Genomic DNA, 55115 nt, shown 5'->3' on the forward strand with positions numbered 1-55115 from the left:
GAGCAAAAGTTATGACCGACGATGTGCTGATCCATGTCGAGGGTGCGGTCGGCCGCATCCGCCTCAACCGGCCAAAGGCGATCCACGCGCTCAACACCGCGATGTGCGCCGCCGTGTTGGAGGCGCTCAAGGCCTGGCGCGAAGATACGGCGGTCGAGGCGGTGATGATCGACCATGCCGAGGGTCGGGGGTTCTGCGCCGGCGGCGACATCCGCATGATCGCGGAAAGCGGCGCGGGCGATGGCAGCGCCGCGCGTGAATTCTTCCGTACCGAATATGCCATGAACCACGCGCTGTTCACCTATGTGAAGCCGATCGTCGCGTTCATGGACGGCATCACGATGGGCGGCGGCGTCGGGATCAGCCAGCCGGCGAAATATCGCGTCGCGACCGAGAATACGAAGCTGGCGATGCCCGAAACCGGGATCGGCCTGTTCCCGGATGTCGGCGGCGGCTGGTATCTCTCGCGCCTGCCCGGCCGGATCGGCCAGTATCTGGCGCTGACCGGCCACCGGCTAGACGGGGCGGAGTGTCTCGCGCTCGGCCTCGCGACCCATTATCTGGATGCCGACCGGCTGGATGCGGCAAAGGCGCGCATCCTCGCCGAGCCGCAGGGACTTGCCGCGATCCTCGACGCGTTCGCCGCGCCCGCGCCCGATGCGCGCATCCTCGCGCATCGCGACGTGATCGACCGGTTGTTCGCGTCCGACCGGCTCGAGGATATCCTCGCCGCGCTGCGGGCGGACGGCGGCGACTGGGCCGCGCAGACGCTCGCGACGCTTGAGACCAAGTCGCCGCAGACGATGAAGGTCAGCCTGAAGCTGCTGCTCGACGGCGCGACCATGCCGACATTCGAGGACGAGATGCGGCAGGAGTTCGCGGTCGGTTGCCGCGTCGTCCAGCGCCACGATTTCATCGAGGGCGTCCGCGCGGTGATCGTCGACAAGGACAATGCACCCCGCTGGAACCCCGCGCGGCCAGAGGATGTCAGCGATCACCTGATCGACCAGATCTTCGCGCCGCTGCCCGATGGTGAGGCGTGGGCGCCGGCGTGATGTTCGCTTTCCTACAATGGCCGGCTTGTGCGAGCACCATCAGCGGTGATCCCGGCCCCGCAGCGCCGGCCGGTTAGCCGACGCCAACGCGTAAATAAGCCAATTTTGGTCAACTTCGGGAGTATTCCGTGGCCGATTACAACAGTATCCTCGTCGAACAGCGCGGCGCCGTCACGCTGGTCACGCTCAATCGCCCGCAGGCGCTGAACGCGCTGAACAGCGAGGTTCTGGGTGAATTGCTCGATGCGTTCGCCGCGTTCGACGCCGACCCCTCACAGGGGTGCGCGGTGCTGACCGGCAGCGAAAAGGCGTTCGCCGCCGGCGCCGACATCAAGGAGATGCAGGCACAGGGCTTCGCCGACATGTACGGGCATGATTTCTTCGCGGGCTGGGACCGGTTCACCCGCACGCGCAAGCCGGTGATCGCCGCCGTGTCCGGCTTCGCGCTCGGCGGCGGGTGCGAGCTGGCGATGATGTGCGACTTCATCCTCGCCGCCGACACCGCGAAGTTCGGCCAGCCCGAGATCAAGCTCGCCGTCGCCCCCGGCATGGGCGGTTCGCAGCGACTGACCCGTGCGGTGGGCAAGTCCAAGGCGATGGAAATGTGCCTCACCGGCCGGATGATGGACGCCGCCGAGGCCGAGCGCGCGGGCCTGGTCAGCCGCATCGTCCCCGCCGCCGATCTGATGGACGAGGCGATGAAGACCGCCGCGACGATCGCCGGCATGGCCCCGCTTGCGGTGCTGGCGAACAAGGAGATGGTCAACACCGCCTATGAAACCACGCTCGCACAGGGTGTCCAGTTCGAACGGCGGCTGTTCCACGGCCTGTTCGGCAGCGCCGACCAGAAGGAGGGCATGGCCGCCTTTGTCGAAAAGCGCCCGGGGAAGTGGACCGGAAAATAAAGCGATTACTGGTACTTGCTTGCGACAGGTTGAGGATCGCGGCCGATGATCGCTCGTTGTCGATGTGGAGTGGGGCAATCGACAGGAGACGGATGCGATGGACGAACGTAACGCGGGTCAGACCCCGAACCCCGGTGGCGAGCAGATTCAGCAGCATAACCAGACGCTCGACCAGCAGCAAAATCGTCAGCGGCAACAGCAGCGCGACGACGCTACGGACGCCGATCCGGATCGCCGCAAGGGCGACATGGACGGCGAACAGCCCGACCGCTGAGGCGCGGTCAAACTGACTGAAAAGGGGGCCGCAGTTCGGTCCCCTTTTTTTCGTCCGGTCCGTGATGCGGCGCGATCGGCTGTTCGTGCGTTGGACCGGGCATGAAACGACTTTGGTTCATTACCAATCCCCGGTCCGGCTCGGCGGCATCGGAAAAATGCGAAGCGATCGAGGCGGTGTTTGCCGATCGCGGGCTTCATCTGGCCGGTCGCACGCGCTTTCCCGATCAGCCACTGCCCAAGGTCGCCGATCTGGAGGCGGCGCATATCGACACGGTGGTGCTGTTCGCCGGCGACGGCACGATCAACGCGGCGCTGTGCGCGCTCGCCGGATGGGACGGGGCTTTTCTCATTCTGCCCGGTGGTACGATGAACATGCTTGCCCGCGTGCTGCACGGCGATGCGGCGCCCGATGCGATCATCCATGCCGCGCATGCCGATCTCCGCCGGGTCGCCCTGCCGGTGGTCGAGGCAGGTCCGCACCGCGCCTTTGTCGGCCTGATCCTCGGTCCCGCCGCGCAATGGGGACGCGCGCGTGAGGCGGCACGGCGCGGGCGGCTCGCGCGCGTCCTGGGCGCTGCGCGCAACGCGTGGCGGCGCACCTTTGGGCGTGGCATCCGCATCGACGGCGTACCGGGCATGATCGATGCGTATCAGGCGGTCTTCATCGCACCCCATGCGGACGGGCTGGACGTTGCGGCGATCGACGCGCGCGACTGGCGATCGATCGTGGAACTGGGCTGGTCGTGGCTCACCGGCGACTGGCTTGCCGCGCGTGCCGTGACCGATCGGCGCGCCACCCGGGTGCGCCCGCATACCCGGCGCGCGTTGCTGGCGCTGTTCGACGGCGAGCCCGTGACCATACGATCGGGCATCGAAATCGCTGGCGGCATGACTCCCCCGATCTTTCTGACCACGCGGGAGGGCGATGCATGACCCGGCTGTTCCATGTCAGCGACATTCATTTCGGCGCAGAGGATGTCGCCGCGCTCGACTGGTTCGCACGGACGGTGCGCGACGAGCGGCCCGACGCGATCGTGATGACCGGCGACCTGACGATGCGCGCGCGCAAGCATGAGTTCGACGCGGCCGCCGCCTGGCTCGAAGGGCTTGGCCGCCCGGTGACGGTCGAGGTGGGCAATCACGACCTGCCCTATTTCAACCTGTGGGCGCGCTTCGTCATGCCCTATCGCCGCTATCGGGCGCTGGAGCGGATGATCGAACGTCCGCTCGACCTGGATGGCGTGACGATCGTCCCGCTCAAGACGACGGCACGGTTTCAGCTGCGGTTCAACTGGTCAAAGGGTCATGTGGGTGCGCGCGCGCTGGCGGAGGCGCTGGCGCTGGCGGACCGCGCCCCGCCGGAACATCAGGTGCTGATCGCGTGCCACCATCCGCTGATCGAGGCGGGAACGCGCGGCACGTCGCGCACGCGCGGTGGCCGGCGCGCGCTACAGGCACTGACGCGGGCCGGTGCGCATGCCGTGCTGACCGGCCATGTCCATGATCCGTTCGATATCGAACATCGCAGCGACGGGCGCGTGGTGCGACTGATCGGCGCGGGAACCCTGTCCGAACGGGTGCGCGAAAGCCCGCCATCGTTCAACGAACTGCGGATCGGGCCAGAGGGTATCGTCACGATCGCCCGCCGCATGGGCGCGCCGGATACCCCGCTTGGCTGACCCCGTTTGGCTGAGTGAAAATGAAACGGCCGCCCCCATCGGGGACGGCCGTCGCATTGTGTCGTCGTGACGGCGATCAGAAGTGGAACGTCACCGACCCGCGATAGGTCTGTGCCGACAGGTCGCTGCGCGACACCGTCGTATCCGCCGCAATCGACAGATCGACCGATCCGGTCTTCATCGTCAGACCGCCGCTGATCTCGCCCCAATCCTTGTCCTGGCCGTTCAGCGCGAAGCGCGTGCCGCCACCGATCCCGCCAACCAGATTGGCGCCCACGCTGTTCGGCTGGTCCTGGAACTCATGGACATAGGTGCCGGTCAGGAACGGGCGAACGCCGCCGCTCTTGGTGCTGAGCGTCAGGCCGGCGCGGCCCTGGAGGCTGGTGTATTTCGGCCGCTGCACGTTGAGCGCCATCGGGCCACCGGTCTCCAGCGCGCTGCCAAAGCCGATCTGGGTCGCCCGGGCCGCCACGCGCGGTGCGATGGAGAAGGTTTCGCTGCCCAGATCCGCGCCGATGCCGACCTCGGAGCTGATGACCAGCGCGTTGTCCTTCGCCGCGAGCGTGTAGGGCGTGCCGAGGAAATTGACGACGCGCTTGCTGTTCGCACCCACCGCGCCGGCGGTCAGCTGCGCATCGACGGTCAGCCCGCCCATCATGCTCTTCGCATACAACGTACCCTGCAACGAACTGCTCTTCACCGTCTGGCCGGGCAACGAAGCGGTGCCGTCGAGATCCGAATAGTTGAACGCGAAGCCGATAAATCCGTTTTCGCCGGTCGCGACCTCGATGCCGCCGCCGACATACCAGCCATTGAAGCTATCGCGCCCGCCGACACCGGTCATCGCCGCGCCGTCGCCGGTGAGATAGCCGCCGGACACGAACGCGCTGACGTCTTCGGGCAACGCGCCTTCCTGGACCATCGACGGCTGCGTCATGTCGGTCTTCACATTGGTCGCGAAGGACGACAGCCCGACCGCGGCGACCTGCACCGGCTGGCCGTAACGGGCCAGCGTGCCGCCCATATCCCTGGGATCCAGGCTCTGCATGCGGTTGCGGATGAAGGTCGCGTTCGAATCGACCGCCGCGATGCCGAGCGTCTGTACGGTCGATTCGACCGCGGGCGCCAGGCCGTTCAGCGTCGACAGGATGGTCGATGCGTTTTGCAGGTCGAGCGGGCCGTACAGCCCGTCATAGCTGCTGGCGCGGCTGCGGTTCTGATCGAGCAGCTGCGCATAGGCATAGGCGATCGGGTTCGAAGGCGAGACCACGTTCGTATAGCTGCCCGCCGCGATGTTCAGCACCACCGCGTTGGTGGTGTAGCTGAGCGTCGGCGTCAGGATCGCGCTGATCGCGCTCGGCGTCGCGAAGGTGCCGGAGCGGCCACCCTCCGCGCTCAGGATCGTGTAGCTCTGGCCCGCGCGCAGCGCCGAGGTGTACGAAATCTGCAACACGCCACCGACGCTGGCGACGCCGCTCGTGCCATTCACCTTCTTCACCGCGATCAGGTCCGATGCGCCGTTCGCCAGGTTGACGATATAGCCGGTACCCGATCCCAGGACGAGGTTGCCGTTGAACGTCAGCGTGCCGACCGTGGTCGAAGTGCCGGGCGAGATGACGCCCGCGACGTTGGTCACATAGGGCGCGTTGATCTGGCCGGTGCCGCTCAGGCCGCCGGCGACGATCATGTAATCGCCCTTGCTGGTCAGCTGGCCATCGACGCGCATCGTGCCGGTAATCTGGCTGACGTTCATCAGGCTGGTCAGCGACCCGGCCGAGGTGATGGTCAGCCCCGCGCCGGCGCCGTTCAGCGTCAGGTTGTCGATCGTCACCGCGCTCGACAGCGTCGTGGTGCCGGTCGCCGACAGCGTCACGTCGAAATATTGCGCCGCGACGCCGGTGGCGCGGTTGCCGTCCGAGTTGTTGGGGACGAAGTTGGTCGCGCCCGGCAGCCCGTTGGTCAGCGTCGCGGTCGGCAGTGCCTGGGCCGTCACGCTGCCATCGGCCTGCGCGCTGGGGTCCTCGACCTTGGCGAAGAGCGAGGTGCCGACGCTGGCCGCAGCGTCGGTCGCCGATCCGTCGGCGATCGCGGTGCTGGCAAGGTCGAGCGTATCGACGCCGACGGTCAGGCCGCCGCCATTGGTGTCGCCGATATCGCCGGTTCCCTTCGGCCGGACCTCGACGATTTCCTGGCCGGTGGCGGTGTCATAGCAATCGCTGACCCCGCCCGACTGGAAGCAGATCTGGCCGAACTGGCCGCTGGTATCGACCGTGGTGCCGCCCGGATTGGTCGGCACGCCGTTGACCAGATTGCCGCCCGACAGGACATAGTAATTGGGATCGACCTTGCTCACCCAATGGGTCGGGTCGGTCCAGCTGCCGTCGCCGGCGACGGCGCCGACATAGTGATAGGGATTGTTGGCCGCGATCCAGTCCCAGTACAGGTAGAGCGGCTGGTAGAAGCTGGCGGTGCCATAGCCGTTGGCGGGCGCGCCGCTGAAGAAGCGGGTGTAACCGCCCGACAGGACGCCGATCACCAGCTGGCGGGCATAGGTCGTGTCGAGGATCAGTGGACCGCCCGAATCGCCCGATGCGGTGATGCCTTCATTCGCCTGCGCATTGTCGCGGAACGCGTTGAAGTCGCGCGGGTCGCCCCCGGTGGTGAAGCGGCGGGGATCGTCGAAATCGATCCAGTAGAGATTCTGCGGATTGTTGGTCGCGCCGCCGGGGCCGAACAGGAACTGTTCGAACACGTTGAGCGAGGTCAGTGCGCCCAGCATGTTGTCGGCGATGCGGCGGCGATAATCCACGCCGTTGACCGATCCGGTGTCGCCGGTGCCGTTACGGCCATAGCCCTCGATCGTGACGTGATAGCCGGTGCCGTTCGCGCCGATCGTGCCGGGGTTGGGCAGCGGCGAGAAGAGCATCGCCCAGGTCGGGATGCCGGCGGCCGGCGTATCGAGCACTGCGGTCGCGACGTCGGCGTAGAGGAAGCCGTTCGCATCCGCCTCGGTCGAGCGCGAATTGTAGAAGACCTGGCTGACGTTGAACATGTTGCGCGCGGCGCTGCTGGCATATTTCGCGTTGGTCGAATTGCCGTTCAGCCAGATCCCGAACGCGCTGTTGCCCGCCTGGTTGTTGTTGGAATTGAACCCGAAGCCGATCGCGGTGCCGCCGCTGGGCGAGCCATAGGCGGTCGCGGCGCGCGAATTGACGCAGTGCGCGGCGAAGATGACGGTGCGCGGGTTGATCAGCGTGCCGGTGCAAAGGCCGATCGTGCCGTTCTGATTATCGACGATCATCTGGCCGACGCCGGTCACATTGTTCGGATCGATCGCGGTGGTCGGCGTGCCGGGATAGCCGATGACGATCTGCGGATCGAGTTCGGCGGCATCGACGTTGAGATCCGAAACCGGCATCGCGCCCGATTGCGCTTCGAGCACGGCGCTGCCCGGGTCGAGCGGGCCGCTCTGCGCAAACGCCGGCGTCGCCAGCAGGCCGATGCCGGCGGCGGAAAGAAACAGCGACGCGCGCACGGCACGGCGATTACGAATCGAGTTCATGATGATCCCCCTGTCGGCCCTATTTCCCGTGGGCCAGAACCCGCAGGCTAGGCGGACGCGCGCGAGCGTCAAGCCGTAAAATTCGTTACGGATATGTCTCTTTCGGGGAGGCGTGAGGGCGAAAAGAAAGGGCGCCCGGATGTCCCGGACGCCCCCTCTTGTTCGCTTCGATGAGGCTGCGATCAGCGCTTCGAGAACTGGAAGCTGCGGCGGGCCTTGGCCTTGCCGTACTTCTTGCGCTCGACCGCGCGGCTGTCGCGGGTCAGGAACCCGGCGGCCTTGACGGGCGGACGCAGCGCCGGTTCGTACTTGGTCAGCGCCTGGGCGATGCCGTGCTTGACCGCGCCGGCCTGGCCCGAAAGCCCGCCGCCCTTGACGGTGCAGATGACGTCATACTGGCCGTCCCGCTCGGCGACGCCGAACGGCTGGTTGATGACGAGGCGCAGCGTCGGACGCGCGAAATAGACTTCCTGATCGCGACCGTTGATCGTGATCTTGCCCGAACCCGGCTTCAGCCAGACGCGTGCGACCGCGTCCTTGCGACGGCCGGTCGCATAGGCGCGACCGAACTTGTCGAGTTCCTGCTGACGCAGCGGGGTGGTCTGGGTGACCGGCGCCTGCATCACGGTCTCGGTTCCCGGCTCGCCCGTGGTCGAAACCGGCTGGGCTTCGACGACCGTGCCGAGGTCGGAAAGGGACTGGCGCCCGTCGGAAATATTGGTGTCGGACATTATGCGCCCACCTTGTTCTTGCGGCTCATGCCGGCGATGTCGAGGACTTCGGGGTTCTGCGCTTCGTGGGGATGCTCGGCGCCCTTGTAGATGCGCAGGTTGCGCATCTGCTGACGACCCAGCGGACCGCGCGGGATCATGCGCTCGATCGCCTTTTCCAGAACGCGCTCGGGGAATCGTCCCTCCAGCACCTTCGCCGCGGTGATTTCCTTGATGCCGCCGGCATAGCCGGTGTGCTTGTAATACACCTTGTCCGCCAGCTTCTTGCCGGTGAACCGCACCTTGTCCGCGTTGATGACGATGACATTGTCACCGCAATCGACATGCGGGGTAAAGCTCGTCTTGTGCTTGCCGCGCAGGACGTTGGCGATGACGACCGCCGCGCGGCCGACGACCAGACCGTCGGCATCGACGATATGCCACTTCTTTTCCACCTCGGCCGGCTTGGCCGACTTGGTGGTTTTCATGAGCGCCTTCATGGGGCCGGACCTCTTCGGGTTGAAATGAATGACGCCGCCCATATGCCCAGAGGCCAGGACGGCGCGAACGGGCGCCATCTGCATTCCAAGGGGGCGAAAGTCAAGCAAATGCGGGGGCTGCTTGACGGGTAATATGATACCGTCAGAAAATCAGGCGGGTCGTCGTCACCCGTTCCTGCGCCGCGCCTTCGGTTCCCGTCCGCGTCCGCACCGTCTCTTCGCTGCGCACGACCAGGCCGCTCCCGCGCTCCACGATCCGGCGCATTTCGACGGCGATCCGGCCATCGACGATCCCGTCGGGGCCGCGCAGGCGGACCGGACCCTCGGCGGCGGTGCGCACCTCCAGCGTGTCGGCGGCCAGCCGCACGCTCCGCACCCCGTCGATCTGCGTCGCGCCAAAGGCGGATGCGGCGGGAACGCGAACCGGCTGTGGTGACTGCGCACCGCCGCGCGCGACGTCGGTCGCGATCAGCGGGGTGAGCAGCGATGCGATGATCGACCGACGGCTGGCATCGGGCAGCGCGTTCAGCGCAGCGACGACCGCCGCGATCCGCGCCGCCCGTCCCCGCTCCGTCGCGGAGCCGCCTGTCGGCGCCAGCGACCGGATACCGTCCAGCAGCGCGGCCCACAACGCCGCCGCGTCGGCGATGGCGATCACCGCCCCGTCGCGATCCAGGTCAAAGACGACACGTCGCCCCGCCAGCCGCGAAAACGCCGCGCGGAACATCGCCGTGGGATCGTCGCCCGGCTCCTCCGCCTCGGCGGCTTCGAGCGTCACGGTGGCGCGAAAGCCATCCTCACGGCGCGTGAATACGACCGTGCGGCTGGCGGCGAAGCGCCGCGACACGCCATTGTCGGTCCGGCGCATCTCGGAGCGCACGGTGATTCGGGTGTCGAGCGGCGGCGCGAAGGCCGCCGCCACCGCCTGCATGATCAGCACCGTCGAAGCGATCATCGCGTCGCGTCGTCGATCCAGCGGTCGACCGCTTCCCCGGCGGCGACCGGCCAGATTTCGATCACCGGCAGGTCATAGCTGTGGAGCGCGGCGATCCGGTCGGCCAGTTCCCGTGCGAGTGGCGCCGTGGTCTTGAACAATGCGCGCGTCTCGGTCGCGGTCTCGACGGCGTCCGCCCAGCGATAGATGGACGTGCAGGGGCCGAGCAGATTGGCGCAGGCGGCGAGCCGCGCATCGACCATCGCGCGGGCGATCCGCTCCGCTTCCGCAGCGTCCGCGAAGGTGACGTGCAGCAGTGCGATGTCGCTCAACGGCGCGCGCCGACCGAATGGGCGCACCAGGCGACGCAGACGACCACCAGCGCGCCGACCAGCTGGTGCGCCGCCGCCACCGGAATGCTCACCCCGGTCATCACCGTCGCGATGCCCAGCAGGATCTGGGTGCCGAACGCCGCATGCAGCGCCAGCGATGCTGGACGGTCCCCCGCCCCGCGCGCGCGGCGGGCGAGGACGATGAACGCCGCGACCGCGATCCACGCCCACCAGCGATGGACCCAGTGGATCATCGCCGGATCGTTGAACAGCGCGTCGAAAAAGGGGCGGACCTGCAACACGTCCGCCGGGAAGAAATGCCCGTTCATCAGCGGCCACTGATCGGTCACCAGCCCGGCATTCAGCCCGGCGACGAACGCCCCGAACATCAGCTGGACGAACAGAATCGCGAAGGTGACCGCGCCGACCATCGTCAGCCGCGCCGGCCGCGCACCCGGATCGCGGGCAAGGGCGCGCAGGTCCGCCGCCGTCCAGCAGATCGCGGCGAGGATCGTCAGCGCCAGCAACAGGTGCGTCGCGAGCCGGAAATGGCTGACATCGGTGCGCACCGTCAGGCCGGACGTGACCATCCACCACCCGATCACGCCCTGAAGCCCGCCCAGCGCGAACAGGCCGGTGAGACGCCAGCCATAGCCGGAGGGAATCGCCCGCCGCCACGCGAACCACAGCAGCGGCAGCGCAAACGCCATGCCGATCAGCCGGCCGAGCAGGCGGTGCAGATACTCCCAGAAATAAATGCCCTTGAACGCCGCCAGGCTCATGCCGCGATTGAGCTGCTGATATTCGGGGATCTGCTGGTACTTGGCGAACTCGGCCCGCCACGCCGCATCGCTCAGCGGGGGCAGCACGCCGGTCACCGGCTTCCATTCGGTGATCGACAGGCCGGATTCGGTCAGGCGGGTGATTCCGCCGACCACCACCATCAGCACGATCAGTGCCGCGACGACGGTGAGCCAGTTGGCGATGGCGCGGGGACGCGCCGGATGACTGAAAGCGGACACGTGCGCCGTTTATTCCCCGTCAACCAATATTACCAGCGGCGCGTCGCCGATGTTATGTTGTAACTTTCCCCGGCCGGTCTATATGCGGGTCATGGGTTCCACCTTCGCCCCGCAATTCTGGGAACAGGTCGATTCGCGCTTCGATCGCTTCGCGATCGGGCTGTCGAGCCTGTGCCTGGTGCATTGTCTGGCGAGCACCATCCTGCTGACGCTTGTTTCCGCCGCCGGATCGCTGCTGCATCCCGCGATCCATGAGGTCGGCCTGGCGCTGGCGATCCTGTTCGGCGTGATCGCGCTGGGCCGCGGAATCCTTCGGCACGGCTATATGATGCCCGCGGCGGTCGGCGGCTTCGGCCTCGGCATGATGGCCGGCGCGCTGTCGCTTCCGCATGGCGAGCAGGAGATTATGTGGACGATCGTCGGCGTCGCGGTGCTGGCGCTGGGCCACGATCTCAATCGGCGGGCGACCTACTGACGCTTGCTGCGGGGGACGCGCGCGCCTACATCCGTGGGATGGGCGCGCACCATCATCACGAACATTCGGGCAAGGACCTGACCCGCGCGGCGCAGGCGACGCTGGAGAAGGCGGGCGAGCAATGGACCGCGATGCGCGCGTCGATCTTCGACGCGCTCGCCGGGTTCGACAAGCCGGCATCCGCCTATGACATCGCCGAAGAGGTTTCGAAGCGCGAGGGGCGGCGCGTCGCCGCGAACAGCGTCTATCGCATCCTCGACCTGTTCGTGACCGCGAACCTTGCCCGCCGGGTCGAAAGCGCGAACGCCTATGTCGCCAACGCGCATCCCGATTGCCTGCACGACTGCATCTTCCTGGTCTGCGATTCATGCGGCCAGACCACGCATCTCGACGACGATTCGATCACGCGCACGGTACGTTCGGCGGCGAAGGGCGCGGGGTTCGAACCGGTCCGCCCGGTGATCGAGGTGCGGGGCAAGTGCGCCGATTGCGACTGACCCCCTCGCATACCCCGTTCCTCATCAAACCCTCATCCGCGGCTCATGACCGTGGGCGTGCGCGCCGCTAGCGAATCGACACGCTGAAATCGCTGGGGTAATTGCTGTCCATGGTTGATCTTCCCGAAACTCCATTGCTCGACACGGTCGATACGCCCGCAGACCTGCGCACGCTCAAGCCGGCGCAGCTGCGGCAGCTGGCGGATGAACTGCGCGCCGAAACGATTTCCGCCGTCGGCACCACCGGGGGGCATCTCGGCTCTGGGCTGGGTGTCGTCGAACTGACCGTGGCGATCCATTATGTGTTCGACACGCCCCGGGACCGGCTGGTCTGGGACGTCGGGCATCAATGCTATCCGCACAAGATCCTGACCGGTCGCCGCGACCGGATTCGCACGCTGCGTCAGGGGGGAGGGCTGTCCGGTTTCACCAAGCGCAGCGAAAGCGAATATGATCCGTTCGGCGCGGCGCACAGTTCGACCTCGATCTCCGCCGCGCTCGGTTTCGCGGTGGCGAACAAGCTGGCCGGGACGCCGGGCAAGGGCATTGCGGTGATCGGCGACGGCGCGATGAGCGCCGGCATGGCCTATGAGGCGATGAACAACGCCGAACAGGCCGGCAATCGCTTGGTCGTCATCCTCAATGACAATGACATGTCGATCGCGCCGCCGGTCGGCGGCCTGTCGGCCTATCTCGCGCGGGTGGTGTCCAGTTCCGAATATCTCGGCCTGCGCAGCCTTGCGTCAAAGGTCGCGCGAAAGCTCTCGCGCCGCGTCCATCAGTCGCTGGGAAAGGCTGAGGAATATACCCGTGGCATGGTCACCGGCGGCACCTTGTTCGAGGAACTGGGCTTTTACTATGTCGGCCCGATCGACGGCCATAATCTCGACCATCTGATCCCCGTGCTCGAAAATGTTCGCGACGCCAAGGAGGGGCCGGTGCTCGTCCATGTCGTGACGAAGAAGGGCAAGGGGTACGCCCCCGCCGAAGCCAGCGCCGACAAATATCACGGCGTGCAGAAGTTCGACGTGATCACCGGCGCCCAGGCCAAGGCGCCGCCCGGTCCCCCCGCCTATCAGAACGTCTTTGGCGAGACGCTGGCGAAGCTCGCCGACGCCGATCCGCGCATCTGCGCCATCACCGCGGCGATGCCGTCGGGGACCGGCGTCGATCGGTTCGCCAGGGCGCATCCCGACCGCGCCTTCGATGTCGGCATCGCCGAGCAACATGCGGTCACCTTCGCCGCTGGCCTGGCCGCACAGGGGATGCGGCCGTTCTGCGCGATCTATTCGACCTTTCTTCAGCGCGCCTATGACCAGGTGGTCCATGACGTCGCGATTCAGAACCTGCCGGTCCGTTTCGCGATCGACCGCGCCGGCCTGGTCGGTGCCGACGGCGCGACCCATGCCGGCAGTTTCGACATCACCTATCTCGCCAGCCTTCCCAATTTCGTGGTGATGGCGCCCGCCGACGAGGCGGAACTGGTCCATATGACCCGAACTGCGGCCGAGCATGACAGCGGGCCGATCGCCCTGCGATATCCGCGCGGCAATGGCACCGGCGTCGAACTGCCCGCCACGCCGGAACTGCTGGACATCGGCAAGGGGCGGATCGTGCGGGAGGGAAAGAAGGTCGCGATCCTCTCGCTCGGCACCCGCCTCGCCGAAGCGATGGTGGCGGCGGACGCGCTGGACGCGAAGGGGCTTTCGACCACCGTCGCCGATCTGCGCTTCGCCAAGCCGCTGGACGAGGATCTGATCCGCCGCCTGCTGACCACGCACGAGGTCGCGGTGACGATCGAGGAGAATGCGGTGGGGGGCCTGGGCGCGCATGTACTGACCATGGCGAGCGATGCGGGCCTGATCGATGGCGGACTCAAACTGCGGACCATGCGCCTGCCCGACCGGTTCCAGGATCAGGACAAGCCCGAACTGCAATATGACGAGGCCGGGCTGAACGCGCCGCATATCGTCGATACCGTCCTGAAGGCGCTGCGCTGGAACGAGCGCGAGGTCGAGGCGGGCGCGCGGGCATAGGGCGGCCTGGCGTTCGATGGGGCTGCGCGACAGGTGGCGGTCAGCGGCGCGCGGCGTCCCATGCGGTCGCGACATAGGTGTCGAACACATCGCTGAATTGCAGCAACCGCTCCCGCTCGCGCGCGCCGAACGCCTTCATCGCGGCTAGCTGGCGCAGCGTCGCGCCGAATGCGGCGCGCACCAGCGGCAGGCCGCGCCGGGCCTGCCCACCCTGCCGCAGCGCGCTGGCCATCGCCGCGTCGAACATGATGACATAGGGGTTGTCGTCGCTCGCGCGCACGGTCAGAATCGATCGCCCGCGTTCGAGTTCCGCAAAGGCGTCCATCGGGCGATCCGCCGCCTCCAGCACCTGTGGTGCCGCGTAAAGCGGCCGCGCACAACATCCGCCCAGTGAAGGTTCCGCGACGCCGCATTCGGCGCGGCGTCGCAGTTCAGGGCCGCATTAGGCGTTCTCAATCACCCGCGCATTTTCGGAGGCAGGCATCGCGCCTTCCACCCGCATATGTTCGTCGAACCATGCAATCAGCCGCTCGGGGTGCTGTCCGAAGTGATTATAGGCGTAGAAGCGCTGGTTTGACGTATCGATCCACAGCAATTCCTTCTTCTCAGCCGCAAGCGAGTCGAAGATCTCCTGCCCGTCCTTCTCGCCATGGATCAGGAAGTCGCGGCGAAGCTGGGCCATCAGCGTCGGCACCTTTACACCGTAACCGTAATCCTGAGGGCGGAAGTCGAACAGGCTGAACCCGGTCGTCTCGCGACACCTCTCGTCCAGCCGCTCGGCGGCCTTCGCCGGATCGAGGCCAAGGTTTTCCGCGCCGCGCTCGATAAAGGTCTGGCCGGAGACGACGTTGAGGATCGCGAGCGCCTCGATGTGCTCGAACTCCTCAGGCCACTTCGCCATCGCGATGATCGTCGAATTGCCGCCCATGCAGCGGCTGAACAAGCTCGTCCGCATCTTGCCCATGACCGGATGGTTTTTGGCATGACGAACCGAACCGACCACGTCGCGGCATTCGAGCAGGCCGAGGCCGCTGATGCCGCCATTGCCCTCGCCGCTGCGCCCGCAGTTGCGCAGGTCATAGGTCAGGATGTTATAGCCGGCGTCGTGCAGCGCCTTCAGCTCGGGCAGGAAGTTGACCTCGAACCCGCCGAAATACGCCTTGTATTCGGGTAAGTGGCCGGGAAAGCCGTATTTGTTGCACGTCATCGGGTGATTGATGATGAGCAGGCGGTCCGATCCTTCCGTCGGGATGAACCACCCCTCCAGCGGCACGCCGTCCATCGACGGGAACCATGTTTCCTCGAACTCCATGCCATAGTCGCTCGGCTTGCGCATGACCGGCGTGCGCAGGCCGGTCTTGAACAGACCCGCATATTGCTCGGTCAGCGGGTCAAGCTTGTCTGCCACCTTGCCAACCACGCCCTTCACTGCCTCGATCGCGCTGTCGATCAGCCCGCCATCGTCGGCGCCAAGCGCCGCTTTATAATCGACATCGTTGGCACCGACATCGACCGTTGTCGCGTTCGCATCGTCCATCATACTTCTCCTCGTGGCTGCGGGCGCGCCTGAACCATGCCCGCCGATTATCGCGACAACAGATGTAGCGCAGACCCGATCCTGCGATTAGGGCATCAATTACGAATGAACCTATCGACTGGATGATAAATGCGCCGCGATGAAATGGCCGATCTGACAGCGTTCGTCGTCGTCGCCGAGGAACGCAGCTTCACCCGCGCAGCGACCCGCTTGGGCATTGCCCAATCTTCGCTCAGCCAAATCGTGCGGCGTCTCGAAGCAAGTCTTGGATTGCGGTTGCTGGCGAGAACGACGCGGAGCGTTGCGCCGACGGAGGCGGGCGAACGACTGATCGCCACGCTGGTCCCGATGCTTCGGGACATGGACGCGGCGATCGCGTCGCTCGGTGAGCTGCGCGACCGGCCATCGGGTACGATTCGCATCACTGCGGTGGAGCATGCGGCGAAGACGATCCTCGTCCCAGCGATGGCGCTGTTGCTACCCGACAATCCCGATATCCGCGTGGAGATCACGATCGACTACGGCTTGGCGGACGTCGTAGCCGACCGGTTCGACGCCGGTGTGCGGCTTGGCGGAGAGATCGCCCGGGATATGATTGCGGTGAGGATCGGTCCGGACATCCCGATGGCGATCGTCGGTGCTCCGGCGTATTTCGAGCGCAATCCGATGCCGACGTCGCCATCGGACCTGGCTGAGCATCGCGCGATCAACCTGCGGCTCCCGACCTCAGGCACGCTTAACAGCTGGCGGCTCAGGCGCGGCGATCGCGAAACGCGTGTGCGGGTCGATGGGCCGCTGGTCCTCAATTCCATCGATCTCATCCTGGACGCAGCACTCGCCGGGCATGGTCTCGCCTACCTTCCGCTCGACCAATTGGACAAGCACTTGGAAAATGGAGCGCTACAGCGCGCACTAGCGCGTTTCACGCCAGACCTGCCGGGCTATCACCTCTACTATCCCAACCGGCGGTTCGCCTCATCCGCTTTCCGGCTGCTGATTGAAACGATCCGCTATCGCGAGAAATGAGGCGAGCCCGCGGCTGGCGGCTGCCTTTTCACAAGGTTCGCCAACTCAACCCCGTTTGTCAGATTTCGGCCCGGGTAGACCCAGGTTCTCATCTTCGTCGTGTCGGGCTGGGCCAATAATGGCGGATTTCCGGGGTTTCCATTGAATGGCGCGCCCGGCAGGATTCGAACCTGCGGCCCCAAGCTTAGAAGGCTCGTGCTCTATCCAACTGAGCTACGGGCGCGCGCCGCTATGGGCGTTAGCGCGGATTGCGCGGACGGGGAACCGCGATCATAACCGATGCGGCAACAGGGGGATTTGCGATGGCCGACGGCGAACCGGTCCGGATGAACGCGCCGGAAATCGCACGTGAGCGATTCCGCTATTACGATTTCGTGATGGCGGCGTTCTGCGTGGTGCTGGTCCTGTCCAACGTCGTCGGCGCGGCAAAGGTGGCGACGCTGGGCGGGATGACGTTCGGTGCGGGCATCCTGTTCTTTCCGATCTCCTATGTCATCGGGGACGTGCTGACCGAGGTTTATGGCTATGCACGGGCGCGCCGGGTGATCTGGGCGGGATTCGGGGCCTCGGTCTTCGCGGCGGTGATGTGCTGGGTGATCGTGGTGATGCCGCCCGCGCCCGGCTGGAGCGGGCAGGACGTGTATGAGGCCGCCTTTGGCCAGGTGTGGCGGATCGTCGGCGCGTCGGTGATCGCCTTTTGGGCGGGCGAGTTCGTCAATTCCTATGTGCTCGCGCGGATGAAGATCTGGACCGGCGGGCGGCTGTTGTGGACGCGGACGATTGGCTCCACGATTTTCGGCCAGGGGATCGACAGCCTGATCTTTTACCCGCTCGCCTTTTGGGGGGTGTGGACGCCGGGCCAGGTGCTGACGGTGATGGTGACGAACTGGTGGCTGAAAGTGTTCTGGGAGGCGGCGCTGACCCCGCTCACTTATGTCGTCGTCGGGTTCCTGAAACGGCGGGAGGGCATCGACGTGTTCGACGCCGGCACCGATTTCACGCCCTTTCGCACCCGGGTTTGACGAAACGCAAAGCTGCGCGCGCATAGCCGGCGCATCGTCGCTCCACATTCAGGAGACCGATGATGAACATGGCCGTCACGCATGACAGCTTTCAGAATGCCGCAGCGGTGCGCGCGCCGGCGATGCCGCGACGGCGCAACCGGGGCGACCATGTGTTCGACCTCCACCCCGCGCTGCACATCGGCATGTTCGGCGGTTTCTTCGCCTATCTTGGCATCATGTGGGCCGCGTTCGGCGAAAAGGGGCTGGCGATCCCGTTCGTCATCTTTGCGGTGTTCCTTGCCGCCGCCTTCGTGGTGCCGGGCTGGTGGGCGCGTGTCGCCCCGGGCGAGGGGCGCAAGCCCAGCTGGAGCGAGTTCATGGCGGAGGGGATTCAGAGTGGTTCCGGCCATCTCAAGGCCGGCGGCGCGATCGTTCAGGTGATGATCATGCCGGCGATGCTGGTGCTCTGGGGCCTCATCGTCGCGGCGATCCGCCTCGCGGTCTGAACTTCGACCAACCCTCACCTGGTGGGTGGCGCGGTCAGGCGTCGCCCACTTTTTGTGCGTGCGTCAGCCTGCCGTCGCCTCCAGCGCCCCACGATCCAGGATCGCGATTCCGTGGCTGCCGCGCCGCGCGATCATGCCGGCGCTCTCCAGCGCGGTCAGCATCCGGCTCACCGTCTCGATCGTCAGTCCCAGCAACTGCGCGATCTCGCCCCGGGTCAGCGGCAGGTCGAACGCCGCCGCATCGTGACAGGGGGCGGGGCTGGCCGCGCGCGAAAAGGCGAGGATCAGCGCCGCGACCCGGCTTCGGGCCTGACGCTTCGAAATCAGGTCGATCAGGCCGCGGCTCTCGTCCAGCTCGCGCCCCACTTCGGTCAGCAGGCGTCGGGCGAGCGCGGGCCGCGCGTCGGCCATCGCCGCGAAATCGGCGCGCGGAAAGACACAGGCCTCGCTGTCGGTCAGCGCGGTGACGTGCAGCGTCGCGGTGGGTGCGAACAGCTGACCCAGCATGCCGGCGGGATGAACCAGCGCGACGATCCGTTCGGTGCCGTCGCGATCGATGGTCGACATCTTCGCCGCGCCGCGGGTCAGCGTGGCGCAGAGCGTGGCGGCGTCGCCGGCCGCCACGATCGTCTCCCCGCGCGCATAGCGACGGTGATGCCCCATCCGTGCCAGTTCGTCGCGATCCCCCTCCGCCAGTGCCGAACAGACCGCGCGGTCGGCGACCGGGCAGCTGTCGCAGACGATCGGCGCGGCGTTGCTCACGCGACCGCTTCGACCAGCCCCTCGAACAGCCGGCGTCCGTCGTCGCCGCCATGCGCGGGTTCGATCCTGCGTTCGGGATGCGGCATCATGCCCAGCACATTGCCTGCCGCATTCACCACGCCGGCAATACCCCGCGCGCTGCCATTCACGTTGCCGGCGTAGCGGAAGGCGACCTGGCCCTCGCCCTCGATCCGGTCGAGCGTGTCGGCATCGGCGAAATAATTGCCGTCATGATGCGCGACGGGGATCGTCAGCGTCTCGCCGGCCGCATAGCCGCGGGTGAAGATCGATCGATCGCTTTCGACGGTCAGCGCGACGTCGCGGCACACGAAATCCAGGCCGTCGTTGCGCATCAGCGCGCCGGGCAGCAGGCCGGTCTCGGTCAGGATCTGAAAGCCGTTGCAGATGCCGATCACCGGGGTGCCGCGCGCCGCCGCGTCGATCACCGCGCGCACCACCGGCGATCGCGCCGCGATCGCGCCACAGCGCAGATAGTCGCCATAGGAAAACCCGCCGGGCAGCGCGATCAGGCCCAGCCCGTCGGGCAGGGTGGATTCGCCGTGCCACACCATCTGCGGGCGCACGCCGGTCACGCGCTCGATCGCCACCGCCAGATCGCGGTCGCAGTTCGAACCGGGAAAGACGATGACCGCCGCCTTCATGCGCGTTCGATCCGGTAATTTTCGATCACCGTATTGGCCAGCAGCTTCTGGCACATCGCGTCGATATCGGCATCGCTCGTGCCGTCGGCGACGTCCAGTTCGATCAGCTTGCCGACCCGCGCCTGTTCAACGCCGGAAAAGCCGAGCGCACCGAGCGCGTGTTCGATCGCCTTGCCCTGCGGGTCCAGCACGCCGTTCTTCAGGGTGACGACGATGCGCAGCTTCATGCCAATTTCCTCCGGGAACGTGCCGCGCCCTATGGGCCGCGCGCGTCATGATCGCAAGGCTTCATCACCCGTTTACCGGCGGGTGCGAGGCTCGGCTCCGCCGAGTCGCGCCACACGCAGGCGCCGGTTTGTGGAGTAATGTGCGATGGCCTTTCTGGCGATCACCCTGTTCATCGTGCTGGTCGGATTCGGCCAGGACTATTTCGGCTGGGCCGACCCGGGCCACACGATCCAGATCGCGCTGATCTGTTCGTTCATCTTCGGGATCATCGCCGGGATGAAGGCGCGGGGATGAAAGCCGCTCGCCGCGCCCGTTGTTCAGGGGCGGGCGGCGAAACCGCGTCGCTCGCCGCTACTTTCCCCGCCGCTTGCGGTGGCTCTCCAGGTCGAGCACCGCCGAATCCGCGCCCTCCGGCAGCAGGCCCAGTCGCCGCGCGACTTCCTGATACGCCTCGACCTCGCCGCCCAGATCGCGGCGGAACCGGTCCTTGTCCAGCTTCTCCCCGCTCGCCATGTCCCACAGGCGGCATCCGTCCGGGCTGATCTCGTCCGCCAGGATGATCCGGCTGTAATCATTGTCCCAGATCCGCCCGAATTCCAGCTTGAAGTCGACCAGGCGGATGCCGATCCCCGCGAACAGGCCCGACATGAAATCGTTCACCCGGATCGCCATGTCGGCCATGTCGTGCAGTTCGTCCTGGCTGGCCCAGCCAAAGCACAGGATATGTTCGTCGGTGACCATCGGGTCGCCCAGCGCATCGTCCTTGAAATAATATTCGATGATCGTGCGCGGCAACTGGGTGCCTTCCTCCAGCCCCAGCTTCTTGGCCAGCGATCCGGCGACGACGTTCCGGACCACCACCTCGATCGGGACGATCTCGACCTGGCGGATCAACTGCTCGCGCATGTTCAGGCGGCGGATGAAATGGGTCGGGATGCCGATCCCGGCGAGCAGCGTGAACAGATGCTCGCTGATGCGGTTGTTCAGCACGCCCTTGCCGCTGATCGTCCCCTTTTTCTGGGCGTTGAACGCGGTCGCGTCATCCTTGAAATACTGGATCAGCGTACCCGGCTCTGGACCCTCATAGAGGATCTTGGCCTTGCCCTCATAGATCTGGCGGCGGCGTGCCATGCGCGTGCGGTCCTTTGGAAACAGCATGCCCCGGCGGCGCGGGTGCGATGCCGGGGCGAGAGCGGCGAGCCTATACCCAAAGCCGGCCCGCCGTGCAATCAGTCGCTGGGCGCGACGGGGCGCGCCATGCGCCGCCGCCGCCAGCGCAGCCCCAGCCAGACCAGCGGCCCGAACAGCAACGCCCAGGGCGCCAGCACGATCAGGATCGTCAGCAGGCTGCGCAGCCCGATCAGGAACAGGCTGCCGGACTGGGCCAGCGTATCCTGTAACTGGGCGCCGAACCCGCCGCTGTCCGCCGCCTGCGCGCCATAGCTGATCTCGACGGTCGACAGCGCGACGCGCCCGTTGAGTTCCGCCAGCCAGCCCTTTGCCTGGTCGAGTTCCTCCTGCGCCTCCGCGACGGCGCGTTCGGCGGCGACCAGATCGCCGACGCTGCCCTGGCGGGTGCGCAGCACCTCGGTCAGCCGCGTGACCAGCAACTCGCGCTGGCGGATCCGGGCAGAGGCATCGACGATCTGCTTTGACACGTCCTCCGCCTCGATCGCGGTTTCGGTGGTGCGTCCCCCGGCCGATGCCGCCGCCGCGTTCAGCCGGGTGATGAAGGCGCGCGCAACGCCGCTCTCGACACGCAGCTTCAGCGTGCCGCTCGCATAATCTGCCTCGCCGCCCGAACTCTGCATGCCCGCGACCTGACAGCGCGTCGGACCCAGTCGATCGCACAGGGCGACATGCGCCTGCTGCAATTTGGGGATCGCATCGCCCGCCACGCGATAGCCGAGCCGGTAGATATAGGCGATGCGCGGCACGCTGACCGCGACGGGCGCGGCGCCATCGCCCTTGGCCGGTGCCGCCTCCGCTACGTCCGCCGCCGCCTCTGCGACGGGTGCGGACGTTTCTGCGGCGCCGCACCCGGCCAGCATCAGCGTGAGCGCAAGTGACAGTGCCGCCACCCTGCCGGTCATGATGTCTCTCCCGTTGCGATCCGTTCGGGATAACCCATCACATCGGGGGGCATTGGGCAATGCCGTTTTTCGGTCGAACCCTAACGCTCGTCCTCGTCGCGGTTGAACCAGCGTTTGATGATGTTGCGATCGTCGCCCTGTTCGTCCTCGTCGCGATAGGGCTTGACTTCGCCACCGGCTTCCGCCCGGGCCGCGCCGCCGGTTCCGTGAACGATCAGGCGCAGCACGATCACCGCCACCAGCATGAGCAACAGCCACGGGCCGACACCCGCCAGCACCTGGACCAGCGCGGCGGTCGAGTTGACCAGCTTGTTGCCGGCATCCTTGAACGTCGCATCGGTCGATCCGTTCAGGCCGGGGGCAGGGGTGCCGCCGGTATAGGTGATCAGCACAGGCGCGGTGGCAAAGCTCTCGCCCTGGCCCGCCTCGCTCTCGCCGATCACGTCGAGCGCGGTCTGGATGCGCTGCGCCCGCGCGCGCTGCGTCGGATCATTGGACATCGATTGCGCGTTCGACAGCTGTTCGCGCAGCCGCGTGACCAGCGCGTTGGATCGCGCCGCCGCCGTCGAATCGGCGCCGGCGATTTCGGTTTCGACCAGCGCGCCGCCGGCGCCGGTCACCACCTTGGTCGCCGCTTCGCCGAAATTGCGCGCCACCGCCGGGTCGATGCGAAAGGTGAGGGTGGCGCTGATCCGGTTCGCGTCATCGACGCGATAGCGCATCGACAGGATCTTGCACCGCGCCGGACCCAGCCGGTCGCACCCCTGCGCATGCGATTCGACCACGGCCTTCACGTTGCTGCCCGGCAGCTTGTAGGCATAGCGATAGTCGAACGCGCCGCCGGCGGCGGACAGGGCGGCGACCGCCTCGCCGCTCATCCCGTCGGGCGTCTTGGCCTTCGACGCTCCCGTGTCGCATCCGCCGAGCAATGCCAGCCCGATCAGACCGGCGATGACGCCCCCCGCGATTCGCATGCCATTTCCCCCCTGCGTTTCGACGCTACGATAGGCGAAACGGTTAACGCCCGGAAGGGTGGGCGTTGCGCGCTGTTCCGAAACGGGAAGTCTCAGCGCGCGCCGCCGAGCGCCCACGCCGCGCGCACCTCGCCGACGAACACGTTCCGCCAGGTGCCGAGTTCACGAACCGCGCCGGCCCCGAAATCGGGATAGGTGGCGAGGCGCGCGCGGGCATCCAGCGCCGCGCGACGAAACAAGCTGCGCGATTCGGCGAGCTTCACCCGACCGTCCAGCAGCACCGCGGCAAGCGACCAGTCGGCGTTCAGGCGCAGCGGGTGGCCGGGAAGCAGCGCGCGCGCATAGAGATCGCGTGCCTCGCGATAGAGCGGCTCGGCATCGGCATAGCGCGCTTGCAGGCGCAGGACGTTGGCCAGGTTGAGTACCGCGTTGGCGACCGTCGCAGCGCCCCCGGATCCGGCCGCGCGGCGAAGGTCGAGCGCGCGACGATGCAGCGCCTCCGCTTCCGCCAGTCGATCCAGCTTGACCAGGGCGTTCGCCACCGCGCCCATCGCCACGGCGATATCCATGTGACCCGCCGGCAGGTTCGCTTCCCGCAGCGTCAGCGCGCGTTGCAGGACCGGCAGCGCTTCGGCCGCGCGGTCGAGCGCGATCAGCGACGCGCCGACATTCGTCAGCAGCAGCGCGATATAGGGATGGGCGGGCGGCAACGCCTTTTCATAGATCGCGAGCGCGCGAACCAGCAGCGGATGCGCCTCTGCTTCGCGGCCCTGCGCCGACAGGTTGATCGCCAGATTGGTCAGGTCCGCCGCGACGTCGGGATGATCCGGTCCCTTTGCGGCGATGCTGCGGTCGAGAAGCTCGCGGCGGAGGCGCTCGCCCTCCCGATAGCGCGCCTTCGCGTCAAGCAGGCGGAGCATGTCGCCGCGGACATTGTCCTGCGCGGCGGCTCCGGCGGCGACATAGATGTTCAGCGCGATCCGATATTCGGCGAGTGCCGCCGCATCGGGCGCGAGGACGCTGCCGAACAGTCGATGGGCCAGCGCGCGGTCGGCATGGGCTTCCGGCAGTGCGGCATCGGCGGCCGCCGCCGCCCGGCGCGCGAAGCCCTCGGCCGCCCGGCGACCGCCGATCCGCTGGGCCAGGGTCGCGCCCGTCACCAGCAGGTCGAGGCACGCGTCACCGGCCACCTGACGCGTCGCGCGGGCGGTTTCGCAGCGCCGGATTTCGGTTTCCAGCCGCATCAGCGCCTCGCGATTGCCGCCAAGTTGCGCAAGCGTGCGTACCTCCGGGGGCAATCGCCACCGGTCGGCCGCCGTCGCGGAAAGCGGCGCCCCGACGGCGCAGGCGGCGAACAGCAGCGCGCGGGGCTTGCCCCGGCCGGTCACGCCTCTAACAAGCGTTCCGATGAGTGATATCCGCACCGACGACTCTCCCGATCCGTTCGACGCCATCGTGGACGCCCCCTTCGATTCCGCATTGAGCGAGCGCTATCTCGTATATGCGATGTCGACGATCACCGCACGCTCGCTTCCGGACGTGCGCGATGGTCTGAAGCCGGTGCATCGCCGCCTGCTGTGGGCGATGCGCGGGCTGCGGCTCAATCCGAACGAAGCGTACAAGAAATGCGCGCGCGTCGTCGGCGACGTGATCGGCAAATATCATCCGCATGGCGATCAGTCGGTCTATGATGCGATGGTGCGCCTCGCGCAGACCTTCGCGCTGCGCTACCCGCTGGTCGATGGCCAGGGGAATTTCGGCAACATCGACGGCGATAACGCCGCCGCCTATCGCTATACCGAGGCGCGGCTGACCCAGGTCGCGATCGACCTGATGGACGGCCTCGACGAAAATGCCGTCGATTTCCGCCCGACCTATAATGGCGAGGATGAGGAGCCGGAGCTGTTTCCCGGCCTGTTCCCCAACCTGCTCGCCAATGGCGCCAGCGGGATCGCGGTCGGCATGGCGACCAGCATCCCCCCGCACAATGCGGCCGAGATCATCGATGCCGCGATCCTGCTGATCGACCAGCCAAAGGTCGATGACGCGCAGATACTGGAGTTGGTGAAGGGACCCGATTTCCCCACCGGCGGGATCGTGATCGACAGCCCCGCCGCGATCGCCGAAGCCTATGCCACCGGGCGTGGCGGGTTTCGCGTGCGCGCCAAATGGGGGATTGAGGACCAGGGGCGCGGCACCTGGCAGATCGTCGTCACCGAAATCCCCTATGGGGTGCAAAAGGGGAAGCTGATCGAGCAGGTCGCGGCGCTGATCAACGACAGGAAGCTGCCGATCCTGGCCGATATCCGCGACGAATCGGATGCCGAAATCCGCATCGTCCTGGAACCGCGATCGCGCACCGTCGATCCCGAAACGCTGATCGAGAGCCTGTTCCGCCTCTCCGATCTCGAAACCCGGGTGCCGCTCAATCTCAACGTTCTCGACCACAGCCGCACGCCCCGGGTGATGAGCCTGCGCGAGGCGATATCGGCCTGGGTCGATCATCAGTTCATCGTGTTGCGCCGCCGGTCCGAACATCGGCTCGCCAAGATCGCCGACCGGATCGAACTGCTCGACGGCTATCTGATCGCCTATCTGAACCTCGACCGGGTGATCCAGATCATCCGGACCGAGGACGAGCCCAAGCCGGTGATGATGGCCGAATTCGGCCTGACCGACCGGCAGGCCGAGGCGATTTTGAACATGCGGCTGCGTGCGCTGCGCCGGCTTGAGGAAATGGAGATCCGCAAGGAGCGCGACGGGCTGGAAAAGGAACGGGCGGAGCTGGAGGCGCTGCTGTCCAGCGATGCGCGCCAGCGGACGCGGATGAAGCGCGACCTGGGCCGGATCCGCGATCGCTACGGCCCCGACACCGATCTGGGCGCGCGGCGGACGCTGGTCGCCGAGGCGGCGCCGGCGCGCGAGATTCCGCTCGAAGCGATGATCGAGCGCGAACCGATCACCGTCATCCTGTCGCAACGCGGCTGGATCCGCGCGATGAAGGGCCATGCCGATCTGGCGAGTGCGGACACCGCCAAGTTCAAGGAGGGCGATGGCCCCTTCCTCGCCTTCCACGCCCAGACCACCGACAAGCTGCTGCTGGCTGCGGAGAATGGGCGCTTCTACACGCTTGCCGCCGACAAGCTGCCCGGCGGGCGCGGCTTTGGCGAGCCGGTGCGGCTGATGATCGATCTCGATGGCGGGACCCATATCGTCGGCCTGCTGCCCGCCGGGGCGGCGGGGAGGCTGCTGGTCGCGGCAAGCGACGGGCGCGGCTTCCTGGTCAAGACCGGGGACGTGATCGCGGAAACCCGCAAGGGCAAGCAGGTCGTGACCCCCCGGGCCGGCGCCACGCTGCGGCTGGTCAAGCCGGTCGGGGCGGAGGACGATTATGTCGCGGCGATCGGCGACAACCGCAAGATGCTGGTCTTTCCGATCGGCGAACTTGCCGAACTGTCGCGGGGCCAGGGCGTGCAGCTGCAACGCTATCGCGACGGTGGCCTGTCGGATGCGGTCACGTTCCGCTTTGCCGACGGCCTCAGCTGGCAAATGGGCGGCGATCAGGGGCGCACGCGCACCGAATCGGATCTCAGCGCCTGGCGCGCGGCGCGCGGGGCGGCGGGGCGCATGCCGCCGGTCGGCTTTCCGCGTGACAACCGCTTCTGATCGCAGCGATTTCGGTGCGGGTCTTTAGCTGCCCTTAACCAACGGGCTGCTAGCGGCCATAAAGATGCTGTTGTCCCGTCGCAGGAAGGACAAATCCCCTCAAGCGCCGACCCCGCCGGGCCGGGCGGATGCGCGCACGCTGGGGCCGGGGACCATCGCCCAGATTCTCAACATGCTACCGGTGGCAGCGGCAGTGATCGAGCATCGCGACGGCCGGTTCGCGTTCGAGGCGGTGAACCGTCAGTTTCGCGTCGCCGGGCTGGGCGCCGTGGCCGACGATTCGATGCTGATCCGACAGCTGGGGGCGCAGATTGCCCGGTTCCTGGCGTCCGACGCGACCGAACTCGATCTGGACTGGGATCTTGGAGAGGCGGTCGACAGCCGCCATTTCCAGGTCAGGTTCGCCCGCCGCGCTGTCAACCGCAACACCGGCCAATGCCTCGTCACGCTGGTCGATCACACGTCCGAACTTCGCACCCAGCGCAGCCTGCGCCGCGAGATGCTGACCGACAGCCTGACCGGTCTTCCCAACCGTCCGGGTTTTTCCGAGCAGCTGGAGGGCGATGTCGAGCGTGAGGGGATGGGCCGTTATGCCGTGCTGGTCATCAACCTCGATCGCTTCAGCCGCATCAACGCCTGTATGGGCGGGCTTGCCGGCGACGAACTGCTGATCTCGGTCGCCCGCCGCATCAAGGGCGCGCTGCGCGCCCATGACGTGCTGGCCCGGGTCGGCGGCGACGAATTCGCGATCCAGATGGAGCTGGACGACGGGCCGGGCGATGCCCTGCATGTCGCAAAGCGCATCCAGAACGCGCTGACGACCCCGTTCCGCCTGTCCGACTTCGAAATTCGCGTGGATTGCTCGATCGGCATTTCGATTGGCGATCCCGTTCTGACCGACGTCGAGGAACTGATCCGTCACGCCCAGTTCGCGATGAAGCGCGCAAAGAAGAGCGGGCGCACCGAAATCTACCAGACCAGCGCCTTCGACATCGCGCGCCAGCAGTTCAGCATCGAGACCGAACTGCGCCGCGCGATCGACAATGGTGCGCTCTCGCTCAATTTCCAGCCGATCTGCGATCTGGCCACCGGTCGCATCGTCTCGTTCGAGGCGCTGGCGCGCTGGACCACCGAATGCGGCGAGAATCTCTCGCCCGTCGATTTCATCCCGGTTGCCGAGGAATCCGGCCTGATCGTCCCGCTCGGCCGCTGGGCGATGTACGAGGCGGCACGCACCGTCGCGCAATGGGACGCGGCGAACGGCGGCGATTGCGGCGTCACCGTCGCGGTGAACCTGTCCGCGATCCAGTTGCAGCGTGACCAGATCGCGCCGCTGGTCGAAAGCGCGCTCGCCGCGCACAATGTGGAGGGGCGGCGCTTTACCCTCGAACTCACCGAAAGCGCGCTGATCAGCGATCCCGACCATATCGCCCGGACGATGCACGCGTTGAAGTCGCTCGGCACGACGCTGGCGATGGACGATTTCGGCACCGGCTATTCCAACCTCGCCTATCTTCAGAAGCTGCCGATCGACGTGCTCAAGATCGATCGCAGCTTTGTTTCGGGCATGCTTGCCGATCGCGACAAGGTGGCGATCGTGCGTGCGATCCTCAGCCTGGCGCAGGCGCTGGGCATGCGCACGACGGCGGAGGGGATCGAAACCAACGAGCTGGCGCAGACGCTTGCCGCGCTGGGATGCAGCTATGGCCAGGGCTATCTGTATTCGCCGCCGCTTCCCGCCGATCGCGCCTATGCGCTGCTCCCCGGCGCGAGCAGTTCGGCGACCACCTGATCGGCAATCGCGCCGGCGCGCGCAGCGTCGGGGAAGCCTTCCGCGACCCATTGATCCTCGACCCGGCGCAGCGCGCGCGCGACGTCCGGCCCCTTGCGCAGCCCGCGGTCGATCAGCGCGCCGCCGGTCAGCGGCAATCGGGGCGGCGTCCATCCGGCGATCGCCGCCGCGCGGTGCGGCTCGCCCGCAAGCAGCAGCCGGTCGATCGCCCGCTCCGTTCCGATGCGATAGGCAAGGGGGCGAGGGCCGGCGTCCAGATCATCGCCGATCGCGCTCGCCAGCGCCTGTTTTTCGGCGTTGGACAATTTGAGGCGATTGCCGGCCGCCGCATTCACCTCCGCATCGCGCGGCAACAACGCCGCAAGCCGCCGGATCGCGTCGGGGACGATTCCCGCCAGTGCCTCGGCCCCCGCCAGATCGACCAGCCGCGCGACGCCGCCGGCGTCGATTTCGGGCAGCACCGGCTTCAGGATGGCGTGCTCGACCATCAGCCCGGCGACGCGGACCGCGTCGCGCGCCACCAGCAGCTTCAGCAGTTCGTCGCGAATCCGCTCCCGCGACAATGCCATCAGGTCGTTCGCGCGCGCGGTGCATGCCGCGATCGCCGCAGCATCGGGCGTGTCGCCGAACCGCGCGAGGAAGCGGAAGAAGCGCAGGATGCGCAGATGATCCTCGGCGATCCGCTGCAACGGATCGCCGATGAAGCGGATGTGCCGCCGCTCCAGATCGGCCAGCCCACCGAAATAGTCGAACACATGGCCGCTCATCGGATCGGCGTAGAGCGCGTTGATCGTGAAATCGCGCCGGGCCGCGTCGGCCTGCCAGTCGGCGGTATAGGCCACGGTCGCGTGCCGCCCGTCGGTCGCGACGTCGCGGCGCAGCGTGGTCACCTCCACCACCGTGCCGCTGCTGATCGCGGTGATCGTGCCATGGGCGATACCGGTCGGCACCGCCCTGATCCCCGCGCGCTCCAGCAGTTCGACCACGCGCTCGGGCGGGTGCGGCGTGGCGAGGTCGATATCGGTCACCGCCAGGCCCAACAGCGTGTCGCGCACCGCGCCGCCGACGAACCGCGCCATGCCCGGCCCCAGCGCGGCGGTCAGGCGATCGAGGCCGGGGCGCTCCCGCCACGGCGCATCCGGCAACGTCACGCCGTCCATCGCAGCCGCCGCGACAGGTTGACCAGCATCGCCGCCGTCGCCCCCCAGATGCGGTGCTCGTTCCACCGGATCTCGTAATAATGGCGCGTGCGGCCCTGCCATTGCGCGGCGACCGCGATCTGGTTGGCGGGATCGAGCAGAAAGGCGAGCGGCGCTTCGAACACCGCCGCGACTTCGCCGGGCTCGGGCGTGAAATCAAGCCCGGGCGGGATCACGGCCAGCACCGGCTCGACCTCGAACCCGGTGACGGTGCGATAGCGGTCGGCCGATCCGATCACCCGCGCCGCCGCCGGGGACAGGCCGATCTCCTCCTGCGCCTCGCGCAGCGCGGCGGCGGTCGCGTCGGCGTCGCCGGGGTCGATTCGCCCGCCGGGAAAGGCGATCTGGCCGGCGTGACGGCGCAGCGTATCGGTCCGGCGCGTCAGGATGACCCCCGGATCGCGCCGGTCGGTGACCGCGACCAGCACCGCCGCCGGCATCGGCGGGCCGCCGGCGACGATACCGGACTCGACGACGTCGCCCATCAGCAGTTCGGGCGTGTCGCGATGTCCGGCGCTCAGTGCCGTGGTCAGCCGTTCGGCCAGCGTCATTGCGGGGCGATCGGAAAGAACGCGCCCCCGCTCCAGATCCCGGGCGGATCGGAGCCGTTGTCGAGCGCCAGCGCGGCGAGGTCGTAATAGAGCGCGCGCGCGATCAGCGCCTCCAGCCCGTCGCGGACGTGCAGATAGGGGTGGGGGCCGTCCCCGCGCTCCTCGAACCGGATCGCATGATGCGGACCCGCCGGCACCAGATCGCCGGTATTGAGCCGAAAGGCGATATCGGCATCCACGCCTTCTCCCTCCACCTTCATCTCCACCGCGACGAACGGGGCGTCCTCGACATCGATGTCGAGCTTTTCGACCGGGGTCACCAGCACGTGCCGGCCGTCATCCTCGCGTCGCAGGATCGTCGAAAACAGGCGCACCATCGCCGCGCGGCCGATCGGTGACCCCTGATGAAACCAGGTGCCATCGCGCGCGATGCGCATGTCGCTGTGTCCGCAATGCGCGGGATTCCAGCTGGCGACCGGCGGCAGGCGACGTTCGCCGGCGAGCCGTGCGACATCGGCGAGCGACAGGCTGGACAGGTCGGGCGGCGGCGGCATCGGCATCGCCACCCGCCTAGGCGCTTTTGCCCGCTCCGGCAAAGTGGGCGATGCGCGGGCCGACGATCCCCGGCCGGTCCGGCGCGCCGGCGCGTGCCAGCAGGCGACGGGGTTCGAACGGACCCGGAAGCCGCCATGCGCCGGTCGCGGCATCGTCATAGCCGAACTGGTCGTAATATTCCGGATCGCCGATCAGCATCAGCGCGTCGTCGCCCGCGATCCCGCCCGCCATGGCGACGCGGATCGCCCGCCACATCAGCGCGCGGCCGATGCCGATATTCTGTCGCGCGGGCGACACCGCGACCGGCCCGACCATCACCATCGGCGTCTGTCCGCCATCGTCGCCATGCAGCGCGACCGGCCAGCACTGGATGCTGCCGACCAGCGCGCCCTGTTCCCGCGCGGCGAAGCTCAGTTCGGGGATGGCGTCCATCCCCTCGCGCACGCGATAGGCGGTGCGCCCGTGCCGGTCGGTACCGAACGCCGCGTCGAGCAGCGCCTCGACCGCATCGGCCGCGACCTCGGCAATCGGCACCAGATCGAACACCGCATGCATCTCCCGTCCGGACCCGGGCTGGACGCCGGGGGCGGGGGCCTTTAGCGGTCAACGTCCCTGACGCAAAGCTGAATCGGGAGTCGGTCGGCGTGAAGCTCTATGATGCGCCCTGGGCGCCCAGCCCGCGCCGTGTGCGCATCTTCCTCGCCGAAAAGGGGATCGATATCCCGCGAGAGGTGATCGACCTGCGCAGCGGGGAGCAACTGGGCGACGCCTATCTGCGCATCAATCCACGCGGCGCGGTGCCGGCATTGCTGCTCGACGGAGGCGAGGTGCTCTGCGAATCGGCCGCGATCTGCCGCTATTTCGAGGCGCTGCACCCCGATCCGGCGCTGTTCGGATCGACCCCGCTGGAGATCGGCCGGATCGAAAGCTGGACCCGCCGGATCGAAGGGGATGGCTATGCCGCCTGCGTCTATGTGCTCCGTAACACGGCGCCCGCCTTTCGCGACCGCGCGATTCCCGATGCCGGCCTCACCATCGCCCAGATCCCTGAACTGGCCGCACGCGGCGCGATCATGTGGGAGTCTTTCGTCGAGGCGCTCGACGCGCGGCTGGCGGATCGTCCCTGGATCGCCGGTGAGCGTTACAGCTTCGCCGACATCACCGCGCTGGTCACCATCGACTTCGCCCGCGCGGCGAAGCTGGCGGCGGCGGAGCATCTGGTGAACCTTCACCGCTGGCATCGCGACGCATCCGCCCGGGCCAGCGCCGACGCCTGAAGGCTTTTCGCGACCGCGCGTTCTGCTATGGGCGCGCGATCCATTTCCGCCAGGGCAGGTTCCGTTGCACGATCTCCTCAAGCTACAGGTTCGCGATTTCGAGGTGCAGGTGCTGACCGGCGTCTATTCGGAAGAGACGCACCTGCCCCAGCCGCTGCGCATTTCGATCACGGTGGACATGATCCCGCCCGAACGGTTCGCGCCGGATACGCCGCTCAGCGCGTCGAAAAGCTATCTCGACCTCAAGCACGCGGCCAGCGGCGCGCTGCCCCAGGGGGTGCATTTCACCCTGATCGAAGGCGTGGCCGATCATATCGCCGACACGCTGTTCATCACCGACGCGCGAATCACCCGGGTGGAGGTCGAGATCGTCAAGCTCGCCATTGCCGAGGCGGATGAGCGGATCGGCATCACGCTGGTGCGACACCGGCGTTAAGGGCGCGGGGCTGGCCGCCCGCCCGCTCCGCCCCCGACCGGCATGGGCGCGGTCACCGCCCCGTCATCTATCGGCGGCAGGGACCGAGCTGGTCGAGCACGAACTGATAATCCTCGCGCGCGGTCGCGGCGTTGGCCGGGTCTTCGGCCGCCAGGCTCGCCGCCGGCAGCGCGCGCGGCAGGCCACAGGCCAGCCGATACCATAGCAGCGTGTCGCGCGGCGGCGGGCCGGCGGCATCATCGACGATCTCGCCCAGCGCGACCGCCCATCGGCGCTGCTCACCGGGCCGGCGCAGGATCGACAGCGAAATCGGCGCGCCGGTTGCGGTCTGAACGAAAATCTGGGTCTCTCCCTCGCCCGGCAGCGTTCCCGGGACGTGGAACGCGTTGCCCAGCCCGGTGATCGCGGGGGGCGCATCGGGGGCGACGACTTCGCGGGTGATCCGGCGCACCATCGCGTCCAGTTCCGCGCTCCAGTCGCGCTGGGCGTCCAGGCCCGTCAGCTGAAGCATGCCCGCGCGGCCGGGGACCGGGCGCGCGAAGACCAAAACGCGACGTTTGTTCAATTTCGGGACTCGCCCACGCGGGTCGAGCGGCACATCGACCACATATCCGACCCGCGTCGCGAGCGCGTCGGGCGCGCGAATCAGCGCCAGAACATCGGCCTCCACATAGAATCGCACCCGGCCGGGCGCGACGTTCGCGGCCTCCGCGCCGGTGATTCGCACCGCGCTGCGGATGCGGGCATCGACGATCGCCGATGAGTCCAACACCAGATCGGCGACCGTGCCATAGGCGGGGAGCACGACACCGGTTTCTGCGACGATCTGCGCCGACGCTGGCGCTGAAAAATGGGGCAAAGCCGCGGCAAATGCGGCAAAAATGAGGGGGGCGCGGGAACTGGGCATGGGGCTCAGCGTATTCGAATTGACCTGAACGATATAGAAATATTTCTGCCATGCGTCGTCTGTACGTTTGTGTCGTCCGACAAAGCGTTTGCGTCATGCAATGCGCCGCGATAGGAATCCCGCCTCTGCTGGTCGGTCGCCTGCGCCCGCCCGGTCGAGCCACGCCGAAGACATAATCCCCAGGTGCCGGGTAACGGCGCGGCGAATGAAGGAGTTTAGTTGCTGAATGGCCTACGCAGATCGTGATGTAGCAGGCAGCCGCGTCGTGGCGATCATCGTGGTGGCGATCATCCTCGCCATCACGGGTTACGCCTTCGTGACCGGCCTTGCTTATCAATATATCAAGAAGGCGCAGGAAGAGATGTCGACCTTCGACATCCAGGAACCGCCGCCGCCGCCCGAAGAAGTCCCGCCGCCGCCGCCGCCGCCCGACACCCCGGTGCCGCCGCCGCCGACGACGGTCGTCGTGCAGAAGCCGATCGTCCAGGTGCCTTCGCCGCCTGTCCAGATCGACATGAGCACGCGGATTCCGCCGAGCCAGCCGCCGACGCCGCCCGCGCCGCCGGCCCCGCCCGCGCCGCCGCCGCCGCCGGCTCCGCCGAAGGTCGCCAAGCCGCTGACCCCGCGCGGTTCGCCGGGCAGCTGGGTGACCGACGACGATTATCCGCCCGCGGCGCTGCGTTCGGGCGATCAGGGAACGCTCAGCTTCCGGCTCGAGGTCGGCCCCGACGGCCGCGTGACCGATTGTCGCGTGACCTCGTCCTCGGGTTCCTCGCTGCTCGACTCGACGGCCTGCCGTCTGCTCCAGCGGCGCGCCCGGTTCAATCCGGCCGAAGACGCGAACGGCAACAAGATCGCCGCGCCCTTCTCCAGCCGGTTCACCTGGCGGATTCCGCAATAACTTCAGGCGCCGGTCTCGGCCCATCCGGCCCGGCAACAATATGACGACTTAGACAGAGGAAAGACCGAACATGTTCACCACCCTCCTTGCCGTTGGCGCCGCGGCTGCTCCGGCCGGCGAAAACCCCTACGGCCTCATTCCCGCGCTGAAAGAAGGCGGCCTGATCTCGCAGACCGTGTTCGGCCTGCTGGTCATCATGCTGTTCTTCTCGCTCTACATCCTGTTCACCAAGCTGTTCGAGCAGCAGAAGATCATCAACCAGGGCAAGCGCGTCCGCTCGTCCTTCTGGAACGCGAACAGCCTGCGCGAAGGCGCGGCGAAGCTCGAGAAGAACTCGGCCTATCGCCAGATCGTCGATGACGGCATCGAGGCGCAGGAGCAGTATGGCAAGCTGAAGGATCCGGTCGAGGCTCATGACTGGCTGCACGGTTCGCTCGCCCGTTCGGAAGCGTCGATCAACTCGCAGCTCAACGGCGGCCTCGCGTTCCTCGCGACCACCGGTGCGACGGCGCCGTTCATCGGTCTGTTCGGTACGGTGGTCGGCATCTACCGCGCGCTGATCAAGATTGGCGCGGCGGGCCAGGCGTCGATCGACGCGGTCGCCGGTCCGGTCGGTGAAGCGCTCATCATGACCGCGCTCGGCCTCGTCGTCGCGGTTCCCGCGGTGCTCGCCTACAACTTCCTGCAACGCCGCAACAAGGCGATCGCGGAGCATCTCAGCGCCTTCTCGACCGACGTGCTGGGCTTCCTCGCTTCGGACGGCCGCGTCCGTCCTGAAGTGAAGGGCAAGAAGGCCCCGGCCAAGCCCCCGGTCACCGGCACCACCACCGCCGGTCAGGCCGGTGGCGTGCAGACCAAGGCTTGAGGACGACGGCCGGGCGGCGCACGCGCGTCGCCCGGCACGCCCGCACCCGCCACGGCGGGGCGGGGAATGCTTGAATAGGAATACGCGATGGCGATTAGCACAGGCGGCGGCGGCGAAGACACCCCGCTTTCGGACATCAACACCACGCCGCTAGTGGACGTGATGCTGGTGCTCCTCATCATCTTCCTGATCGCGGTGCCGGTCGTGATCCAGACGGTCGACCTTCAGCTGCCCAAGGTTCGGTTCGAGCCGACCACGACCAAGCCCGAGAATATCTCGCTGTCGGTCACCGGGTCGGAGGGGCGCTGTCAGGTCTATTGGAACATGACCCCGATCACGAGCGCGGAGCTGCTGAAACGCGGCGCCGACAAGCTCAAGGCGGTGGTCGACCGGTTGGGCAGCAACATCACCCCGGACGATATCCCCGAGGTGCATATCCGCGGTGACGTCAACACGCCGTATCGCTGCATCGGTGCGACCATCTACACCATGCAGTCGGCAGGTTTCGTGAAGGTCGGATTCATTTCCGAACCCGAACCCGGCGTCCAGGCCGCTGCGGCGGCCGCGCAATAAGCCCGCAGTTCAGGAGTAAGAAATCATGGCAATGAGCGGCGGCAAGGACGATGGCGAGCCGATGATGGAGATGAACACGACGCCGTTGATCGACGTCATGCTCGTGCTCCTCATCATGTTCATCATCACCATCCCCATTCAGACCCACGCGGTGAAGGTCGATCTGCCCCAGAATACGGGCCAGAACACGCCTCCGCCGGTGGATCCCCAGAAGAACAAGATCACGATCGACCCCGAGGGCAAGATCTACTGGAACGGCGTTCAGGTCGATACCGTCACGCTGCGCCAGTATCTCGACCAGAGCGTTCAGATCGTCCCGGAGCCGGAACTGCATTTCCAGCCGGATCCGCAGGCGCGCTACGAAGTGGTCGATAATGTTCTGGCGACGATCAAGCGGTCGGCGGTCACGAAGCTCGGCTTCGTCGGCAACGAACAGTATCGCAACGATTTCTGATCGTCAGACAGGATCGTTCGAACCCGATCAGGGGCGGCTTCGGCCGCCCCTTTTTTTGCGTTTATATAGATTGCGAATACAACGGCCTGGCTGACGTTCCTGCGCAAGAGCGGGAGGAGGGAATGGCAAATGCCCCCATCGCAATCGGCAGCTTTCCAGCGTTAGGGTCGAGCCTATCGGCCTCGAATCCGCTGGTCGGGGCGACAATGGCTATGCTTACGTTTGCCCGATGATGTCGTACGGCAAGACTATCGGCATCCAAATGAACCCGCGCCCCTTGAATGATGAACTTACGCGTCAGCTTCGGGGGCGTTAGGGACGGGCGCAAGCTTATGCCGGGACAAGCACTTGATAGCGTTGTCCCAGCGCGCTTCATCCTCATCGCATTCCGGCTGGTACTGGTCTGCGCGAATTTCTCGCGCGGGGCTGGCGATCGGCCATGGCGCCGATAGAGCATAGCCACACATTTGTTGCCGGAGGCCGCCAAGTTGGCTGGGCCTGTTGGCATCTTGCCGTGCTTCCAGAATACCCGAATTCTTGGCTGCGATGAAGCGCTGGGGGCAGCTATGCGCCGAACCCGACCCGCCCCCAGATCGTCGAACCCTGTGTGGCCGGACGGAAGTCGTTCGTTCTCCGCTCGCGCGGTTCGAAGCCAAAACCGCACCGCGCCGCTCACCCAGACGCGATGCCGATCCGTTTCGCCGCCAGCTACGGGGCAGCCGGCCCCCATGGCTCGCAGCGGCCGGCCTGTGTCGTTTCGCCCGTCCCCTCACGCGTGCGATCGCGTTCCGCTGACGCGACCCGGGTTGCGCGTGATGAGCCGGCAGGCGGGTGAGGGCGCCACCCCGGCAAACGTACGGCCTTCCGCTCGCGCCTGACTCGCCCTGATCCGATCAGGGGGCCGTCCAGTCCCGGTGGCGCATATCCGCGGCGCTATGCGCCCCGGCGGCTGACAGGCGTGACCGAAAGCCACGGGACAGACGCCGCCCGGCGCGACGCCGTCCTTCAGGCACGACTTCGGCCTGCCATGTCGCGATCACGCGTCCGCTCCCTCGCCCTGCGCTGGCCGAAGGCGTTTGTCATATAACTGCAATAAACGCACTTGCCCCGATGCAACATTAATGACACCAATATGTCATTGAACTGTAACATATGGGAGAAGATGTCATGCGTATCGTTCTGGCCCTCGCGCTGGCGGTTGCCCCGTTCGGCGTCGCCCAGGCCCAGTCGCGCCAGGCCGACCCCTATGCCCATGCCGAAATCCTGAAGGGTGACTATCAGCAGGCCGAACGCCGGCTGGTCGCCGAACAGCGGATTTTCCCCTCCATGCCCGAAGTGCTGCTCAATCTCGCCGCCGTCTATTCGAACACCGGTCGCCCGGATCAGGCACGCGCGCTCTACAACAAGGTGCTGGCGCTCGATCCGGTCGATATGACGGTCGCGGGCGGCGAAATCGCGCCCTCGCACCTTGTCGCCCACCGCGGCCTGGCGCTGATCGCCCCCGTGCGTCAGGCGGCGCGCTGATCCCGTCCGGCACCGCTCTTCCGAATGGCGAGGTGCGGGTGCGGCCGCGCGCGTCATAGCGGTGACCGGTGAGTTACGGCGCCCGGCGTTTCTCGATGCTCTCGCCCGTCATGGGGCATGCCGGAATTGGAAGGCGGATCGGCTGAGCCGGCGTATCCGGTAACCCGGTCCGCCGCGTGCCGATCACCTGCCGCGGCCACGCGCGCGCCCGATCGCGCGGGCCGAACCTGAATGACGATTTCGTTTGTGCCAGCGCGCCCGCTGGGTCCGAGTCGCGCGCCGCCTCCGTTGCGAGCGACGTCCGCGTAACGCCGTCCGCAACAGCGTTCGCGGCTCTAGCTAAAGCCGTGGCAGTGTAACGCCCCGCTGGCCCATATATTTGCCGGCGCGGTCGGCGTAGCTCGTCTCGCATGCCTCGTTCCCCTTCAGAAACAGGAACTGGCACGCGCCTTCATTGGCATAGATTTTGGCGGGGAGCGGCGTGGTGTTCGAAAATTCCAGCGTCACATGCCCTTCCCATTCGGGCTCCAGCGGCGTGACGTTGACGATGATCCCGCATCGCGCATAGGTCGATTTGCCCAGGCAGATCACCAGCACGTCGCGCGGCACCCGAAAATACTCCACCGTCCGCGCCAGCGCGAAGCTGTTGGGCGGGATGATGCATATGTCGGTCTGGCGATCGACGAAGCTGGTCGATGCGAAATCCTTGGGATCCACCACCGCGCTGTCGATGTTGGTGAAAATCTTGAACTCGTCCGCCACCCGGGCGTCATAGCCATAAGAGGACAGACCATAGGAAATGCACCCCTCCCGCCGCTGCGCCTCGACGAACGGCTCGATCATGCCGTGCTGCGTGGCCTGTTCGCGAATCCAGCGGTCGGAGAGGATGGACATGTGCGCTCCTGATTAGCGCGTCCCGCATCGCCGGAATGCGCGCGCGGGGCAAGGGGGCTTTAGCCGGGCCAGCGCTTCGCGGCGTCACAGTCGCTGTCGCCCAGCCCAAAACCCCGTTCGAGCGGTGTGGCAAGGGCAGGTTCATTGCACGGGTCGCGCTCGTCGCCGGGTTGCCGAACGTTCCAGTCCCAGGATCGCGGCGGGAACCCGTCGGGGCCGTAAGCCAGCAGGATACGATGAAGATCGCCGCTCAGCATCACCGCCGGATTATCTGCCCCGGCAGAGATGTTGCTCGACATTGATGTGACGCGACCATCACGCACGCGTTCGAGGGCGATGCCTGTGCCGTCGGTGCCGCCCAAGTTGGATCCGCGCCAGCGGGTCAACCGCGTATCGAGTGTCGCGAAGAGCGTATCGCTCTCTTCTGGCGGGAGGAAGAGTCGGGATGTGGCGACCGATTTGTCGAATTGGTCGATGCGCCGGACATCCACGCGCGACGGGCCGCACGCGCGTGAGTCGGCACTGCTGTCATCGGGGCGTCGGTCGCGCGGGGGGCAGCCCGTCGGCAGCCGGAGAAGCGAAAGATAAAAAGCGTAGCGCCCGAATGTCGGCGCGATGAGAACCCGGACCCCATCCGGGTCCAAGTCCGTGAGCCTCGCCGCCAGAAGCTCGCTCGGGAATCGCGCGGTTCCCGCTCAAAGGTCCGTCAATCGTGCCACTATGATGAGGATTGTTGTCGCCGCATCCCCATAGCGCAGCGCTGAGGATGACGACCGCTATCCGGATCACCCAATCCCCAGATCCCCCGGCCCGAAGGCCTGCGGCAGCAGATCGCTCAGGCGGTGAGTCTCATAGCGATCGCCCTCCGCCCCGGCGCAGAACACGGCGAGGTCGCGGCCGCCCATCTGCGCCGCCTCGTTCAGTACCTGACGGCATCGTCCGCACGGGCGGATCGGGTCGCTGCCCCGTGCGATCGCGTCGGTCATCATGCCGCCGATGATCCCCACCGCGACCACATCGCGCAGCCGTCCTTCGGAACTCGCCTTCGCGGTCGCCACGGTCTCCGCGCACAGCGACAGGCCATAGCTCGCATTTTCGAAATTGCATCCGGTGACGATGCTGCCATCGGTCAGCAACAGCGCCGCGCCGACCGCGAAATTCGAATAGGGCGCATGGGCATGGGCCGCCGCCTTCCGTGCCGCCGCGATCAGCCGGCGTGCGGTCTCCGCATCGTTCATGGTGCCACCACGTCCCAGTTTACCGGCCGTTCGATCCCTTCGATCCGCCGCATCGCGCTCGCCTGCCACATCCGCCAGGGCCGCGCCAGATAGCTGGGCGGAAAGAACATGCCGCTGCTCCACAGCGTCCGGGGAATGGCCGCGCTGACCGCATATTGCGCCTCGAACGCGGGCGAAATGCGCAGGATCGCGGGCTTTCCGCTATGCGTTTCGATCACCGTCGCCAGTTCGCGCACCTCGTTCAGCACGACGTCGCGCTCGGGCCGCGCGGGGCAGTCGGGCTGAAACGACAGGTCGATCGCGGGGGGCAGGGCGCCGGGATCGCGCGGCACGGTCGCGACGAAGCTCTTCGCCTGGTCGGCGGCCAGGCGGCACAGCGAATAGACATGGATCGCGCCGCGCGGGATGCCGGCCTCGTACAATGCCGCCCAGTGTTCGGCGAACATCGCGTCGCGCACGTCCGCGCCGGCGGTCGCGCGCAGATAGGCGAAATCGACATCCGCCGCCTTGACCGTGAACCAGTCGATCCGCCCGTCCTCATCCGAGACGTCGACGCCTTGCAGCGCGAAATCCTGACGCGGCGGCGCCCAGTTGATCGCGAACATCCATGCGCACACGCCGACCAGCGCGAGCGCGAGCGCGATTCCCGCGCCGATCCGCCAGGTGCCGCTCATCCTCTCACGCCTTGATGTGCAGCACGCAGATCAGCGTGAACAGCCGCCGTGCAGTGGCGAAATCGATCGCGATCTTTCCCTCCAGCCGCTCGATCAGCGTCCGCGCCGCATCGTCGTGGATCCCGCGCCGGGCCATGTCGATCGTTTCGATCTGTGCCGGGGTGGAACTGCGAATCGCCTGGAAATAGCTGTCGCAGATGGCGAAATAGTCGCGGATCGGCCGGCGAAACCGCGCCAGCCCCAGGATCATCGTTTCCAGCAGGCTGTCGTCCTCACGCTTGATGTCGATCTGCAATCGCCCCTCCTGGACCGACAGGTGGATGCGATACGGCCCGGCATAGCCATCCGGATAGGCGCGCGCGGGGGCGAAGCTGTTGTCCTCGATCAGGTCGAAGATCGCGATCCGCCGCTCCTGCTCGATATCCGCCGATCGCCACAGGATGGTGCGCTCGTCCAGCGTGACATTGATGATCCGGGGATCGGCCATGTCCCCGCCACTACCGGTCGCGCGGGGGCCTCGTCCACAGGATAAACATGCCGGCCCGGCTTGAGCGACGGCGCGCGGGGTGGGAAAGGGGGGTATGGCGACGCTTGCAACCCATCCCGCCGGCGCGGATCCCGCGCCCCGGCTTCCCCAGAATGTCGAGGCGGAGGCCGCGCTGCTCGGCGCGATGATGATCGACAACCGGCTCGCCGATGACATCGTCGAGGTGCTGGCCGACCAGCATTTCTTCGAGCCCGTCCATGGCCGCATCTTCAAGGCGATCAAGACGCTGCGCAAGCAGGACATGCTGGCGACCCCGGTGACGCTCAAGCCGCTGTTCGAAAAGGACGAGGGGATGGGCCAGCTGGGTGGCCCGGCCTATCTCGCCCAGCTTACCGGGTCGGGCGCGGGATTGATCGGCGCGCGCCAGTTCGCGCGCCAGATCTATGATCTCGCGCTGCTCCGCGAACTGGTGACGGTGGGGCGCAACATGGTCGAGAAGGCGCTCGACACCAGCGAGGACGTCAACCCGCGCGACCAGATCGATCGCGCCGAAGAGGCGCTGTTCAAGGTCGCGGCCGATGGCGGCACCGCAAACACGGTCAAATCGTTCAACGAAGCGACCAAGATCGCGCTGGAGAATGCGAAGCGGGCGCAGAGCGCGGGGGGCGGCGTCGCCGGCGTCACCACCGGGTTCGATTCGGTCAACGGCCGGATCGGTGGTCTCCACCACAGCGATCTCATCATCCTTGCCGGGCGTCCGGGCATGGGCAAGACCTCGCTCGCCACCAACATCGCCTATAATGCGGCACGGCGCATGATGGACGACGTCCGCCTGGGCATCAGTCCAAAGGAATCGATCGGCGCCAAGGTCGCGTTCTTCAGCCTGGAAATGTCGGCGGACCAGCTGGCGCTGCGCATCCTGTCCGAATCGTCGCGAATCCCGTCGGAATCGCTGCGCATGGGCAATATCAGCAAGGCCGAGTTCGCCCAGCTGGCCAAGGCGGCGGCGGATCTGGAACAGCTGCCGCTCTATATCGACGATACGGCCGGTTTGACGATCAGCGCGCTGCACAGCCGCGTTCGCCGCCTTCAGTCCAAGCATGACGGCGAATTGGGCCTCGTCATCGTCGATTATCTCCAGCTGCTTCAGGGCAGCGGCAACAATCGCGACGGCAACCGCGTCCAGGAAATCTCGGAAATCAGCCGCGGCCTCAAGACGCTGGCAAAGGATATCAACGTTCCCGTCATCGCGCTGTCGCAGCTCAGTCGTGCCGTCGAATCGCGGGAGGACAAGCGGCCGATGCTCTCGGACCTGCGCGAATCGGGATCGATCGAGCAGGACGCCGACATGGTCTGGTTCGTGTTCCGCGAAGACTATTACGTCGCCGCCCGCGAACCCAAGCGTCCGCGCGAAGGCGACGACCCCCGGGTGTTCGAGGATCACGCGAAATGGGCGCTCGACATGGAGCGCGTCTATGGCCTTGCCGAACTCATCATCGCCAAACAGCGCCACGGCGCGACCGGAAAGGTCCTGCTCGGCTTCGAATCGAGCTTCACCCGATTCAGCGACTATGCCGGCGACATGGTCGCCGAGCCTTATGAGTGAGGGGGAAGGGCGTCGATCATAAGGTGGTCGGGGCGGTTCCCCGGATTTTTACACGTTCGAAAAATATGGAAAAATAATCTGGATTTGCGCGTCTCGCGACCGACCGCGACCAGATATCCCGAACTGCCGAGGGACGCGGGCTTTCTGGAGAAGCAACGCGTTGGATTCAATAATGATTATATAAATCAACCGTTTATGGGGCTGTTCCTGGATGTTGCCGAGGCATGATGCGGCTCAGGACACCGGCGCATCGGAGTCGCTGTCGCTGACCGGCATGTGGATGCCGCATTCGGTCTTGTCGGTCCCGGCCCAGCGGCCCGATCGCGGGTCTTGGCCGGGCTTTACCTTGCTGGTGCAGGGCGCGCAGCCGATCGAAGGATAGCCCTGCGCCACCAGCGGGTGGGCGGGCAGGTCGTGCGCGGCGAAATACGCGTCGAGATCGGCCTTCGCCCAGTCGGCGAGGGGGTTTACCTTCAGCCGTCCCGCCGCATCGACCTCGAACCGGGGCAGCGCGGAGCGGGTCGCCGCCTGAAACGCCTTGCGCCCGGTGATGCTTGCGTCGAACCCGGCGAGCGCGCGTTCGAGCGGCGCGACCTTGCGGATCTCGCAACAGCCATCGGGGTCATAGGACCATCGCTCGCCCGCCGCATCGCGTTTCGCCAGCATCTGCGCATCGGGGGTCAGGATGCGCAGATCCGTCAGTCCCAGCCGCGCGGCGAGCGCGTCGCGATAGGCGATCGTCTCCGGGAAATGCTTGCCGGTGTCGAGGAACAGCACCGGCACCGACGGATCGATCGTCGCGACCAGATGCAGCAGCGCCGCCGCCTCCGCGCCAAAGGACGAGACCAGCGCGAGATCGCCGGCCATCTGTTCGTGCAGCACGGTGCGCAGCATCTCCTGCGTCGGTGCGCCGCGAAACAGGGTGTTGAGCCGCAGCGCGTCGCGCTCGGTAAAGCGTGGGGCGGTGTCGATCCGGTCGATGCGGCGCGCCTCGGTATCAGCCATGGCGCAGTTTCCACACCGGCACCGCGCGGTCGGCGGCGGTCTGATAGACATGGTCGTACCGGGCGAGCGCGGCGTCCAGCACCGCCCGGTCCACCGGCGCTTCCGGCGCGAAACTGTCGAATCCGCATCGGCGCATGAGCGGGATCTGATCGACCAGCACGTCGCCCTGCGCGCGCAATTCGCCGGCATAGCCTGCCTCGCGCAGGATGCGCGCGGTCGAATAGCCGCGCCCGTCGCGGAATTTGGGAAAGCTTATCTCGACCAGGGCCAGCCGCTCGAGATGCGGCAACAGCGCGCGGGCATCTTCCCCGCTTTCGATACGCACGGCGGTAGCGTTGCTCTGGGTCAGAAACGAATCCAGCGTCACCGCCGGTTCGTCAAGCGGCGCGTCGTCGCGATAGCGGAGCGGTTCAGCCATAGATCGCCTCCTTGAACGGGGTCATGCCGATCCGGCGATAGGTGTCGAGGAAACGCTCGCCCGCCTCACGCTGCGCCAGATACACGTCGGTCGCCTTCTCGACCGCATCGACGATGCCGTCCTCGCTGAACCCGGGTCCTGTGATCGACGCCAGGCTGACATCTTCCGCGCCCGATCCGCCGAGCAACAGCTGGTAATTCTCGGTCCCTTTTCGGTCCACGCCCAGAATGCCGATATGCCCGGCATGGTGGTGGCCGCACGCATTGATGCAGCCGCTGATCTTCAGCTTCAGCTCGCCCAGTTCGCGCTGCCGGCCCAGATCGGCGAACCGCGTCGCGATCTTTTGCGCGACGGGGATCGAGCGGGCATTGGCCAGGCTGCAATAATCCAGGCCGGGGCAGGCGATGATGTCGCTGATCAGATCCAGATTGGCGTCGGCCAGTCCGGCCGCGACCAGCCGTTCCCACACTGCGTACAGATCGGCCTTGCGGACATGCGGCAGGACGATGTTCTGTGCATGCGTCACGCGCAGTTCGTCGAAGCTGTAGCGCTCGGCGAGGTCGGCCATGACGTCGATCTGGTCGGCAGAGGCGTCGCCCGGGATGCCGCCGGTCGGCTTCAGGCTGATGTTGACGATGGCATAGCCGGACGCCTTGTGCGCGGCGACGTTGCGATCGACCCACAGCGCGAAGTCGGGATCGCTGCGGTCGATATCGTCGCTCAACCCGCTCTCGAACGCGGGCGGCGCGAAACAGGCCGCGATCCGGTCGAACTCCGCGCGGGGCGGGTCGATGCCCAGTTTCTTGACCTCGACGAACTCGGCGGCGACCTCGTCGCGATATTTCTCCGCGCCGATCTCATGGACCAGGATCTTGATCCGCGCCTTGTACATATTGTCGCGGCGGCCATAGCGGTTGTACACGCGCAGGCACGCCTCCATGTAGCTGAGTAAATCCTCCAGCGGCACGAAGTCATTGATTTTCGGTGCGATCATCGGGGTGCGGCCCATGCCGCCGCCGACATAGACGGCGACGCCCTGGACGCCGTCCTTCTCGACCACCTGCAAGCCGATATCGTGCAGCCGCATCGCCGCGCGATCCTCGTCGCTGGCGATCACGGCGATCTTGAACTTGCGGGGCAGATAGCTGAACTCGGGGTGGAAGCTGCTCCACTGGCGCAGCAATTCGGCCCAGGGGCGCGGATCGGTCAGCTCGTCCGCGGCGGCGCCCGCATATTGATCGCTGCTGATGTTGCGGATGCAATTGCCGCTGGTCTGGATCGCATGCATCTCCACCGTCGCCAGATCGGCCAGGATGTCGGGCGCGTCGGCCAGCTTGATCCAGTTATACTGGATGTTCTGCCGCGTGGTGAAATGCCCGTATCCGCGATCGTATTTGCGCGCGATATGCGCCAGCATGCGCATCTGGCGGCTGTCCATCGTGCCGTACGGCACGGCGACGCGCAGCATATAGGCGTGCAGCTGAAGATACAGGCCGTTCATCAGCCGCAGCGGCTTGAACTGGTCCTCGGTGATCTGGCCCGCCAGCCGGCGATTCACCTGATCGCGGAACTCCGCGACGCGGCTCGCGACGATCGAATGGTCATATGCGTCATATTTATACATGTCAGATCACCCAGCTGCCGGCATCGGGGTCGGCGGGTTTGAGCGTCAGGTCCGGGCGCACCGTCGGGCCGAGCGCGCGGATCCGGTCCTTGATATGCGCCGGGCGCGGGCCGTCGGGGGTCGATGTGGCGTCGATCACATAGGGGCCGTTGACGCGGCGCGCGCCCTCTTCGGCCTGGGCGATCGCTTCGCCCTGATCGCCGACATCGGCGGCGTCCTCGACATGGCGGGACCAGCCGCTGCCGGTCCACCAGGTGACGTCGCCGCTGGCAAGGTCGTTTCCGGTCAACAGCTTCATGCGGCGTTCCCTTGCGCCGGTTCGGCCCCGGACACCGTTTCGGGCGCGTGCATCGCCTGTGCCTGTCGCGCCCAATGGCCCAGCCGGTCCTGCGCGTCGGACAGCTGCACCACCTCCCCGACGACGATGATCGCCGGACTCGCCACCTTCTCGCGCGTGACCATCGGGCCAAGATCGGCGAGCAGCGTGCGCAACGCGCGGCTTCCGGGCAGCGTCGCACGCTCCAGCACGGCGACCGGCATGTCGGGGGCCACGCCGTCACGCATCAGCTTCTCCGCGATGTCGGGGCAGGTCGCGACGCCCATATAGATGACCAGCGTCCGCCCCTTGCCGGCAAGGCCCGACCAGTCCTGATCGGTCAGGCCCTTGCACTGGCCGGCGACGAAGCTGACCGCGCTCGACCAGTCGCGATGGGTCAGCGGCAGCATCGCCTCCGCCGCCGCGCCCAGCGCCGAGCTGATGCCGGGAATGACTTCGACCGGCAGGCCGGCCGCGCGCACCGCCTCGACCTCTTCGCCGCCGCGGCCAAAGATGAACGGATCGCCGCCCTTCAGCCGCACGACGATCGCGCCGGTCTTCACATGCGCGATGATCAGCGCGTTGATCCCGTCCTGTGGCACGGTATGTCTGGAGCGCGTCTTCGCGACGCTGATCCGATGCGCCTGCGGGGCAAGATCGAGCACCCGGCGATCGACCAGTCCGTCATGTACCAGCACGTCGGCGGATTTGAGCGCTTCGACGGCGCGGACGGTCAACAGGTCGGGGTCGCCGGGACCGGCGCCGACCAGGATCACGCGGCCCCGCGCGGTGGGATCGAGAAGACTAGCCATGCACGTCAGATGGTCGTCGCGCGCCCAACCGGCAACCGAGGGATGCTTGGGGCGATCCTAGCGCAGCTTTGGCGGCGACGTCGTCACGCGACGATTGTGGGCGGCCCCAAATCGCGGTAGTTCACGCGCGAATGGCAGGCGCCTCGCCGATCTGCGCCCAGCGCTTTTCCACCGACGCCACCGCGCCGGCGGACCGCTATGCGATGTGGCGCGAACGCAATGGCGGCCTCGCCCAGCTTCACGACACCCGGCCGCATGGTCCGTTTTCGGCGAACGCGATCTATGTCCCGCTGGGTACGGTCGTCGCCGCCCAGTCGGAAATGAGTTCGCAAACCTGGCAACGGACGGCGGCGATGGCGCGCGCCGACGGTGTCGATCTGCTCAGCGTCAATATCCGCACGCGCGGCGGCGCGGTGGGGGAGGCGGACGGCACCGCCTTTTGCGGCGCGGGCGATACCGTGATCCTTTCCGACCTCAGCCGCCCGATGGTGCATGTTTCAGAGGCTTCGCAAACCGCGCTGCTGCTGGTCCCGCGGGTGCGGGCCGAGGCGGTTGTCGGACCGGTCCGCGCGCTGCACGGTGCGGTGTTGAGCGGCCCGGGCGCGACCCTGTTGCGGGACTCGATGCGCACGCTGTTCGCCCATGTCGAACACATGTCGGCCGCCGATGGCGATCGCATGGCGGGCGTGATGCTCGACCTGCTGGGGGTCGCGGTGTCGATGAATGGGCGGCCGGTCATGGTGACGACGGCCGCTGTGGATCGTGCCACCCGGCAGCACGCCGAGGCGATGATCGAGGCCGAACTGGCGTCCGCGCGGCTTGGGATCGCGCGTCTGTGCCGTCGGCTCGGCGTCTCGCGCTCGACGCTCTACCGGGTGTTCCGGGACGAGGGCGGGGTCGTGGCCTATATCCGCGACCGCCGCCTCGCCCGTGTGCATGTGTTGCTGGGCGACGCTTCGGTCCGCGAACCGGTCGGTACGCTCGCCGAGGCCTGGGGGTTTTGCGACGCGCCGCATTTCGGGCGACTGTTCCGCGCGCGCTACGGGATGAGCCCCGGCGAATATCGCGCGATGCGGGCGGCAATGCGTCATGATGGATCGTGAAGCCGCTTCATTTTGAGGCGCGACGCCACTTGCCAGTTCTGTAATCGCGAATGATGGCGGTCCCGCATCGCGTGCATTTGGTACGCCAGTTGTCACCGTCGTAACGGACACGGTTGCGCGCGCGCCGATGGCCAACCAGCAAACAGACGATACGGAACATCGCAGGCTTCGCTCCTCGCGTCCGTCATAGGACAGGCCCGCGATGCCCCCCAGCCCGGGCGCTGGTACGATCGTGCCAACGCCTTGTACGACCGGTTCAGCCGGGCATCGGGCGGCGGCACGGCGCTGTCCGGTTCCGTCCGTTGCAGCGCGCGGATCGGTCCTCTAGCTTCGTCGATATGGCCTGGATGAACGGATCTTCCGCGTCGTTCGCCCCTGTCGCTGCGATTGCGATGCTCGCGCTCGCCCCCGGCACGGCAATGGCCGAAACCGTCCTGACCGATCGACAGCTCGCCGAAGTGAAGGTGGAACTGGCAAAGACCGAACGGCAATGCGCGACGACCGGAATGGACCTGGGCGTCGATGGCAGGCCGAACCTGCTGTTCAGCTGTCGCGTCCAATATTGGATGTCGTTCAACATGGCGATGGCGGGCGGCCGGCTCGACCTGATGGAATGGATCGCCGCATCGTTCCGCCGCGCGGCGGGGGACGCGCTGGAGGAGGGCGGCAACGCCCTCTACTGGGCGCTGATGAACGCGCAGATCGCGGGAATCCGTTCGCGCGTCGTTGAGCAGGATCAGTGGATGACGCGAGCGATGCAACGTATCTCGCGGCTCGATTCCTTTACCGCAACGCTGTTGATCGACTATGCCAATACGATCGAGGCGCGCGGTCGCGTGGCCCAGGCGGCGGTCATCTGGCGCCAGGTCCAGGCATATCTGCAAACCGCGTCGCTGCCGCCGCGCCTGCGGGTCGAATTCACGGTCGCGCTCGCGCGGCACGCGTTCGGCCAGTCGCGGTTCGACGATGCGCGCCGCTACTTGTCGGTCGCCGTCGCGACCTATGACGCCGGGACGCCGAAATCGGATTTCGCGCATAATGACGGCGGCTGGCTGGATATCCTGATGCTGCGCGCGATCCTGGAGCTGCGCGATCGCCGGATCGACGCGGCTTCCGCCGACCTGGCGGATGCCGAGCGGATTGCGCGCGGTGCGCGTTCGTTCGACCGGACCGCGTTGCTGCGGGTCCTGTTCCACCGCCGCACGATCGCCGAGCTGCGGGGTGAGGTCACCGCCTATCTCGCGCTCTCGCGACAGATTCGCGAACTGGTGATCGCTGGCACCTCGCCGCGCGACGCCGCCCGGGCGGATGCCGATATCGGGCTGGGCAAGGCGTTACTGGCATCGGGCGATCCCGCCGGGTCGCGCCATTTCCTCAAATCCGGGATTGCGATGCGGCTGGCGACGATCGCCGACCAGCCGGCGTTCGGCGCGGCGGAGCAGCAGACGCTGCGCGACCTGCGCGAAACCATGAAGTTTCAGATTTTCGCCGACTGGATTCTCGCCGCCCGCCAGCGCGCGCGCGACTGATCCGGCAGCCGATCCGCGCTAGCCGTCGCGCAGGCCGATGCCGATCGATACCCGCGCCTGTTCCGCTTCGGACGACACCACCGGATAGGCGCAATAATCGGCGGCGTAATAGGCGCTGGGGCGGTGATTGCCCGACCAGCCGATGCCACCGAACGGCGCGGTCGAGCTGGCGCCATTGGTCGGCCGGTTCCAGTTGACGATGCCCGCGCGGACATTGGCCCAGAACTGGTCGTACAGCTTCGGATTCTGGCTCACCAGGCTCGCCGACAGCCCGTATCGGGTGTTGTTCGCCTCTGCGATCGCATCCTCGAACGTGGCGGCGCGCACAACTTGCAGGATCGGGCCGAACAGTTCGACGTCCGGTTTCTCGCGCGCATCGGTCATGTCGATCATCGCGGGGGTGACGAACGGCCGCCCCTCGATCGGGCGCTCCATGTGCCGGATCGGCTTGCCACCCAGAAAGGTGAGTTCGAGGAAGCTCTCGGTCAGCAGGTCGGCGGTGTCGTTGTCGATCACCGGACCCATGAACGGGGCGGGGTCGGCATGCGGCTCGCCGATGATCAGCCGGCCGATCAGCTTGCTGATTTCGCCGATCAGCGGCGCGTAGAGTTCCTGATCGACGATCAGGCGGCGCGCGGCGGTGCAGCGCTGGCCGGCCGTGGTGAATGCCGATTGCACCACCAGCACCGCCGCCGAATACAGGTCGGGCGTGTCCCACACGACGATCGGATTGTTGCCGCCCATCTCCAGCGCCAGGATCTTTTCCGGCTTTGCCGCGAACGCGCGGTTGAGCGCGATGCCGGTGCGCGCCGACCCGGTGAACAACAGGCCGTCGATGCCGTCATGCCCGGCCAGCGCCTTGCCCTCGTCCGGCCCGCCGATCAGCAGCCGGGCGCAGCCGGCGGGAACCCCGGCTGCGTGCAGGCACTCGATCAGGAACGCGCCGCTCGCCGGCGTCTTTTCGGAAGGTTTGAACACCACCGCATTCCCCGCGAGCAGCGCCGGGACGATATGGCCATTGGGCAGGTGTGCGGGGAAATTATAGGGGCCGAGCACCGCCAGCACGCCATGCGGCTTGTGCCGCAGCGCCAGCCGCGTGTTCATCGGCGCATCCACCCGCCGCTGTCCGGTCCGCTCCGAATAGGCGGTGACCGAGATATCGACCTTGCCGATCACCGCATCGATCTCGCTGCGCGCTTCCCACAGCGGCTTGCCGGTCTCACGCGCGATCAGGTCGGCGAACGTGTCCGCCTTTTGCCGCACGACATTGGCATAGCGGCGCAGCGTTTCGATCCGGAACGCGATCGGCCGCGACGCCCAGTCGGCCCAGCTGGCGCGCGCGGCCGCGACCTCGCCATCGACATCGCCGATTTCCTGCCGCCACAGGACGGCGCCAGTGGCGGGTTCGGTCGAAACGATCTCGGAAGCGGCCATGGGGTCTTTCTTGATGGTTAAGGCCTGTCGGTCGGCGCTCGCTCTAGCACCAAGTCGCGTCGCGACGCCACCTCACCGATCGGCGGCGCCGGGGGCCAGCGCTTCGCCCATTTCGCGCACCTGTGCGATCTTGGCGTGAAACGGGTCCCAGTCGTCACGCTGGTCGATCGCCGCCCAGATCGACTCGACCTCGTCGATCAGCATCGAACAAGGCGCTCCCCGCGCGAAATAGGGGTGGGTGCGCCCCGTCGCCGTCGGGCGATATCCGGCAAGCGCCGCGCGCACCCCGTCCCATTGCGGTCCATAGCCATCGGGCAACGACCCGCCATAGGCGTCGAAATAGAAACGGTCGATCGAATGGCCGGTCGCGATCAGCGCCGCCTCGATCGCATCCTTCAGCCGCCAGCCCAGTTCGGTATCGATCGTGCCGTCCGGCGTCGTGATGCCGAGCCGGCGTTCCTGCGCCAGCTGGTAGAAGAGCCGATAGTCCGGCTCGAACGCTTCCAGCCGTTCGATCAGCGGCGGCGCCTCGCTCACGATGCGCAGCGCGACCGCGAGCTGGGCGACGTTCCACAGGATCGCGTCGGGCTGGCGGCCAAAGGCGTAGAGGCCGGCATGGTCGAAATATGCCGCCGTGAATCCGGGATCGAATGTCGGCGCGAACCGCCACGGGCCGTAATCGAAACTCTCACCCATCACGTTGATATTGTCGGTATTCAGCACGCCATGGACGAAACCCGCGACCATATATTGGGTCGCCAGCGCCGCCGTCCGCGCGACGACCAGTTCAAAGAACTGCGCTACCGGGTCCGCATCCTTTTCGACCAGGAACATCTCGTCCAGGCAGTAGTCGATCAGGCGCCGCATATTCTCGGCATCGCCATGATAGGCCAGCCGCTGGAAGGTGCCGATGCGGATATGGCCCAGGCTCATCCGCACCAGCACCGCCGACCGGGTGGGGGAGGGTTCGTCATTGCGGTGCAGTGCCTCACCCGTTTCAATGAGCGAAAGGCTGCGCGAGGTCCGCACGCCCAGCGCTTCGAGCATCTCGGTCGCCAGCACCTCGCGCACCCCGCCTTTCAGCGTCAGGCGACCGTCGCCGAACCGGCTCCACGGCGTCTGGCCGGATCCCTTGGTCCCCAGCTCCATCAGGTCTTTCATGTGGCTGTTGCGCAGTTGCGCGAAGGTAAAGCCGCGCCCGTCGCCCAGATCCGGGTTGTACGTGCGGAACTGATGGCCGTGATAACGCATTGCCAGCGGCTGGGGGAGGTTGCCGGGCAGGGGCTCGAACCGCCCGAAATGGCGCAGCCACTGCGCGTCGGTCAGCCCCTCCAGACCCACTTCCTGCGCGGCGCGGTCGTTGCGAAAGCGCAGGATGGTCTGGGGAAAGCTCGCCGCCTCCACCGCGTCGTAAAAGGCATCGCCCAGCTTCAGCAGCGCCGGATCGGGATCATACCATTCTGATAATCGCGGCGCTTGCGGGAAATCGGTCATGCGGCGATATGGGGACGGATGGCGACCGCGCGCAACCTGCCCCGCTTCACGGACGGCTATTGGTGGTCGGGGGACGGCCTGCGTCTCCATTATCGCGACTATCCCGGCGACGCGGCGCGCCCGCCGCTGCTGTGCATTCCCGGCCTGACCCGCAACGCGCGTGATTACGAGGCGCTGGCCGAGCGGCTGGCGGGCGACTGGCGGGTGATCGCGGTCGAACTGCGCGGCCGTGGCGAAAGCGCCTATGCCAAGGATCCGATGAGCTATGTCCCGCTCACCTATCTCCAGGATCTGGAGGCGCTGGTGGCGGAATTGAAGCTCACCCGCTTCGTCGCGGTCGGCACGTCGCTGGGCGGTATCCTGACGATGCTGATGGCCTCGACCCATCCCGAACGGATCGCCGGCGCGGTGCTGAACGATGTCGGACCGGAAATCGACGCGGCGGGTCTGGCCCGCATCCGCGGCTATGTGGGAAAGGCGAACTGGTTTCCCACCTGGATGCACGCCGCCCGCGCGCTGGCGGAGGCGAATGGCGACGTCCATCCCACCTATGGCATCGCCGAGTGGCTGGATATGGCCAAGCGCCTCTACCGGCTGACCAGCGCGGGGCGCATCGTGCTCGACTATGACATGAAGATCGCCGAACCGTTCCGCGTGCCGGGGAACGAGGCGGGACCGGACATGTGGCGCGCGTTCGACGCGCTGAACGACAAGCCGCTGCTGATCGTGCGCGGCGCGCATTCGGATATCCTGTCGGCCGCCACTGCGCAGGCGATGCGCGCGCACGTCCCCGGCGCCGATCTCGTCACCATCCCCGACACCGGCCACGCCCCCACCCTTGCCGAACCGGAGGCCGCGGCAGCGATCGACCGGTTACTGGCGAAGATCGCCGGGGCGGTACAGGCGTGAGGAGGGTGGTGTTGGCCGTCATGGCCATGATCGCCGCGCGGTGAATGCCGAAATCGTTGCGGGCTTCGGGCGATTGGCCGGCCGGTAGCGCTGTCCCGGCATTGGCGCATGTCGGGCCGGGTGTGCGCCGCCACGCCGCCGCCAATGGCTGCGGGACCCGCCTCAGGTCGGTCGCGTTGTGGGCAGCGGTTGACACCTTCGCGAAAATGACGAGTGCGAAGGGGCGATGACGCTCAACATTCTTCATCTCCACTCCAGCTTCGACCTTGGCGGCAAGGAGGCGCGGGCGGTGCGCCTGATGAACGCGTTCGGCGACCGGGCGAAGCATGTCATCGTTTCCGGGGTCGAGGGGGCGTATGGCGCCCGTGACGCGATCGCGAAGGGCATCCGCTACGAAATCGCGCAAAACCCCCCGCCGCTGACCGGCAGGCCCTCGGTCGCGCGGTACGAGGCGATCGCGAAGTACATGCTCCGCTTCGATCTCGTGCTCACCTATAATTGGGGGGCGATCGACGGGGTGATGGCGCGGCGGGTCTTTGCCAAGGGGATGCCGCCGGTCGTCCATCATGAGGACGGCTTCAACGCGGACGAGGCGAACCGGCTCAACCCGGTGCGCAACATGTATCGCCGGATGGCGCTGGGCGCGGCGCATGCGCTGGTCGTCCCCTCGCACCGGCTGGAGCGGATCGCGCGCCAGGCGTGGAAGCAGCCGGCGGCGCGCGTCCATCGTATCTCGAACGGGATCGACGTCGCCGCCTATGCGAAAAAGCCCGATCCCCGCGCGATTCCGGGGTTCAGGCGGCTGCCCGGCCATGTCGTGGTCGGCACGGTCGCGGGGCTGCGCGCGGTAAAGGATCTGCCGATGCTGGTCCGCGCGATGGGGGGCATGAAGAGCCGCGCGCAGCTCGTGATCGTCGGCGAGGGGCCGGAACGCGGCGCGATCGCCGACACGGTCGAGAATATGGGGATGGAAAAGACCGTGCTGCTGCCCGGCTTCGTCGCCGATCCGCGCCGCTATATGGGGTTGTTCGACATCTTTGCCCTGTCGTCCAAGAGCGAGCAGCAGCCGATCGCGGTGATGGAGGCGATGGCGGCGGGCCTGCCGGTCGCGTCCACCCCGGTCGGCGACGTCGCACAGATGGTCGCGCCCGAGAATGAAAGCTTCATCGCGCCCGACTGGAGCCCGGTGCATCTGCGCGACCAGATCGAGCGGCTGGCCGGCTATCCCGATGCCCGCCGGTTCGTGGGCGAAGCGAACCGCGCACGCGCGCAGGCGTTGTTCGATGAGAAGGACATGATCGCGTCTTATGCCGCGCTCTATGCCGACGCGGTGGGCCGGCCGGGGGTTCTTGGCTGATTCCCCTCGCGCGGGGGGGCGATCCCCGCTAGGGTCGCGCGAATTTTCTGGAGGATATCTTTGTTCAAGGGTCTGAAGCCGATCGTCTATAACGGCCGCGAAGTCTGGCCGCTGGTCGAGGGCGGCAAGGGCGTCGCCGCCACCAACCACGCCTCGGCCGGTGCCTGGGCGGCGGCGGGCGGCATCGGCACCGTCAGCGCGGTCAACGCCGACAGCTATGACGCCGACGGCAAGATCATTCCCCAGGTGTACAAGGCGCTGACCCGGCGCGAGCGCCACGAAGAGCTGATCGCCTTCGCGATCGAGGGCGCGGTGCAGCAGGTGAAGCGCGCGTTCGACATCGCCGGGGGCAAGGGCGCGATCAACATCAATGTCCTGTGGGAAATGGGCGGCGCGCAACGCGTGCTGCACGGCGTGCTGGAGCGGACGCGCGGCATGGTCGCGGGCGTCACCTGCGGCGCGGGCATGCCCTACAAGCTCAGCGAGATCGCGGCGTCCTATGGCGTCAACTATCTCCCGATCGTCAGCTCGGGCCGCGCCTTTCGCGCGCTGTGGAAGCGCGCCTATTCGAAGGCGGCGGAATGGCTGGCGGCGGTGGTCTATGAGGATCCCTGGCTGGCCGGCGGGCATAACGGCCTGTCCAACGCCGAGGATCCGCGCGCGCCGCAGGATCCCTATCCGCGCGTGAAGGAATTGCGCGCGGTGATGCGGGAGGGCGGCATTTCGGACGATGTGCCGAT

At 66.9% G+C, this 55115-nt stretch carries 59 protein-coding genes and 1 tRNA gene (1 of these 60 only partly in view); 27 read left to right on the top strand and 33 right to left on the bottom strand.

Annotation, left to right across the window (positions count from 1 at the left end):
- The first annotated feature begins 11 nt into the window (after positions 1-11).
- The 5 genes from KF783_RS09135 (at position 12) to KF783_RS09155 (ending at position 3915) form a co-directional block, all read left to right on the top strand.
- Positions 12-1055, top strand: coding sequence for an enoyl-CoA hydratase/isomerase family protein (locus tag KF783_RS09135; protein WP_294078431.1), 1044 nt, complete (start codon positions 12-14; stop codon positions 1053-1055).
- A gap of 128 nt (positions 1056-1183) precedes the next feature.
- On the top strand, positions 1184-1960 hold the full coding sequence (locus KF783_RS09140) for an enoyl-CoA hydratase (RefSeq protein ID WP_294078432.1): 777 nt from the start codon (positions 1184-1186) through the stop codon (positions 1958-1960).
- A gap of 97 nt (positions 1961-2057) precedes the next feature.
- Positions 2058-2234 (top strand): hypothetical protein, encoded by a 177-nt coding sequence (locus KF783_RS09145; RefSeq protein ID WP_294078434.1) that lies wholly within the window; start codon positions 2058-2060, stop codon positions 2232-2234.
- A gap of 101 nt (positions 2235-2335) precedes the next feature.
- Positions 2336-3169, top strand: a complete 834-nt coding sequence (locus KF783_RS09150; RefSeq protein ID WP_294078436.1) for a diacylglycerol kinase family protein — start codon at positions 2336-2338, stop codon at positions 3167-3169.
- Positions 3166-3915: a metallophosphoesterase gene (locus KF783_RS09155; RefSeq protein WP_294078441.1), complete on the top strand. Its 750-nt coding sequence runs from the start codon at positions 3166-3168 to the stop codon at positions 3913-3915. Before KF783_RS09150 ends, KF783_RS09155 begins: the two co-directional genes overlap by 4 nt.
- A 76-nt stretch (positions 3916-3991) precedes the next feature.
- On the opposite strand, the gene KF783_RS09160 is transcribed toward KF783_RS09155, so the two are convergent.
- From KF783_RS09160 to KF783_RS09185, 6 genes are all read right to left on the bottom strand, one after another.
- Positions 3992-7477 (bottom strand): autotransporter domain-containing protein, encoded by a 3486-nt coding sequence (locus KF783_RS09160; RefSeq protein WP_294078443.1) that lies wholly within the window; start codon positions 7475-7477, stop codon positions 3992-3994.
- A 182-nt stretch (positions 7478-7659) separates the two neighbouring features.
- Positions 7660-8193, bottom strand: a complete 534-nt coding sequence (rpsI, locus tag KF783_RS09165; protein ID WP_294078672.1) for a 30S ribosomal protein S9 — start codon at positions 8191-8193, stop codon at positions 7660-7662.
- Positions 8194-8207: 14 nt separating this feature from the next.
- Positions 8208-8687, bottom strand: a complete 480-nt coding sequence (gene rplM, locus KF783_RS09170) for a 50S ribosomal protein L13 (protein WP_294078445.1) — start codon at positions 8685-8687, stop codon at positions 8208-8210.
- A 142-nt stretch (positions 8688-8829) separates the two neighbouring features.
- Positions 8830-9642, bottom strand: a complete 813-nt coding sequence (locus tag KF783_RS09175) for a hypothetical protein (RefSeq protein ID WP_294078446.1) — start codon at positions 9640-9642, stop codon at positions 8830-8832.
- Positions 9639-9953 (bottom strand): divalent-cation tolerance protein CutA, encoded by a 315-nt coding sequence (cutA, locus tag KF783_RS09180; RefSeq protein WP_294078448.1) that lies wholly within the window; start codon positions 9951-9953, stop codon positions 9639-9641. The genes KF783_RS09175 and cutA overlap by 4 nt, the downstream gene beginning before the upstream one ends.
- A complete protein-coding gene (locus KF783_RS09185) occupies positions 9950-10975 on the bottom strand; it encodes a COX15/CtaA family protein (RefSeq protein ID WP_294078449.1) in 1026 nt (341 codons plus the stop codon). The genes cutA and KF783_RS09185 overlap by 4 nt, the downstream gene beginning before the upstream one ends.
- A gap of 82 nt (positions 10976-11057) precedes the next feature.
- On the opposite strand from KF783_RS09185, the gene KF783_RS09190 reads away from it, so the two are divergent.
- The 3 genes from KF783_RS09190 to dxs all read left to right on the top strand — a co-directional run bounded on the left by KF783_RS09190 (position 11058) and on the right by dxs (position 13983).
- A complete protein-coding gene (locus KF783_RS09190; protein WP_294078451.1) occupies positions 11058-11450 on the top strand; it encodes a MerC domain-containing protein in 393 nt (130 codons plus the stop codon).
- Positions 11451-11488: 38 nt separating this feature from the next.
- On the top strand, positions 11489-11947 hold the full coding sequence (locus KF783_RS09195) for a transcriptional repressor (protein WP_294078453.1): 459 nt from the start codon (positions 11489-11491) through the stop codon (positions 11945-11947).
- A gap of 110 nt (positions 11948-12057) precedes the next feature.
- Positions 12058-13983, top strand: coding sequence for a 1-deoxy-D-xylulose-5-phosphate synthase (gene dxs / locus KF783_RS09200; RefSeq protein ID WP_294078455.1), 1926 nt, complete (start codon positions 12058-12060; stop codon positions 13981-13983).
- Positions 13984-14023: 40 nt separating this feature from the next.
- Here dxs and KF783_RS09205 read toward each other — a convergent pair whose 3' ends face one another.
- Together KF783_RS09205 and KF783_RS09210 are read right to left on the bottom strand one after the other, a co-directional pair.
- Positions 14024-14332: a hypothetical protein gene (locus tag KF783_RS09205; protein ID WP_294078456.1), complete on the bottom strand. Its 309-nt coding sequence runs from the start codon at positions 14330-14332 to the stop codon at positions 14024-14026.
- Positions 14333-14425: 93 nt separating this feature from the next.
- Complete coding sequence (locus tag KF783_RS09210; protein WP_294078458.1) at positions 14426-15520, bottom strand: alpha/beta hydrolase; 1095 nt, start codon at positions 15518-15520, stop codon at positions 14426-14428.
- Positions 15521-15649: 129 nt separating this feature from the next.
- Between KF783_RS09210 and KF783_RS09215 the strand changes: the two genes are divergently transcribed.
- On the top strand, positions 15650-16546 hold the full coding sequence (locus KF783_RS09215; RefSeq protein ID WP_294078460.1) for a LysR family transcriptional regulator: 897 nt from the start codon (positions 15650-15652) through the stop codon (positions 16544-16546).
- A gap of 146 nt (positions 16547-16692) precedes the next feature.
- On the opposite strand, the gene KF783_RS09220 is transcribed toward KF783_RS09215, so the two are convergent.
- Positions 16693-16769, bottom strand: a tRNA-Arg gene (locus tag KF783_RS09220).
- 79 nt (positions 16770-16848) lie between these two features.
- Here KF783_RS09220 and KF783_RS09225 point away from each other — a divergent pair.
- Positions 16849-17568 (top strand): queuosine precursor transporter, encoded by a 720-nt coding sequence (locus KF783_RS09225; RefSeq protein ID WP_294078462.1) that lies wholly within the window; start codon positions 16849-16851, stop codon positions 17566-17568.
- Positions 17569-17630: 62 nt separating this feature from the next.
- Positions 17631-18056, top strand: a complete 426-nt coding sequence (locus KF783_RS09230; protein WP_294078464.1) for a hypothetical protein — start codon at positions 17631-17633, stop codon at positions 18054-18056.
- Positions 18057-18119: 63 nt separating this feature from the next.
- On the opposite strand, the gene KF783_RS09235 is transcribed toward KF783_RS09230, so the two are convergent.
- From KF783_RS09235 to purS, 3 genes are read right to left on the bottom strand one after another with little or no spacing between them, the layout of a single operon-like run.
- A complete protein-coding gene (locus KF783_RS09235) occupies positions 18120-18818 on the bottom strand; it encodes a Crp/Fnr family transcriptional regulator (protein WP_294078465.1) in 699 nt (232 codons plus the stop codon).
- Positions 18815-19480, bottom strand: a complete 666-nt coding sequence (purQ, locus tag KF783_RS09240; protein ID WP_294078468.1) for a phosphoribosylformylglycinamidine synthase subunit PurQ — start codon at positions 19478-19480, stop codon at positions 18815-18817. The genes KF783_RS09235 and purQ overlap by 4 nt, the downstream gene beginning before the upstream one ends.
- Entirely contained in the window at positions 19477-19707 is a 231-nt protein-coding gene (gene purS / locus KF783_RS09245; protein ID WP_294078470.1) for a phosphoribosylformylglycinamidine synthase subunit PurS, read from the bottom strand. The genes purQ and purS overlap by 4 nt, the downstream gene beginning before the upstream one ends.
- A 145-nt stretch (positions 19708-19852) precedes the next feature.
- Between purS and KF783_RS09250 the strand changes: the two genes are divergently transcribed.
- Positions 19853-20002, top strand: a complete 150-nt coding sequence (locus KF783_RS09250) for a hypothetical protein (protein ID WP_294078472.1) — start codon at positions 19853-19855, stop codon at positions 20000-20002.
- A gap of 57 nt (positions 20003-20059) precedes the next feature.
- Here the strand turns inward: KF783_RS09250 and purC are convergent, their stop codons facing one another.
- The 4 genes from purC to KF783_RS09270 form a co-directional block, all read right to left on the bottom strand.
- The gene (gene purC, locus KF783_RS09255; protein WP_294078474.1) at positions 20060-20839 is read right to left on the bottom strand and encodes a phosphoribosylaminoimidazolesuccinocarboxamide synthase; all 780 of its coding nucleotides are present in this window, start codon (positions 20837-20839) and stop codon (positions 20060-20062) included.
- A gap of 98 nt (positions 20840-20937) precedes the next feature.
- The gene (locus tag KF783_RS09260) at positions 20938-21801 is read right to left on the bottom strand and encodes a DUF4349 domain-containing protein (protein ID WP_294078476.1); all 864 of its coding nucleotides are present in this window, start codon (positions 21799-21801) and stop codon (positions 20938-20940) included.
- Positions 21802-21881: 80 nt separating this feature from the next.
- On the bottom strand, positions 21882-22775 hold the full coding sequence (locus KF783_RS09265; RefSeq protein ID WP_294078477.1) for a hypothetical protein: 894 nt from the start codon (positions 22773-22775) through the stop codon (positions 21882-21884).
- 92 nt (positions 22776-22867) lie between these two features.
- A complete protein-coding gene (locus KF783_RS09270; protein ID WP_294078479.1) occupies positions 22868-24199 on the bottom strand; it encodes a tetratricopeptide repeat protein in 1332 nt (443 codons plus the stop codon).
- Here KF783_RS09270 and parC point away from each other — a divergent pair.
- Positions 24183-26441 (top strand): DNA topoisomerase IV subunit A, encoded by a 2259-nt coding sequence (gene parC / locus KF783_RS09275; RefSeq protein ID WP_294078481.1) that lies wholly within the window; start codon positions 24183-24185, stop codon positions 26439-26441. The genes KF783_RS09270 and parC overlap by 17 nt on opposite strands.
- A 172-nt stretch (positions 26442-26613) precedes the next feature.
- Complete coding sequence (locus KF783_RS09280) at positions 26614-28233, top strand: bifunctional diguanylate cyclase/phosphodiesterase (protein WP_294078674.1); 1620 nt, start codon at positions 26614-26616, stop codon at positions 28231-28233.
- Here the strand turns inward: KF783_RS09280 and KF783_RS09285 are convergent.
- The 4 genes from KF783_RS09285 to KF783_RS09300 are packed head-to-tail and all read right to left on the bottom strand — an operon-like array spanning position 28191 to position 31084.
- A complete protein-coding gene (locus KF783_RS09285) occupies positions 28191-29393 on the bottom strand; it encodes a CCA tRNA nucleotidyltransferase (protein ID WP_294078483.1) in 1203 nt (400 codons plus the stop codon). The two genes, KF783_RS09280 and KF783_RS09285, sit on opposite strands and share 43 nt — an antisense overlap.
- Entirely contained in the window at positions 29381-29983 is a 603-nt protein-coding gene (locus tag KF783_RS09290; RefSeq protein ID WP_294078484.1) for a CoA pyrophosphatase, read from the bottom strand. Before KF783_RS09290 ends, KF783_RS09285 begins: the two co-directional genes overlap by 13 nt.
- The gene (locus KF783_RS09295; protein ID WP_294078486.1) at positions 29980-30543 is read right to left on the bottom strand and encodes a DUF1285 domain-containing protein; all 564 of its coding nucleotides are present in this window, start codon (positions 30541-30543) and stop codon (positions 29980-29982) included. Before KF783_RS09295 ends, KF783_RS09290 begins: the two co-directional genes overlap by 4 nt.
- 10 nt (positions 30544-30553) lie before the next feature.
- Positions 30554-31084: an N-acetyltransferase gene (locus KF783_RS09300; RefSeq protein WP_294078676.1), complete on the bottom strand. Its 531-nt coding sequence runs from the start codon at positions 31082-31084 to the stop codon at positions 30554-30556.
- A gap of 98 nt (positions 31085-31182) precedes the next feature.
- On the opposite strand from KF783_RS09300, the gene KF783_RS09305 reads away from it, so the two are divergent.
- Both KF783_RS09305 and KF783_RS09310 read left to right on the top strand, forming a co-directional pair.
- Positions 31183-31815 carry a glutathione S-transferase N-terminal domain-containing protein gene (locus KF783_RS09305; protein WP_294078487.1) on the top strand — a complete coding sequence of 211 codons (633 nt, stop codon included), beginning with the start codon at positions 31183-31185 and terminating at the stop codon, positions 31813-31815.
- 64 nt (positions 31816-31879) lie between these two features.
- Positions 31880-32251 (top strand): dihydroneopterin aldolase, encoded by a 372-nt coding sequence (locus KF783_RS09310; RefSeq protein ID WP_294078488.1) that lies wholly within the window; start codon positions 31880-31882, stop codon positions 32249-32251.
- Positions 32252-32318: 67 nt separating this feature from the next.
- On the opposite strand, the gene KF783_RS09315 is transcribed toward KF783_RS09310, so the two are convergent.
- Positions 32319-33110 (bottom strand): hypothetical protein, encoded by a 792-nt coding sequence (locus KF783_RS09315; protein ID WP_294078489.1) that lies wholly within the window; start codon positions 33108-33110, stop codon positions 32319-32321.
- 274 nt (positions 33111-33384) lie between these two features.
- On the opposite strand from KF783_RS09315, the gene KF783_RS09320 reads away from it, so the two are divergent.
- The 5 genes from KF783_RS09320 to KF783_RS09340 all read left to right on the top strand — a co-directional run bounded on the left by KF783_RS09320 (position 33385) and on the right by KF783_RS09340 (position 37475).
- Positions 33385-34059: a TonB family protein gene (locus KF783_RS09320; RefSeq protein ID WP_294078490.1), complete on the top strand. Its 675-nt coding sequence runs from the start codon at positions 33385-33387 to the stop codon at positions 34057-34059.
- Positions 34060-34129: 70 nt separating this feature from the next.
- A complete protein-coding gene (locus tag KF783_RS09325; protein ID WP_294078492.1) occupies positions 34130-34924 on the top strand; it encodes a MotA/TolQ/ExbB proton channel family protein in 795 nt (264 codons plus the stop codon).
- Positions 34925-35011: 87 nt separating this feature from the next.
- A complete protein-coding gene (locus KF783_RS09330) occupies positions 35012-35497 on the top strand; it encodes a biopolymer transporter ExbD (RefSeq protein ID WP_294078494.1) in 486 nt (161 codons plus the stop codon).
- A gap of 25 nt (positions 35498-35522) precedes the next feature.
- The gene (locus tag KF783_RS09335; protein ID WP_294078496.1) at positions 35523-35951 is read left to right on the top strand and encodes a biopolymer transporter ExbD; all 429 of its coding nucleotides are present in this window, start codon (positions 35523-35525) and stop codon (positions 35949-35951) included.
- Between the two features lie 1167 nt (positions 35952-37118).
- Positions 37119-37475 (top strand): tetratricopeptide repeat protein, encoded by a 357-nt coding sequence (locus KF783_RS09340; protein WP_294078498.1) that lies wholly within the window; start codon positions 37119-37121, stop codon positions 37473-37475.
- Positions 37476-37814: 339 nt separating this feature from the next.
- Here the strand turns inward: KF783_RS09340 and dcd are convergent, their stop codons facing one another.
- From dcd to KF783_RS09365, 5 genes are all read right to left on the bottom strand, one after another.
- Positions 37815-38369 carry a dCTP deaminase gene (dcd, locus tag KF783_RS09345; protein ID WP_294078500.1) on the bottom strand — a complete coding sequence of 185 codons (555 nt, stop codon included), beginning with the start codon at positions 38367-38369 and terminating at the stop codon, positions 37815-37817.
- A 59-nt stretch (positions 38370-38428) separates the two neighbouring features.
- Positions 38429-39013: a hypothetical protein gene (locus KF783_RS09350; RefSeq protein WP_294078502.1), complete on the bottom strand. Its 585-nt coding sequence runs from the start codon at positions 39011-39013 to the stop codon at positions 38429-38431.
- Between the two features lie 141 nt (positions 39014-39154).
- Positions 39155-39607 (bottom strand): cytidine deaminase, encoded by a 453-nt coding sequence (locus tag KF783_RS09355; protein WP_294078503.1) that lies wholly within the window; start codon positions 39605-39607, stop codon positions 39155-39157.
- Positions 39604-40281, bottom strand: a complete 678-nt coding sequence (locus KF783_RS09360) for a GH25 family lysozyme (protein WP_294078505.1) — start codon at positions 40279-40281, stop codon at positions 39604-39606. Before KF783_RS09360 ends, KF783_RS09355 begins: the two co-directional genes overlap by 4 nt.
- A gap of 4 nt (positions 40282-40285) precedes the next feature.
- Positions 40286-40768, bottom strand: coding sequence for a UPF0262 family protein (locus tag KF783_RS09365; protein ID WP_294078507.1), 483 nt, complete (start codon positions 40766-40768; stop codon positions 40286-40288).
- A 94-nt stretch (positions 40769-40862) separates the two neighbouring features.
- Between KF783_RS09365 and KF783_RS09370 the strand changes: the two genes are divergently transcribed.
- Complete coding sequence (locus tag KF783_RS09370; RefSeq protein WP_294078508.1) at positions 40863-42374, top strand: replicative DNA helicase; 1512 nt, start codon at positions 40863-40865, stop codon at positions 42372-42374.
- Between the two features lie 234 nt (positions 42375-42608).
- Here KF783_RS09370 and KF783_RS09375 read toward each other — a convergent pair whose 3' ends face one another.
- From KF783_RS09375 to cobA, 5 genes are read right to left on the bottom strand one after another with little or no spacing between them, the layout of a single operon-like run.
- Entirely contained in the window at positions 42609-43379 is a 771-nt protein-coding gene (locus tag KF783_RS09375; RefSeq protein ID WP_294078510.1) for a phosphoadenylyl-sulfate reductase, read from the bottom strand.
- On the bottom strand, positions 43372-43797 hold the full coding sequence (locus KF783_RS09380) for a DUF934 domain-containing protein (protein WP_294078512.1): 426 nt from the start codon (positions 43795-43797) through the stop codon (positions 43372-43374). Before KF783_RS09380 ends, KF783_RS09375 begins: the two co-directional genes overlap by 8 nt.
- Positions 43790-45421, bottom strand: a complete 1632-nt coding sequence (locus tag KF783_RS09385) for a nitrite/sulfite reductase (protein WP_294078513.1) — start codon at positions 45419-45421, stop codon at positions 43790-43792. Before KF783_RS09385 ends, KF783_RS09380 begins: the two co-directional genes overlap by 8 nt.
- 1 nt (position 45422) lies before the next feature.
- Positions 45423-45719: a DUF2849 domain-containing protein gene (locus tag KF783_RS09390; protein WP_294078514.1), complete on the bottom strand. Its 297-nt coding sequence runs from the start codon at positions 45717-45719 to the stop codon at positions 45423-45425.
- Positions 45716-46549 carry a uroporphyrinogen-III C-methyltransferase gene (cobA, locus tag KF783_RS09395; protein ID WP_294078516.1) on the bottom strand — a complete coding sequence of 278 codons (834 nt, stop codon included), beginning with the start codon at positions 46547-46549 and terminating at the stop codon, positions 45716-45718. The genes KF783_RS09390 and cobA overlap by 4 nt, the downstream gene beginning before the upstream one ends.
- 131 nt (positions 46550-46680) lie before the next feature.
- On the opposite strand from cobA, the gene KF783_RS09400 reads away from it, so the two are divergent.
- Together KF783_RS09400 and KF783_RS09405 are read left to right on the top strand one after the other, a co-directional pair.
- The gene (locus KF783_RS09400) at positions 46681-47652 is read left to right on the top strand and encodes a helix-turn-helix domain-containing protein (protein ID WP_294078518.1); all 972 of its coding nucleotides are present in this window, start codon (positions 46681-46683) and stop codon (positions 47650-47652) included.
- Between the two features lie 338 nt (positions 47653-47990).
- Positions 47991-49181, top strand: a complete 1191-nt coding sequence (locus tag KF783_RS09405; RefSeq protein WP_294078519.1) for a hypothetical protein — start codon at positions 47991-47993, stop codon at positions 49179-49181.
- An 18-nt stretch (positions 49182-49199) separates the two neighbouring features.
- Here the strand turns inward: KF783_RS09405 and astD are convergent, their stop codons facing one another.
- On the bottom strand, positions 49200-50615 hold the full coding sequence (gene astD, locus KF783_RS09410) for a succinylglutamate-semialdehyde dehydrogenase (RefSeq protein ID WP_294078521.1): 1416 nt from the start codon (positions 50613-50615) through the stop codon (positions 49200-49202).
- Positions 50616-50687: 72 nt separating this feature from the next.
- Complete coding sequence (locus KF783_RS09415; protein ID WP_294078523.1) at positions 50688-52109, bottom strand: protein adenylyltransferase SelO family protein; 1422 nt, start codon at positions 52107-52109, stop codon at positions 50688-50690.
- A 36-nt stretch (positions 52110-52145) separates the two neighbouring features.
- Here KF783_RS09415 and KF783_RS09420 point away from each other — a divergent pair, with 36 nt between their 5' ends.
- The 3 genes from KF783_RS09420 to KF783_RS09430 form a co-directional block, all read left to right on the top strand.
- Positions 52146-53018, top strand: coding sequence for an alpha/beta hydrolase (locus KF783_RS09420; RefSeq protein ID WP_294078678.1), 873 nt, complete (start codon positions 52146-52148; stop codon positions 53016-53018).
- 226 nt (positions 53019-53244) lie between these two features.
- Positions 53245-54375: a glycosyltransferase gene (locus tag KF783_RS09425; RefSeq protein WP_294078525.1), complete on the top strand. Its 1131-nt coding sequence runs from the start codon at positions 53245-53247 to the stop codon at positions 54373-54375.
- 60 nt (positions 54376-54435) lie between these two features.
- Positions 54436-55115: the beginning of a nitronate monooxygenase gene (locus tag KF783_RS09430; RefSeq protein ID WP_294078527.1), read on the top strand. 724 nt of this gene lie beyond the right edge of the window; only the first 680 of its 1404 coding nucleotides appear in the window; its start codon is at positions 54436-54438; its stop codon lies beyond the right edge, outside the window.

The sequence above is a fragment of the Sphingomonas sp. genome (assembly GCF_019635455.1).
GTDB lineage: Bacteria > Pseudomonadota > Alphaproteobacteria > Sphingomonadales > Sphingomonadaceae > Sphingomonas.

Coding starts and splice junctions, on each gene's coding strand:
- KF783_RS09290 (WP_294078484.1), bottom strand. CDS start 29,983: ATGACGCTGGCCGAACGGCTGACCACGGCACTGAGCGCCGGACATCGC.
- KF783_RS09400 (WP_294078518.1), top strand. CDS start 46,681: ATGGCAGGCGCCTCGCCGATCTGCGCCCAGCGCTTTTCCACCGACGCC.
- KF783_RS09335 (WP_294078496.1), top strand. CDS start 35,523: ATGGCAATGAGCGGCGGCAAGGACGATGGCGAGCCGATGATGGAGATG.
- KF783_RS09415 (WP_294078523.1), bottom strand. CDS start 52,109: ATGACCGATTTCCCGCAAGCGCCGCGATTATCAGAATGGTATGATCCC.
- KF783_RS09210 (WP_294078458.1), bottom strand. CDS start 15,520: ATGGACGATGCGAACGCGACAACGGTCGATGTCGGTGCCAACGATGTC.
- KF783_RS09215 (WP_294078460.1), top strand. CDS start 15,650: ATGCGCCGCGATGAAATGGCCGATCTGACAGCGTTCGTCGTCGTCGCC.
- cobA (WP_294078516.1), bottom strand. CDS start 46,549: ATGGCTAGTCTTCTCGATCCCACCGCGCGGGGCCGCGTGATCCTGGTC.
- KF783_RS09360 (WP_294078505.1), bottom strand. CDS start 40,281: ATGAGCGGCACCTGGCGGATCGGCGCGGGAATCGCGCTCGCGCTCGCG.
- parC (WP_294078481.1), top strand. CDS start 24,183: ATGAGTGATATCCGCACCGACGACTCTCCCGATCCGTTCGACGCCATC.
- rplM (WP_294078445.1), bottom strand. CDS start 8,687: ATGAAGGCGCTCATGAAAACCACCAAGTCGGCCAAGCCGGCCGAGGTG.
- KF783_RS09390 (WP_294078514.1), bottom strand. CDS start 45,719: ATGAAGCTGTTGACCGGAAACGACCTTGCCAGCGGCGACGTCACCTGG.
- KF783_RS09150 (WP_294078436.1), top strand. CDS start 2,336: ATGAAACGACTTTGGTTCATTACCAATCCCCGGTCCGGCTCGGCGGCA.
- KF783_RS09250 (WP_294078472.1), top strand. CDS start 19,853: ATGGCCTTTCTGGCGATCACCCTGTTCATCGTGCTGGTCGGATTCGGC.
- dxs (WP_294078455.1), top strand. CDS start 12,058: ATGGTTGATCTTCCCGAAACTCCATTGCTCGACACGGTCGATACGCCC.
- KF783_RS09135 (WP_294078431.1), top strand. CDS start 12: ATGACCGACGATGTGCTGATCCATGTCGAGGGTGCGGTCGGCCGCATC.
- KF783_RS09195 (WP_294078453.1), top strand. CDS start 11,489: ATGGGCGCGCACCATCATCACGAACATTCGGGCAAGGACCTGACCCGC.
- KF783_RS09155 (WP_294078441.1), top strand. CDS start 3,166: ATGACCCGGCTGTTCCATGTCAGCGACATTCATTTCGGCGCAGAGGAT.
- astD (WP_294078521.1), bottom strand. CDS start 50,615: ATGGCCGCTTCCGAGATCGTTTCGACCGAACCCGCCACTGGCGCCGTC.
- KF783_RS09380 (WP_294078512.1), bottom strand. CDS start 43,797: ATGGCTGAACCGCTCCGCTATCGCGACGACGCGCCGCTTGACGAACCG.
- KF783_RS09385 (WP_294078513.1), bottom strand. CDS start 45,421: ATGTATAAATATGACGCATATGACCATTCGATCGTCGCGAGCCGCGTC.
- KF783_RS09160 (WP_294078443.1), bottom strand. CDS start 7,477: ATGAACTCGATTCGTAATCGCCGTGCCGTGCGCGCGTCGCTGTTTCTT.
- KF783_RS09175 (WP_294078446.1), bottom strand. CDS start 9,642: ATGATCGCTTCGACGGTGCTGATCATGCAGGCGGTGGCGGCGGCCTTC.
- KF783_RS09365 (WP_294078507.1), bottom strand. CDS start 40,768: ATGGCCGATCCCCGGATCATCAATGTCACGCTGGACGAGCGCACCATC.
- KF783_RS09265 (WP_294078477.1), bottom strand. CDS start 22,775: ATGCGAATCGCGGGGGGCGTCATCGCCGGTCTGATCGGGCTGGCATTG.
- KF783_RS09190 (WP_294078451.1), top strand. CDS start 11,058: ATGCGGGTCATGGGTTCCACCTTCGCCCCGCAATTCTGGGAACAGGTC.
- KF783_RS09225 (WP_294078462.1), top strand. CDS start 16,849: ATGGCCGACGGCGAACCGGTCCGGATGAACGCGCCGGAAATCGCACGT.
- KF783_RS09405 (WP_294078519.1), top strand. CDS start 47,991: ATGGCCTGGATGAACGGATCTTCCGCGTCGTTCGCCCCTGTCGCTGCG.
- KF783_RS09370 (WP_294078508.1), top strand. CDS start 40,863: ATGGCGACGCTTGCAACCCATCCCGCCGGCGCGGATCCCGCGCCCCGG.
- purC (WP_294078474.1), bottom strand. CDS start 20,839: ATGGCACGCCGCCGCCAGATCTATGAGGGCAAGGCCAAGATCCTCTAT.
- KF783_RS09425 (WP_294078525.1), top strand. CDS start 53,245: ATGACGCTCAACATTCTTCATCTCCACTCCAGCTTCGACCTTGGCGGC.
- KF783_RS09285 (WP_294078483.1), bottom strand. CDS start 29,393: ATGGACGGCGTGACGTTGCCGGATGCGCCGTGGCGGGAGCGCCCCGGC.
- purS (WP_294078470.1), bottom strand. CDS start 19,707: ATGAAGCTGCGCATCGTCGTCACCCTGAAGAACGGCGTGCTGGACCCG.
- KF783_RS09375 (WP_294078510.1), bottom strand. CDS start 43,379: ATGGCTGATACCGAGGCGCGCCGCATCGACCGGATCGACACCGCCCCA.
- KF783_RS09330 (WP_294078494.1), top strand. CDS start 35,012: ATGGCGATTAGCACAGGCGGCGGCGGCGAAGACACCCCGCTTTCGGAC.
- KF783_RS09355 (WP_294078503.1), bottom strand. CDS start 39,607: ATGAACGATGCGGAGACCGCACGCCGGCTGATCGCGGCGGCACGGAAG.
- KF783_RS09280 (WP_294078674.1), top strand. CDS start 26,614: ATGCTACCGGTGGCAGCGGCAGTGATCGAGCATCGCGACGGCCGGTTC.
- KF783_RS09320 (WP_294078490.1), top strand. CDS start 33,385: ATGGCCTACGCAGATCGTGATGTAGCAGGCAGCCGCGTCGTGGCGATC.
- KF783_RS09145 (WP_294078434.1), top strand. CDS start 2,058: ATGGACGAACGTAACGCGGGTCAGACCCCGAACCCCGGTGGCGAGCAG.
- KF783_RS09260 (WP_294078476.1), bottom strand. CDS start 21,801: ATGACCGGCAGGGTGGCGGCACTGTCACTTGCGCTCACGCTGATGCTG.
- KF783_RS09340 (WP_294078498.1), top strand. CDS start 37,119: ATGCGTATCGTTCTGGCCCTCGCGCTGGCGGTTGCCCCGTTCGGCGTC.
- dcd (WP_294078500.1), bottom strand. CDS start 38,369: ATGTCCATCCTCTCCGACCGCTGGATTCGCGAACAGGCCACGCAGCAC.
- KF783_RS09295 (WP_294078486.1), bottom strand. CDS start 30,543: ATGCCGATGCCGCCGCCGCCCGACCTGTCCAGCCTGTCGCTCGCCGAT.
- KF783_RS09230 (WP_294078464.1), top strand. CDS start 17,631: ATGAACATGGCCGTCACGCATGACAGCTTTCAGAATGCCGCAGCGGTG.
- purQ (WP_294078468.1), bottom strand. CDS start 19,480: ATGAAGGCGGCGGTCATCGTCTTTCCCGGTTCGAACTGCGACCGCGAT.
- KF783_RS09325 (WP_294078492.1), top strand. CDS start 34,130: ATGTTCACCACCCTCCTTGCCGTTGGCGCCGCGGCTGCTCCGGCCGGC.